The sequence below is a fragment of the Donghicola tyrosinivorans genome, from assembly GCF_003003355.1.
Lineage (GTDB): Bacteria > Pseudomonadota > Alphaproteobacteria > Rhodobacterales > Rhodobacteraceae > Donghicola > Donghicola tyrosinivorans.
Window position 1 is genome coordinate 1 of sequence record NZ_PVTQ01000015.1, and the last position, 56,504, is coordinate 56,504.

The 56,504-nt window shown below is 60.6% G+C and carries 57 protein-coding genes and 1 riboswitch (1 of these 58 running past the window's edge); of the genes, 36 read left to right on the plus strand and 21 right to left on the minus strand.

Features of this window, described 5'->3' with window-relative positions; translation table 11 throughout:
• The first annotated feature begins 112 nt into the window (after window positions 1-112).
• The 6 genes from fghA to CLV74_RS17420 all read left to right on the plus strand — a co-directional run bounded on the left by fghA (window position 113) and on the right by CLV74_RS17420 (window position 5,257).
• Window positions 113-937, plus strand: a complete 825-nt coding sequence (fghA, locus tag CLV74_RS17395) for an S-formylglutathione hydrolase (protein ID WP_106267499.1) — start codon at window positions 113-115, stop codon at window positions 935-937.
• A gap of 19 nt (window positions 938-956) precedes the next feature.
• On the plus strand, window positions 957-1,340 hold the full coding sequence (locus CLV74_RS17400) for a c-type cytochrome (RefSeq protein ID WP_106267311.1): 384 nt from the start codon (window positions 957-959) through the stop codon (window positions 1,338-1,340).
• Window positions 1,341-1,471: 131 nt separating this feature from the next.
• Complete coding sequence (xoxF5, locus tag CLV74_RS17405; protein ID WP_106267313.1) at window positions 1,472-3,274, plus strand: lanthanide-dependent methanol dehydrogenase XoxF5; 1,803 nt, start codon at window positions 1,472-1,474, stop codon at window positions 3,272-3,274.
• 75 nt (window positions 3,275-3,349) lie between these two features.
• Window positions 3,350-3,886, plus strand: a complete 537-nt coding sequence (locus CLV74_RS17410; RefSeq protein ID WP_170108092.1) for a c-type cytochrome, methanol metabolism-related — start codon at window positions 3,350-3,352, stop codon at window positions 3,884-3,886.
• Entirely contained in the window at window positions 3,867-4,715 is an 849-nt protein-coding gene (locus tag CLV74_RS17415) for a substrate-binding domain-containing protein (RefSeq protein ID WP_106267501.1), read from the plus strand. The genes CLV74_RS17410 and CLV74_RS17415 overlap by 20 nt, the downstream gene beginning before the upstream one ends.
• Window positions 4,712-5,257: a PQQ-dependent catabolism-associated CXXCW motif protein gene (locus CLV74_RS17420; RefSeq protein ID WP_106267315.1), complete on the plus strand. Its 546-nt coding sequence runs from the start codon at window positions 4,712-4,714 to the stop codon at window positions 5,255-5,257. The genes CLV74_RS17415 and CLV74_RS17420 overlap by 4 nt, the downstream gene beginning before the upstream one ends.
• Here CLV74_RS17420 and CLV74_RS17425 read toward each other — a convergent pair.
• The 3 genes from CLV74_RS17425 to CLV74_RS17435 are packed head-to-tail and all read right to left on the minus strand — an operon-like array spanning window position 5,241 to window position 7,226.
• The gene (locus tag CLV74_RS17425) at window positions 5,241-6,182 is read right to left on the minus strand and encodes a YncE family protein (protein ID WP_106267318.1); all 942 of its coding nucleotides are present in this window, start codon (window positions 6,180-6,182) and stop codon (window positions 5,241-5,243) included. The genes CLV74_RS17420 and CLV74_RS17425 overlap by 17 nt on opposite strands.
• Window positions 6,151-6,687, minus strand: coding sequence for an SRPBCC family protein (locus CLV74_RS17430; protein ID WP_106267320.1), 537 nt, complete (start codon window positions 6,685-6,687; stop codon window positions 6,151-6,153). Before CLV74_RS17430 ends, CLV74_RS17425 begins: the two co-directional genes overlap by 32 nt.
• The gene (locus tag CLV74_RS17435; RefSeq protein WP_245888588.1) at window positions 6,684-7,226 is read right to left on the minus strand and encodes a DUF3280 domain-containing protein; all 543 of its coding nucleotides are present in this window, start codon (window positions 7,224-7,226) and stop codon (window positions 6,684-6,686) included. The genes CLV74_RS17430 and CLV74_RS17435 overlap by 4 nt, the downstream gene beginning before the upstream one ends.
• Before the next feature lie 98 nt (window positions 7,227-7,324).
• Between CLV74_RS17435 and CLV74_RS17440 the strand changes: the two genes are divergently transcribed.
• From CLV74_RS17440 to CLV74_RS17450, 3 genes are read left to right on the plus strand one after another with little or no spacing between them, the layout of a single operon-like run.
• Entirely contained in the window at window positions 7,325-8,515 is a 1,191-nt protein-coding gene (locus CLV74_RS17440; protein WP_425430985.1) for an ABC transporter substrate-binding protein, read from the plus strand.
• Window positions 8,516-8,532: 17 nt separating this feature from the next.
• Window positions 8,533-9,507, plus strand: coding sequence for a YVTN family beta-propeller repeat protein (locus CLV74_RS17445; protein WP_106267323.1), 975 nt, complete (start codon window positions 8,533-8,535; stop codon window positions 9,505-9,507).
• Between the two features lie 18 nt (window positions 9,508-9,525).
• Window positions 9,526-9,954, plus strand: a complete 429-nt coding sequence (locus CLV74_RS17450; RefSeq protein WP_106267325.1) for a hypothetical protein — start codon at window positions 9,526-9,528, stop codon at window positions 9,952-9,954.
• Between the two features lie 51 nt (window positions 9,955-10,005).
• Here CLV74_RS17450 and CLV74_RS17455 read toward each other — a convergent pair whose 3' ends face one another.
• Window positions 10,006-10,209, minus strand: coding sequence for a hypothetical protein (locus tag CLV74_RS17455; RefSeq protein ID WP_106267327.1), 204 nt, complete (start codon window positions 10,207-10,209; stop codon window positions 10,006-10,008).
• Window positions 10,210-10,597: 388 nt separating this feature from the next.
• Here CLV74_RS17455 and katG point away from each other — a divergent pair, with 388 nt between their 5' ends.
• On the plus strand, window positions 10,598-12,793 hold the full coding sequence (katG, locus tag CLV74_RS17460; protein WP_106267329.1) for a catalase/peroxidase HPI: 2,196 nt from the start codon (window positions 10,598-10,600) through the stop codon (window positions 12,791-12,793).
• A gap of 37 nt (window positions 12,794-12,830) precedes the next feature.
• Here the strand turns inward: katG and CLV74_RS17465 are convergent, their stop codons facing one another.
• Complete coding sequence (locus CLV74_RS17465) at window positions 12,831-14,069, minus strand: Hsp70 family protein (protein ID WP_106267331.1); 1,239 nt, start codon at window positions 14,067-14,069, stop codon at window positions 12,831-12,833.
• A 170-nt stretch (window positions 14,070-14,239) separates the two neighbouring features.
• Here CLV74_RS17465 and CLV74_RS17470 point away from each other — a divergent pair, with 170 nt between their 5' ends.
• Window positions 14,240-14,923, plus strand: coding sequence for an HAD family hydrolase (locus CLV74_RS17470; protein WP_106267510.1), 684 nt, complete (start codon window positions 14,240-14,242; stop codon window positions 14,921-14,923).
• 141 nt (window positions 14,924-15,064) lie between these two features.
• A complete protein-coding gene (locus tag CLV74_RS17475; RefSeq protein WP_245888589.1) occupies window positions 15,065-15,580 on the plus strand; it encodes an acyloxyacyl hydrolase in 516 nt (171 codons plus the stop codon).
• Window positions 15,581-15,703: 123 nt separating this feature from the next.
• On the opposite strand, the gene CLV74_RS17480 is transcribed toward CLV74_RS17475, so the two are convergent.
• From CLV74_RS17480 to CLV74_RS17495, 4 genes are all read right to left on the minus strand, one after another.
• On the minus strand, window positions 15,704-16,651 hold the full coding sequence (locus CLV74_RS17480; protein WP_106267335.1) for a D-ribose ABC transporter substrate-binding protein: 948 nt from the start codon (window positions 16,649-16,651) through the stop codon (window positions 15,704-15,706).
• A 111-nt stretch (window positions 16,652-16,762) separates the two neighbouring features.
• Window positions 16,763-17,809: an ABC transporter permease gene (locus CLV74_RS17485; RefSeq protein WP_106267337.1), complete on the minus strand. Its 1,047-nt coding sequence runs from the start codon at window positions 17,807-17,809 to the stop codon at window positions 16,763-16,765.
• Between the two features lie 24 nt (window positions 17,810-17,833).
• The gene (locus CLV74_RS17490; protein WP_106267340.1) at window positions 17,834-19,375 is read right to left on the minus strand and encodes a sugar ABC transporter ATP-binding protein; all 1,542 of its coding nucleotides are present in this window, start codon (window positions 19,373-19,375) and stop codon (window positions 17,834-17,836) included.
• Window positions 19,372-20,022, minus strand: coding sequence for a DUF2291 family protein (locus tag CLV74_RS17495; protein WP_106267342.1), 651 nt, complete (start codon window positions 20,020-20,022; stop codon window positions 19,372-19,374). Before CLV74_RS17495 ends, CLV74_RS17490 begins: the two co-directional genes overlap by 4 nt.
• A gap of 666 nt (window positions 20,023-20,688) precedes the next feature.
• Between CLV74_RS17495 and CLV74_RS17500 the strand changes: the two genes are divergently transcribed.
• The 5 genes from CLV74_RS17500 (at window position 20,689) to CLV74_RS17520 (ending at window position 26,582) form a co-directional block, all read left to right on the plus strand.
• A complete protein-coding gene (locus CLV74_RS17500) occupies window positions 20,689-22,326 on the plus strand; it encodes an FGGY-family carbohydrate kinase (protein WP_106267344.1) in 1,638 nt (545 codons plus the stop codon).
• 3 nt (window positions 22,327-22,329) lie between these two features.
• On the plus strand, window positions 22,330-23,838 hold the full coding sequence (locus CLV74_RS17505) for a glycerol-3-phosphate dehydrogenase (protein WP_106267346.1): 1,509 nt from the start codon (window positions 22,330-22,332) through the stop codon (window positions 23,836-23,838).
• 3 nt (window positions 23,839-23,841) lie between these two features.
• The gene (locus CLV74_RS17510; RefSeq protein ID WP_106267348.1) at window positions 23,842-24,774 is read left to right on the plus strand and encodes a sugar phosphate isomerase/epimerase family protein; all 933 of its coding nucleotides are present in this window, start codon (window positions 23,842-23,844) and stop codon (window positions 24,772-24,774) included.
• A gap of 83 nt (window positions 24,775-24,857) precedes the next feature.
• A riboswitch (FMN riboswitch) is annotated at window positions 24,858-24,990 on the plus strand.
• Window positions 24,991-25,064: 74 nt separating this feature from the next.
• Window positions 25,065-25,502, plus strand: coding sequence for a 6,7-dimethyl-8-ribityllumazine synthase (locus CLV74_RS17515; RefSeq protein ID WP_106267350.1), 438 nt, complete (start codon window positions 25,065-25,067; stop codon window positions 25,500-25,502).
• 129 nt (window positions 25,503-25,631) lie between these two features.
• Window positions 25,632-26,582, plus strand: a complete 951-nt coding sequence (locus CLV74_RS17520; protein WP_245888590.1) for a sugar-binding transcriptional regulator — start codon at window positions 25,632-25,634, stop codon at window positions 26,580-26,582.
• 81 nt (window positions 26,583-26,663) lie between these two features.
• On the opposite strand, the gene fsa is transcribed toward CLV74_RS17520, so the two are convergent.
• Both fsa and tkt read right to left on the minus strand, forming a co-directional pair.
• Window positions 26,664-27,317: a fructose-6-phosphate aldolase gene (gene fsa / locus CLV74_RS17525; RefSeq protein ID WP_106267353.1), complete on the minus strand. Its 654-nt coding sequence runs from the start codon at window positions 27,315-27,317 to the stop codon at window positions 26,664-26,666.
• A gap of 14 nt (window positions 27,318-27,331) precedes the next feature.
• Complete coding sequence (tkt, locus tag CLV74_RS17530) at window positions 27,332-29,347, minus strand: transketolase (protein WP_106267356.1); 2,016 nt, start codon at window positions 29,345-29,347, stop codon at window positions 27,332-27,334.
• A 171-nt stretch (window positions 29,348-29,518) separates the two neighbouring features.
• On the opposite strand from tkt, the gene CLV74_RS17535 reads away from it, so the two are divergent.
• The 3 genes from CLV74_RS17535 to derI are packed head-to-tail and all read left to right on the plus strand — an operon-like array spanning window position 29,519 to window position 31,545.
• Window positions 29,519-30,304: a DeoR/GlpR family DNA-binding transcription regulator gene (locus CLV74_RS17535; RefSeq protein WP_106267514.1), complete on the plus strand. Its 786-nt coding sequence runs from the start codon at window positions 29,519-29,521 to the stop codon at window positions 30,302-30,304.
• Between the two features lies 1 nt (window position 30,305).
• The gene (locus tag CLV74_RS17540) at window positions 30,306-31,070 is read left to right on the plus strand and encodes a triose-phosphate isomerase (protein WP_106267358.1); all 765 of its coding nucleotides are present in this window, start codon (window positions 30,306-30,308) and stop codon (window positions 31,068-31,070) included.
• A 22-nt stretch (window positions 31,071-31,092) separates the two neighbouring features.
• Window positions 31,093-31,545, plus strand: coding sequence for a D-erythrulose-4-phosphate isomerase (gene derI / locus CLV74_RS17545; RefSeq protein WP_106267360.1), 453 nt, complete (start codon window positions 31,093-31,095; stop codon window positions 31,543-31,545).
• Between the two features lie 151 nt (window positions 31,546-31,696).
• On the opposite strand, the gene CLV74_RS17550 is transcribed toward derI, so the two are convergent.
• The 6 genes from CLV74_RS17550 to yghU all read right to left on the minus strand — a co-directional run bounded on the left by CLV74_RS17550 (window position 31,697) and on the right by yghU (window position 36,055).
• Entirely contained in the window at window positions 31,697-32,674 is a 978-nt protein-coding gene (locus CLV74_RS17550) for a class 1 fructose-bisphosphatase (RefSeq protein ID WP_106267362.1), read from the minus strand.
• A gap of 169 nt (window positions 32,675-32,843) precedes the next feature.
• Window positions 32,844-33,308: a preQ(1) synthase gene (queF, locus tag CLV74_RS17555; RefSeq protein ID WP_106267364.1), complete on the minus strand. Its 465-nt coding sequence runs from the start codon at window positions 33,306-33,308 to the stop codon at window positions 32,844-32,846.
• A gap of 16 nt (window positions 33,309-33,324) precedes the next feature.
• Window positions 33,325-34,032 (minus strand): 7-carboxy-7-deazaguanine synthase QueE, encoded by a 708-nt coding sequence (gene queE / locus CLV74_RS17560; protein WP_106267367.1) that lies wholly within the window; start codon window positions 34,030-34,032, stop codon window positions 33,325-33,327.
• On the minus strand, window positions 34,029-34,382 hold the full coding sequence (gene queD, locus CLV74_RS17565) for a 6-carboxytetrahydropterin synthase QueD (protein WP_106267370.1): 354 nt from the start codon (window positions 34,380-34,382) through the stop codon (window positions 34,029-34,031). The genes queE and queD overlap by 4 nt, the downstream gene beginning before the upstream one ends.
• Window positions 34,382-35,092 (minus strand): 7-cyano-7-deazaguanine synthase QueC, encoded by a 711-nt coding sequence (queC, locus tag CLV74_RS17570; protein ID WP_106267372.1) that lies wholly within the window; start codon window positions 35,090-35,092, stop codon window positions 34,382-34,384. Before queC ends, queD begins: the two co-directional genes overlap by 1 nt.
• A 120-nt stretch (window positions 35,093-35,212) precedes the next feature.
• A complete protein-coding gene (gene yghU / locus CLV74_RS17575) occupies window positions 35,213-36,055 on the minus strand; it encodes a glutathione-dependent disulfide-bond oxidoreductase (RefSeq protein WP_425430986.1) in 843 nt (280 codons plus the stop codon).
• 283 nt (window positions 36,056-36,338) lie between these two features.
• On the opposite strand from yghU, the gene CLV74_RS17580 reads away from it, so the two are divergent.
• From CLV74_RS17580 to CLV74_RS17625, 10 genes are all read left to right on the plus strand, one after another.
• Window positions 36,339-37,319, plus strand: coding sequence for a TRAP transporter substrate-binding protein (locus CLV74_RS17580; protein WP_106267377.1), 981 nt, complete (start codon window positions 36,339-36,341; stop codon window positions 37,317-37,319).
• A 69-nt stretch (window positions 37,320-37,388) separates the two neighbouring features.
• Window positions 37,389-37,907: a TRAP transporter small permease gene (locus tag CLV74_RS17585; RefSeq protein ID WP_106267379.1), complete on the plus strand. Its 519-nt coding sequence runs from the start codon at window positions 37,389-37,391 to the stop codon at window positions 37,905-37,907.
• A complete protein-coding gene (locus CLV74_RS17590) occupies window positions 37,908-39,185 on the plus strand; it encodes a TRAP transporter large permease (RefSeq protein ID WP_106267381.1) in 1,278 nt (425 codons plus the stop codon).
• A 4-nt stretch (window positions 39,186-39,189) separates the two neighbouring features.
• On the plus strand, window positions 39,190-39,984 hold the full coding sequence (locus CLV74_RS17595) for an NAD-dependent epimerase/dehydratase family protein (protein ID WP_106267383.1): 795 nt from the start codon (window positions 39,190-39,192) through the stop codon (window positions 39,982-39,984).
• Window positions 39,985-40,123: 139 nt separating this feature from the next.
• Window positions 40,124-41,635: an aldehyde dehydrogenase (NADP(+)) gene (locus CLV74_RS17600; protein WP_106267385.1), complete on the plus strand. Its 1,512-nt coding sequence runs from the start codon at window positions 40,124-40,126 to the stop codon at window positions 41,633-41,635.
• A gap of 25 nt (window positions 41,636-41,660) precedes the next feature.
• Entirely contained in the window at window positions 41,661-42,566 is a 906-nt protein-coding gene (gene kdgD / locus CLV74_RS17605; RefSeq protein WP_106267386.1) for a 5-dehydro-4-deoxyglucarate dehydratase, read from the plus strand.
• Window positions 42,567-42,576: 10 nt separating this feature from the next.
• A complete protein-coding gene (locus tag CLV74_RS17610; RefSeq protein WP_106267388.1) occupies window positions 42,577-43,713 on the plus strand; it encodes a mandelate racemase/muconate lactonizing enzyme family protein in 1,137 nt (378 codons plus the stop codon).
• Window positions 43,713-44,576 carry an amidohydrolase family protein gene (locus tag CLV74_RS17615; RefSeq protein WP_106267390.1) on the plus strand — a complete coding sequence of 288 codons (864 nt, stop codon included), beginning with the start codon at window positions 43,713-43,715 and terminating at the stop codon, window positions 44,574-44,576. Before CLV74_RS17610 ends, CLV74_RS17615 begins: the two co-directional genes overlap by 1 nt.
• Window positions 44,577-44,579: 3 nt before the next feature.
• Complete coding sequence (locus CLV74_RS17620) at window positions 44,580-45,479, plus strand: sugar kinase (protein WP_106267392.1); 900 nt, start codon at window positions 44,580-44,582, stop codon at window positions 45,477-45,479.
• Window positions 45,476-46,102 (plus strand): SGNH/GDSL hydrolase family protein, encoded by a 627-nt coding sequence (locus tag CLV74_RS17625; RefSeq protein ID WP_106267394.1) that lies wholly within the window; start codon window positions 45,476-45,478, stop codon window positions 46,100-46,102. The genes CLV74_RS17620 and CLV74_RS17625 overlap by 4 nt, the downstream gene beginning before the upstream one ends.
• A gap of 31 nt (window positions 46,103-46,133) precedes the next feature.
• Here the strand turns inward: CLV74_RS17625 and CLV74_RS17630 are convergent, their stop codons facing one another.
• Entirely contained in the window at window positions 46,134-46,823 is a 690-nt protein-coding gene (locus CLV74_RS17630; protein ID WP_245888591.1) for a FadR/GntR family transcriptional regulator, read from the minus strand.
• Between the two features lie 219 nt (window positions 46,824-47,042).
• Between CLV74_RS17630 and CLV74_RS17635 the strand changes: the two genes are divergently transcribed.
• The 4 genes from CLV74_RS17635 (at window position 47,043) to CLV74_RS17650 (ending at window position 52,265) form a co-directional block, all read left to right on the plus strand.
• Window positions 47,043-48,314 carry a DUF2254 domain-containing protein gene (locus tag CLV74_RS17635; protein ID WP_106267398.1) on the plus strand — a complete coding sequence of 424 codons (1,272 nt, stop codon included), beginning with the start codon at window positions 47,043-47,045 and terminating at the stop codon, window positions 48,312-48,314.
• A gap of 19 nt (window positions 48,315-48,333) precedes the next feature.
• Window positions 48,334-48,927, plus strand: a complete 594-nt coding sequence (locus tag CLV74_RS17640) for a heme oxygenase-like domain-containing protein (RefSeq protein WP_106267400.1) — start codon at window positions 48,334-48,336, stop codon at window positions 48,925-48,927.
• Window positions 48,924-51,503: an HWE histidine kinase domain-containing protein gene (locus CLV74_RS17645; RefSeq protein WP_106267402.1), complete on the plus strand. Its 2,580-nt coding sequence runs from the start codon at window positions 48,924-48,926 to the stop codon at window positions 51,501-51,503. The genes CLV74_RS17640 and CLV74_RS17645 overlap by 4 nt, the downstream gene beginning before the upstream one ends.
• A gap of 63 nt (window positions 51,504-51,566) precedes the next feature.
• Window positions 51,567-52,265 carry a PAS domain-containing protein gene (locus tag CLV74_RS17650; protein WP_106267404.1) on the plus strand — a complete coding sequence of 233 codons (699 nt, stop codon included), beginning with the start codon at window positions 51,567-51,569 and terminating at the stop codon, window positions 52,263-52,265.
• A 3-nt stretch (window positions 52,266-52,268) separates the two neighbouring features.
• Here CLV74_RS17650 and gph read toward each other — a convergent pair whose 3' ends face one another.
• Window positions 52,269-52,916 (minus strand): phosphoglycolate phosphatase, encoded by a 648-nt coding sequence (gph, locus tag CLV74_RS17655; RefSeq protein WP_106267406.1) that lies wholly within the window; start codon window positions 52,914-52,916, stop codon window positions 52,269-52,271.
• Complete coding sequence (rpe, locus tag CLV74_RS17660) at window positions 52,916-53,602, minus strand: ribulose-phosphate 3-epimerase (protein WP_106267408.1); 687 nt, start codon at window positions 53,600-53,602, stop codon at window positions 52,916-52,918. The genes gph and rpe overlap by 1 nt, the downstream gene beginning before the upstream one ends.
• Before the next feature lie 226 nt (window positions 53,603-53,828).
• Between rpe and CLV74_RS17665 the strand changes: the two genes are divergently transcribed.
• Window positions 53,829-54,605 (plus strand): HAD-IIB family hydrolase, encoded by a 777-nt coding sequence (locus tag CLV74_RS17665; protein WP_106267410.1) that lies wholly within the window; start codon window positions 53,829-53,831, stop codon window positions 54,603-54,605.
• 18 nt (window positions 54,606-54,623) lie between these two features.
• A complete protein-coding gene (locus CLV74_RS17670) occupies window positions 54,624-55,844 on the plus strand; it encodes a glycosyltransferase family protein (protein ID WP_106267412.1) in 1,221 nt (406 codons plus the stop codon).
• 106 nt (window positions 55,845-55,950) lie between these two features.
• Here the strand turns inward: CLV74_RS17670 and CLV74_RS17675 are convergent, their stop codons facing one another.
• A protein-coding gene (locus CLV74_RS17675) for a sugar phosphorylase (protein WP_106267414.1) crosses the window boundary here: on the minus strand, window positions 55,951-56,504 show its end. It continues 1,183 nt past the right edge of the window; the window shows 554 of its 1,737 coding nt (coding positions 1,184-1,737); its start codon lies beyond the right edge, outside the window; the stop codon is at window positions 55,951-55,953.

The window sequence follows — 56,504 nt, forward strand, 5'->3', positions numbered from 1 at the left end:
ATCGACTCGATGATCACCCACAAGCTGAAGCTGGAAGACATCAACGAAGGCTTCGAACTGATGCACGCGGGTAAATCCATCCGCGCGGTGGTCGAGTTCTGAGGTGGGTATGATGGAGGTCGTTTCTGAAAATCGCAGTTTCGGCGGCCGTCAGATCGTCGCCAAGCACAACTCGACGGCGTGCAATACAGAGATGACCTTCGCGGTCTATCTGCCTCCGCAGGCCGAAGACGGGGAGGTGCCGGTTCTGTGGTACCTTTCCGGTCTGACCTGCACCCATGAGAACGCCATGACCAAAGGCGGGTTTCAGGAACACTGCGCGCGCCACGGCATCGCGATTGTGTTCCCCGATACCTCTCCCCGTGGTGAGGGTGTAGCCAATGATGAGGCCTATGATCTGGGGCAGGGCGCAGGCTTTTATGTGAACGCGACCTGCGATCCTTGGCGGCCCCACTTCCAGATGTACCAGTACATCACCGAAGAACTGTACGATCTGGTCGAGAAGGAATTCCCGATCAACGACCGGCACGGCATCACCGGCCATTCTATGGGCGGGCACGGGGCGCTGACCATCGCGATGCGCAATCCCGATCGGTATCAGTCGCTGTCGGCCTTTGCGCCGATCGCCAACCCCACCAACTCGGATTGGGGGCGCAAGCAGCTCTCGGCCTATCTGGGGGATGACGAGACAAACTGGAGCGCCCATGATGCCACGCTCTTGCTGGAACAGCACGGTTGGCAGGGGGATATCCTGATCGATCAGGGCGCCTCGGACCAGTTTCTGGACCTGCTGAAGCCCGAAGCCCTTAGCGCTGCAATGGCGCGTCGCCGTCAGGCGGGCAGCTTCCGGATGCAGGCCGGTTACGACCATTCCTATTACTTCGTCAGCACCTTCGCTGGCGACCACGTCGCTTGGCACGCCGAGCGTCTGAGCTGATACGCAAGAAAGGTTCACTATGTTGAAAAAGATCCTTGGCCTCGCCCTTGTACTGGCGGTTCCGGCGCAGATGGCGCTGGCCGAAGGCGATGCGGGTAAAGGCGAGAAAGTCTTTAAGAAATGCAAAGCCTGCCACGCTGTCGGCGATGGCGCTGAGAACAAGACCGGCCCTGTTCTGAACGGCGTTGTCGGGCGGACAGTCGGCACGGGTGCAGACTTCGAATACTCTAGCACGCTGGTCGACATGGGGGCCGAGGGTAAGAGCTGGACGCCTGAAGAACTGGACGCATTTCTGGCCGCCCCGCGTGACTACGCCAAGGGGACCAAAATGTCTTTTGCTGGATTGCGCAAGGATACCGAGCGCGCCGACGTGATCGCCTATCTGTCTACGTTTACCGAGTAATTTTCTGGTCTGGCGATCAGTGAAGAAAGGTCGGCGCCCGGTGGGAGGAGAACAATCCGGACGCAGACACCAAGGGCGGCAAACCGCCCTGCACCCAAGGTGATTAACACCGCAAAATCAGGGAGAGAGAAATGAGAACTTTAAGACTACTTACGTCAGGTCTAGCGCTCAGCGCAGCCTCAGTGGCTTACGCGAACGACGACCTGACCACTCAGATTGCCAACCCCGCTCAGTGGGCGATCCAGACCGGTGACTACGCCAACCAGCGCTTTAGCCAGCTGGACCAGATCAACGCGGAGAACGTAGGCGATCTGCAGGTTGCTTGGACCTTCTCGACCGGCGTTCTGCGCGGCCACGAAGGCTCGCCGCTGGTGGTGGGTGACACCATGTATGTCCACACCCCGTTCCCGAACATCGTCTACGCGCTGGATCTGGCCAATGAGGGCAAGATCAAGTGGAAGTACGAACCCAAGCAGGATCCCGACGTTATCCCCGTGATGTGCTGTGACACCGTGAACCGCGGTGTGGCCTACGCGGATGGCAAGATCTTCCTGCATCAGGCGGACACCACTGTTGTGGCGCTGGATGCCAACACCGGCGAAGTCGCTTGGTCGGTCAAGAACGGCGATCCTGCGATTGGCGAGACAAACACTGCGACCGTGATGCCTGTGAAGGACAAGGTCATTGTCGGTATCTCGGGTGGTGAATTCGGCGTTCGTGGTTCGGTAACCGCCTATAACATCGCGGACGGCAGCCTTGCATGGCGCGCCTATTCGATGGGTCCGGACAGCGACATCCTGTTTGATCCCGAGAACACCACCCATCTGGGTCAGCCTGTGGGCGCGGACTCGGGCACCAATACCTGGGAAGGCGATCAGTGGATGATCGGTGGCGGCACCACTTGGGGCTGGTATTCGTATGATCCCGAAGCGGATCTGATCTACTACGGCTCGGGCAACCCCTCGACATGGAACCCCTCGCAGCGTCCCGGTGATAACCGCTGGTCGATGACCATCTTTGCCCGTGACCCCGATGACGGCATGGCCAAGTGGGTCTACCAGATGACGCCCCATGACGAATGGGATTATGACGGCATCAACGAAATGATCCTGACCGATCAGGATGTTGATGGGGCACCGCGCAAGCTGCTGACCCACTTTGACCGGAATGGTCTGGGCTACACCCTTGACCGTCTGACCGGCGAGCTGATCACCGCAGAAAAGTATGACCCTGCTGTGAACTGGACCTCTGGTGTGGATATGGACCCTGCGTCCCCGACCTATGGTCGTCCCGCAGTTCTGGCCCAGTACTCGACCGAGCAGAACGGCGAAGACGTGAACTCGACCGGTATCTGCCCCGCGGCGCTTGGCTCGAAAGACCAGCAGCCGGCGTCCTACTCGCCGGAAACCCAGCTGTTCTACGTGCCGACCAACCACGTCTGCATGGACTATGAACCCTTCCGCGTCAGCTACACCGCAGGCCAGCCCTATGTGGGCGCGACCCTTGCGATGTATCCGGCACCGGACAGCCATGGCGGCATGGGTAACTTCATCGCATGGGACAACATTGCAGGTGAAATCCGCTGGTCGATCCCCGAGCAGTTCTCGGTCTGGTCGGGCGCACTGGCAACCGCTGGTGACGTGGTCTTCTACGGCACGCTGGAAGGCTACCTGAAGGCTGTTTCGGCTGAAACTGGCGAAGAGCTGTACCGCTTCAAGACCCCCTCGGGCATCATCGGCAACGTGATGACCTATGAGCATGGTGGCAAGCAGTACATCGGCATCCTGTCGGGTGTTGGCGGATGGGCCGGCATCGGTCTGGCTGCTGGTCTGACCAACCCGAACGACGGTCTGGGTGCTGTGGGCGGCTATTCGGCGCTCAGCGACTACACCGCTCTGGGTGGCCAGCTGACTGTCTTCGCGCTGCCGAACTGATCGCAAGCGTATCCTTGAACATGCGGAGGGGCCGGTACTGGCCCCTCCCGACACCAATCTTCCAAGGAATTTGATATGAGCCGACAGGGTTTCACAGTGCTCGCCATAGCCGCCGCAGGTTTGATGACCGCGCAGGGCGCGCTGGCCGAGGACAAAATCTCGCTCGATGATCCGAACATCGCCGTCTCTTACGAAGAGGGTGGCCGCTATTACACCGAAGACGATGTCCCGACGTTCAACATCAGTGACGCGGGTGAAGTGGATTGGCTGACCTTTTCCGGTTTCCGCCGCTACCATTCTGAATGCCACGTCTGCCACGGCCCGGATGGCGAGGGCTCGACCTATGCCCCGGCGCTGAAAAAGTCGGCACTGACGCTGGACTACTACGACTTCGTCGATGTGGCGACCAATGGCCGCCAGCGGGTGGACGCGGCAGATAACTCGGTGATGCCCGCCTTCGGCACCAATGCCAACGTGATGTGCTATCTGGATGACATTTACGTCTACCTGAAAGCGCGCGGCATGGAGGCTGTGCCCCGTGGCCGTCCCGCCAAGAAAGAGGCCAAATCCGACGAGATCCGCGATGCAGAAAATGCCTGCATGGGTTCGTAACTGCGCGGCTGCCCTTGTGGCTGGTCTGACACTGATCCTGTGTCAGACCACCGGGGCAGGGGCGCAGACCTCGGATCTGGTATCGCACAACGCCTTGCGCGTCTGCGCCGATCCGGCGAACTATCCGCTCTCGGATAAGGACGGCAACGGCTATGAGAACAAGCTGGCCGAGCTGATCGCGGGCGAGCTTGGGTTGCCCGTGCAGTACACGTGGTACCCTATGGCCACCGGCTTTATTCGCAACACGCTGAAGGCGGCGAAATGTGATGTGGTAATGGGCTACGCCCAAGGCCATGAGATGGTGCTGAACACCAATCACTATCTGACCTCTGGCTTCGTGTTGATCACGCCTTCGGATGGCGATTTGGCTGCGGTGACCGAACTGGCCGATCCCGCCCTCAAGGGTAAGGTGATCGGTGTGGTCGCCGGAACGCCGCCTGCCAACCATATGGCCCGCAACGGACTGATCAGTAAAGCGCGGCCCTATCAGCTGACCGTGGACACGCGCCATGAAAGCCCCTCCAAGCAGATGCTGGTTGATCTGGCGGCGGGCAAGATCGATGCGGCGATCCTTTGGGGGCCGATCGGTGGGCCGCTGGCCAAGGACGACTATCCGCAGATGAAGGTCACGCCACTGATCCATGAAACTCTGCCGCCCAAGATGTTCTACCGCATCACCATGGGCGTCCGTCAGGGTGAGAAAGTCTGGCAGCGCAAACTCAATTCGCTGATCCGGCGCAATCAGGACCGGATCGATGCAATTCTGGCAGAGGCGGGTGTTCCTATGCTGGATGCTCAGGGCCAAAAGGTTCTGGAGGTCTCCCAGTGAGTTGGCTGCGGGCTGCGTTCTTGGTTGCGCTGCCCGCAGCCGCCATGGGGGCCGAGCCCGAGCCGGAAGGATACCGCTTGGATGCCTATCGCGGTGCGGTGCCTAAGACGCTGGCAGGCGGTACGGTGGTGGATACGGCAACCGCCTATCAGCTTTGGGAAAGCGGTGGGGCGGCCTTTGTGGACGTGCTGCCGCAAGCACCCAAGCCCGACAATCTGCCCGCAGGCACCCTTTGGCGGGACAAGCCGCGCCATTCGATCCCCGGAGCGATCTGGTTGCCCAACACCGGCTACGGTGATCTGGCGGATGTGACGCTGGATTATTTCCTGAATGCACTGGCGCAAGTGACGGATGATGATCCGGCCCACCCGCTGCTGTTCTTCTGTCTGGAAGAGTGCTGGATGTCGTGGAACGCAGCCAAGCGCGCTTTGGCGGAAGGCTACACCACGGTTTACTGGTATCCCGACGGCACGGACGGTTGGGCCTTTGAAAACTACCCGCTAGAGCAATTGCACCCTTTCCCGATCAGTGATCCGCAATAAAGCGACCAAAGGCGCGGGGGCCGTCGGCGGTGTCATAGCTGTCCGTGATCTCTAGGGTGTCGGGGTCCAGAACCTGCACCGTGTTGTCGAACCAGTTGGTGAAAATCACACGCCCGTCTGCGGTGGTATCGATGCCCTCGGGGTATTCGTTGGTTTCGATCGTCGCGACGGGGGTCAGGGTGGCCAGATCAATGACGCTGAGGGTGTTGGCGTATTGGTTGGTCACAAAGGCGCGGCCCTTGGCGAAGGTCACACCATAGGGGCGCTCGCCCACGGGGACTGTGGCGATGACGTGGGCGGTTTCGGGGTCAATGACGCTTAGATCGTTGGTGCCCACATTGCCCACAAACAGCCGCCCGTCGGGGGCAAATCGTAGACCATAGGGGCGGATGCCAACGGAGATGCGGGCGATCAGCGCCAGCGTTTCGGCGTCGAACAAAGATACCTGATTCACATCCCGATCCGCCGAGGCAATCAGCCTGCCGTCATCTGACACGGCCAGCCCCGCCGGCGCGGCGCCGGTTTCAAGGATGCGCAGGACCGAGAGGTCGGCGGCATCCAAAACCCAGACCAGCGCGTTATACCAGTCCGACACAAAGACCCGCCCGCGCCGTTCGTCCAGCGCGATGCCCGTTGGGCCGCCGTCCAGATGGGCCTCGGCTGTGATCTCTCCGGTGATGGGGGTGTGACGGCGGACAACCTTGCCTTCGGGGGCCACGGTAAAGACTGCATCCGTTCCGACTGCGATGCCCGCAGGTTGGCCGGGCAGGGACCAACGAGCCGTTTCCTGTCCGGTATCCAGATCGAAAAGACTTAGGGCATTGCCATTCTGGCAGGTGATATAGGCCCGCTCTGCCTGTGCGGGCAGAGCGGCCAGTATCAACGCCAGAACACTATGGCGCGCCGAAGCGTTCAACCAGCGCATCAAGCCCTGCCTGATAGACCCCTGTGACAGCGGCAACGGCCGCTTCGTCGTTCAGTTCGGGCGGCGGATCGTTGTTCGGATAGCCGCGATAGAAGGCACCGCGCCATTCCACGGTTGATCCGCCCTCGGCGCGGGGCTTCACGGTTAGGTGGGACGAATAGTTGGTGACGGGCAGAACCTCGACCAATACGTCAGTGATCCGGTAGGAATAGGTCATCTTCGCCGCGTCGTACTTATACAGCACCTCGTCGATGGTCGGGCCGCCTTCCTGGCCAAGCACCAGATGGCGGGTGGCGTCGATGTCATTGCCGCCTGTGCCTTCGGTGCTGAAAACCGCCGGATGCCAGCTCATGTCCTGAAAGTTGCCAATGGCCTCCCAGACGGCGGCAGGGTCTGCGGCCACATCGGCGGTCAGGGTGACCTTTTGCCTTGAGGGCCCGTGGGCCAGAGCAATCCCCGGCAAAGCGGCCAGAACCGCAGCCGCCAGGAAATGACGTCGTTTCATGGTTTTCCTCCCATCTCGTCTTTGAATATCGCGTTCTTCAGGATGTAGCGCATGCCCCGCAGCCAGCTTTCGTCCGTGTTGCTGCGGATATCGACTACGCGGCCCTTCACGGTCTGCCCGCTGGCCGCATCGCGCAGTTGCAGGTTCATGCTGAGAATCAGGTTCGAGACCTTTTGCACTTCGCCCACCAGCGCGTAGTCCGCGCCCAGTTTGGTGGCCATGCGGGCGTCGCATCCATAGCATTTGGCTGGGTTCACCACCGTGTCCAGCTGCTCTTGAATTGGCGAAAGGTCCAGCAAGTTGTAGCCCTGTTCTGTAAAGGTCTGGCGCACCAGATCTTCCAGAAGCTTGATCCGCGCCACTTCGGCGGGGTCTTGGCCAAAGGCTTCGGACTGCAATGAGGTGTCCAGATAGGTGATCCCGAAAAACGCCACTTTGCCCGCGTCAGCGGCATGGGCCGTGGCGGGGCAAAGGGCAAGTAGAAGAGGGATCACATAACACTTCATAAGGATGATGGTGGGCTTCGTATGCCATCGCATTCAATTGCTCCGAAAGTATCGGGTCACGGGGGGCAATGCCTCTGTCAAGGTCGGGAAGAGGCTTGATTTCTCGGGGAAATGCGTAGCAGGGAGGCATCGTGTTACAGACGATTAAAGCAGTCGCAGTGGCAGGTGTTTTTGGGCTTTTCGGTGCAGCAACTGCCCAAGCGGTCGAGGTGCGTGCAGGCGTCTTGCGTGTGGACTATCCGGCGATGCTGCCAATCTCGCGCTTTGATCTGCGGCCTGATGATTTGGGGCTGGCAGGGGCGCTGTTGGCCGATGAAGACAATTCCACCACAGGCCGTTTTCTGGGGCACACCTATGAAACGGTCACGCAGGTTGCCGCGCCCGAGGGGGCGTCCGATGCGCTGGCGGCGATGCTGGCGGATGGGGTGCGCTTGGTGGTCTTGGCCGCAGACGGACCTGACACGGTGGCGCTGGCCGATCAGGCTGCGGCTGCCGGTGCGCTGGTGCTGAACGCGGGTGCGCGGGACAACGCCCTGCGTGATGAGGCGTGCCGCGCCAACATGCTGCATATTTCGCCCTCCAATAACATGAGCGCCGATGCAGTGGCCCAGTTCGCCATGTGGAAAAAGTGGCCCCGCTGGGTGCTGATCGAAGGGTCAAACCCTGCCGATCAAGAACTGGCCGCCAGCTATCGCCGCGCCGCCGCCAAGTTCGGGGCCAAGATCGTGGAAGAGCGGGTGTTCGAGGATACTGGCGGCTCTCGCCGGACAGATTCGGGACATGTTCTGGTGCAGCGCCAGTTGCCGACCTTCATGCAGGGGCTGGACAAGCATGACGTGGTGATGGCCGCCGATGGTACCGATTATTTCGCCGCCTACCTGCCGTACCACCTGTGGGACCCTCGCCCTGTGATGGGCAGCGCCGGATTACGGCCGGTCAGCTTTCACGCAGGAAACGAGACATGGGGCGCGACCCAGTTCCAGAACCGTTTTGAGGCGCTGACAGGGCGTTATTCCCAAGAGGTGGATTATCAGGTCTGGTTGGCCCTGCGCGTGATCGGCGAGGCCGTGACCCGCACCGCATCAAACGATCCTGCGACCTTGCGCGACTATATGCTGGGGGACGAGTTCGAACTGGCGGCTTTCAAGGGCCAGAAGGTGACGTTCCGCAATTGGAACGGCCAGATGCGCCAGCCGATCCTGCTGTATGACAGCCGCATCACGGTCAGCGTTAGCCCACAAGACGGCTTTCTGCATCAGGTCTCGCCGCTTGATACGCTGGGTCTGGACCGTCCTGAATCCCGTTGCACCGCTTTTGATTGATCCCCTTGGGAGGCCGTATGAAATCCTTACTGACCAGCACCGCCCTGATCCTGCTGACCGCCTCGGGGGCGATGGCGGGCAAAGCCTTTGTCTCGAACGAACGTGGCAACACGGTCACGGTGATCGACACCGACAGCTGGACCGTCGAGACCGAGTTCGCCGCAGGTAACCGTCCGCGCGGCATTACCCTTAGCCCTGACGGCAGCTTGCTTTATGTCTGCGCGTCCGACGATGACACAGTGCGGGTGTTCAACAGCGAAACCTACGAAGAGCTGTACACGCTGCCCTCAGGGCCGGACCCCGAGCTGTTCACCATGCACCCCAGCGGCAACCCGCTGTATATCGCCAATGAGGACGACAATCTGGTCACGGTGACCGACACTGAAAGCCACACCATTCTGGCCGAGATCCCCGTGGGGGTGGAACCTGAAGGCATGGCGATCTCGCCCGACAGTGCTTTTGTGGTGAATACCTCGGAAACCACCAACATGGCGCATTTTATCTCGACCGCCGATTACGAGATCAAGCACAACATCCTTGTGGACCAGCGCCCGCGCTATGTTGAATACACGCGGGATGGAAAGCGGCTCTTTGTCAGTTCTGAGATTGGCGGCACGGTGTCGGTGATTGATATCGCCGAGGATGGCACACCGACCCTTTCCAAGAAGATCGGGTTTGAGGTGGCAGGGGTTTTGCCTGAATGGCTGCAGCCTGTCGGGGTCCGCGTCACAGATGATGGTAGCCGTATCTTTGTGGCCTTGGGGCCTGCGAACCGTGTGGCTGTGATCGACGGGGAAAGCCTTGAGGTGGTGGATTACATCCTTGTGGGGCAGCGCGTGTGGCAAATGGCGTTCACGCCGGACCAGAAATACCTGCTGACCACCAACGGCAATTCGAACGACATCACCGTGATCGACGTGGCCAAGGAAAAGGCGATCCAGTCCATTCAGGTGGGTCAGCAGCCTTGGGGCGTTGTGGTGACGCCGAACTGATTTCTAAGGGAGAGAGAAATGAAGTCGATGATTTTGGCGGCGTTTGTGGCCGCACTGGCATTGCCCGTAGCAGCGCATGATTATGGGTTTGCAGGGGTGCTGTCGTCCAATAACTCGGGCGAGATGCCGGGCATCACTTTGTCCGTCGGAAAGCCCTTGGCCGAGGGGCCGATCACACTGAAATCCGGCACCATGTATGAGCTGGAGATCGAAGCAGACGGCACGGGTGAGCTTGGCCTTGAAGGGCCGGGGTTCTTTCGGGCGATCTGGGTGAACGAAGTGGTAATCAACGGACTGGAAGTGCGCCCGTTCGGGCTGGAAAGCGTCGAGTTCGATGAAGAAGGTGAGATGGAGATCGAGTTTCTGGCGATCAAGCCGGGGCAGTATTTCCTGCGCATCCCAGGTAGCTCGGGCGAGAGCCAGCGGGTCGATATTACAATTCAGTAAGCAGAAGCGGCACGCGACCGGTCCCTCCCTTGAAGGGCCGCGTGTCCGCAGTCAGGCGTCTTGCTCGTTCAGGTTAAGGGTGCGGCACTGCCATTTTTGAACTTGAAACGTGGGGTGGGTCATCTGCCATTTGGCCAGCTCGGGCTGTGCGCCCATCATGCAGGTCATCGGTGTAATATCGGTGAACAGCAGGCTGCGCTGTTCGCATTGGGACGGCTCTGACGCAAGGCAGGCCGTGAAGAGAAGCTCGATCATCTTGATCCTTTCATAGGCTTGAGGGCGGTGCTTCCATTATGCTGCATTGCAGCGAAAACTGCATTCGGTGGTGTCGGTGCAGGCGGTATTCTTTTGGCTGGTGAACAAAAGAATAGCATAGAGCGTGCCACATCTTTGGCCACTGCGGCGTTTTCGACTGACGAAGCGCAACTTTCATAAGTTAAAATTATCACGCCGATTAAAAATCAGAAATTTTCATTATCGATCCGACTCACTACCTTGGTCGCAGGGAGACATGAGGAGGCTTCAAAGCCAGCTTTTTAAGGCGTTCGGCGCGGCGATCGAGAGATGGCCGCGGCCTCTCCTTGTCTCGGATGGATACCTTGCTGCCCGCTTCGGGCGGCCTCAGCTACGATTGGAGCGAACAATGGACGGTAACGATATCTCTGGCGGCAAATGCCCGGTGATCCACGGCGGCTCGTTGAACACACGGATGGATATGCGGTCGAACCGCGACTGGTGGCCCAACCAGCTGAACCTGAAAATCCTGCACCAGAACCAGCCTGCGTCGAACCCGCTTGGGGATGCGTTCAGCTACAAGGATGCGTTCTCGAAGCTGGACTATGATGCGCTGAAGGCCGACCTGACCGCGCTGATGACTGATAGCCAAGAGTGGTGGCCTGCGGACTATGGCCATTATGGTCCGTTCTTCATCCGTATGGCGTGGCACAGCGCCGGCACCTACCGGACCGGCGATGGCCGTGGTGGTTCGCGCTCGGGGACCCAGCGTTTCGCGCCGCTGAACAGCTGGCCGGACAACGTGAACCTTGATAAAGCGCGCCGCCTGTTGTGGCCGATCAAGCAGAAATACGGCAACGCCATTTCGTGGGCCGACCTGATGATCCTGACCGGCAACGTGGCGCTGGAAAGCATGGGCTTCAAGACCTTCGGTTTCGGCGCAGGCCGTACCGATGTCTGGGAGCCGGAAGAGGACATTTACTGGGGCGCAGAAGACACCTGGCTGGCCGACAGCAGCCACAAGGACAGCCGCTATAGCGGTGAGCGTGATCTGGAAAACCCGCTGGCCGCCGTGCAGATGGGCCTGATCTACGTGAACCCCGAAGGCCCCGACGGCAAACCCGATCCGGCTGCGGCTGCCTTCGATATCCGTGACACCTTTGGCCGGATGGCGATGGACGATGAGGAAACCGTTGCTCTGGTCGCAGGTGGTCACACCTTTGGCAAATGCCACGGGGCAGGGGATGCCGCGCTGGTCGGTGCAGAGCCCGAAGGTGCGGATATCGCCTCGCAAGGTTTTGGCTGGGCCTCGACCCATGAAAGCGGCAAGGGCGTGCATACCATCAGCTCGGGCCTTGAGGGCGCGTGGACGCCGAACCCGATCAAGTGGGACAACGGCTATTTCGACATGCTGTTCGGCTATGAGTGGGAGCTGACCAAAAGCCCCGCCGGTGCCTACCAGTGGACGCCTGTCGACGTGAAAGACGAAGATCTGGCCCCCGAAGTAGACGGCAGCGGCAAGGTCAAGACCATGATGGCGACCACCGATATCGCCCTGCGCACCGATCCGGCATATGAGAAAATCTCGCGCCGGTTCCATGAGAACCCCGATCAGTTCGCCGATGCCTTTGCCCGCGCTTGGTTCAAGCTTACCCACCGCGACATGGGCCCCAAGGCCAACTACTGGGGTCCGGAAGTGCCCGCAGAAGATCTGATCTGGCAGGATCCGATCCCCGCTGGCGACGCGCTGGGTGATGCGGATGTGGCAGAGCTGAAGGCGCAGATCGCGGCCTCGGGTCTGAGCGTATCGCAACTGGTCACCACCGCTTGGGCATCGGCCTCGACCTTCCGCGGCTCGGACATGCGTGGCGGTGCGAATGGTGCCCGCGTGCGTCTGGCACCCCAAAAGGATTGGGACGTGAACCAGCCCGCAGAACTGGCCAATGTTCTGGCGGTCTATGAGGACATCAAGGCAGGCTTCGGCAAGCCCGTGTCGATCGCGGACCTGATCGTTCTGGGTGGCTCGGTCGGGGTCGAGCAAGGTGCCAAGGCCGCTGGCCGCGACCTGACCGTGCCCTTCACCGCTGGCCGTGCGGACTCGAGCCAAGAGCAGACCGATGCGGAAAGCTTTGACGTGATGGAACCCAAGGCGGACGGTTTCCGCAACTACCTGCAGCGCGACTTCTCGGTCACCGCAGAAGAGCTGCTGGTGGACAAGTCGCAACTGCTGGGCCTGACTGCGCCGGAAATGACCGCGCTGGTTGGCGGTATGCGGATGCTGGGGGCAAACCACGGTGGCGCGGCGCATGGCGTTTTCACCGCGACGCCCGGCGCGCTGACCAACGACTTCTTCCGCAACCTGCTGGACATGGGCACCGAATGGAAAGCCGTGTCGGATAAGGAAGACGTGTTCGAAGGCCGTGACCGCGCGACTGGCGATGTGAAATGGACCGGCACCCGTGTGGATCTGGTCTTTGGCTCGAACTCGCAGCTGCGGGCGATTGCCGAGGTCTACGCGCAGGACGATATGGCCGACCGTTTCGTCAGCGATTTCGTCAACGCATGGGTCAAAGTGATGAATGCCGACCGGTTTGACCTGAACTAATCAGGTTTGACCACCACTCACGGCAGCGGGGCGTTCGTCAGAGCGCCCCGCTTGCTATTGCCAGACCGTCAACGACGGCGGTGAAGGCCTCAGACCGGTGGACTTTTGCCATGGGGCAAACCGCGCGGGCCTCATTCTCGACCAGCTTCATCAGGCTGGAGCCCCCCACCAGAATGACCGAGCCGATGCGATCCGGCGTCACGCCTGCATGCATCAGGGTCTGGTACATCGCCTCTTTCAGTTTGAAGCTGTAATCGTTCAGTGCCCTGTTCATGCTGCCGGTGGTGATGGTCGCCTCTAGGCCGCGTTCGATATAGCCCATCTTGATGGCCGAGCGTTCGCCGTTGTTAGCCGCGATCTTTCCGGCCTCGACCGCGAAGGCCAACTCATGGCCAAGCTGGTCCTCAATCACTGTTTCCAGCCGCTTCAGCTTTTCAGGGCTTTCCGACAGGCGCAGCATGTCACGCACAAGACGCAAGGTTTCGGGCGTGTAGACAAATGGGATCGTGGACCACGTAGACAGTTCGGTGAACAGCGCGTTCGGCACGGGCAGCAGGCCGTCGCCCATCTCGCGGCGCAGTTCCGATCCGTGGCCAAGAAGGGGCATGGCGTGAGACATAGAGACCGCGTGGTCAAAGTCCGTGCCCCCAAGGCGGATGCCGTGGCTGGCCAGAATGCGCATGCCGTTCGCGCCGGTTTCATAGACGGAAAAGTCGCTGGTACCGCCGCCGATGTCCACGATCAGACCGATGCTGGCGCTGCCCATCTGGTGGCAAGCAGTGGCGGCGGCTTCGGGTTCGGCCATGAAATGCACGTCCTTGAAACCGGCAGCCATATAGCAGCCGCGCAGGTCTGCCTCGGCCTGCGCGTCGGCGGCGTCATTGTTCGAATGGAATCGCACGGGGCGACCCGACAGGGCGGTGTCAAACGTCATGCCCGCCTGCGCCTCGGCCCGTTCTTTGACGCGGATGAGGAAGGCGGTGATGATCTCGGCCAACGTGCGACGCTTGCCGCCAAGCAGGCGGCTTTCGTGCAGCAGGGGCGTTCCCAGCACGCTTTTCAGTGCCCGCATATAGCGGCCCTCTTCGCCGTCAATCAGCGCCTGTCCCGCTGCATGCCCCACCATCATCGGCGCTTTGCCGACGGGAAAGAAGACTGCCGTGGGCAGGGTCTCATCACCGTCTTCGATGCTGAGGCGGCGCACCGCACCATCTTGCCAAATCGCCGCCGCCGAGTTCGAGGTTCCAAAGTCGATGGCAAGGGGTAGGGCGGTCATGGGCGTGTCCTCTGGAGCAATGAGAGGCGCTGCTGCTATCCCGTGCCGACCATTCGCGCAAGGGTTTTAGCGGAAAGGGAACGCTGTGTTGCGGGGATGCGGGCAGATGTCCTCTGGCGCTCGGGCATGTTTCCGCTAACGTATGCCGAAGTTGAGGGAAGGAAATGCGCGTGACACGTATCAAGGCGATCATATTTGATCTGGATGGCTGTCTGGTGGACAGCGAACGGCTGGTGCTTGAGGCCATCGTGGACGAGATGAAAGCCGAAGGCGTGGCCGATGCCAGCTTTGAGGAAATCCGCGACAACTTTCTGGGCTGTTCACTGGCGCGTATCAAAGCGCATGTTGAACAGCGCTCGGGCCGTCCTTGTGCCGACGGGTTCGCGGGGCGGATCGAGGGGCGGCTCCGTGCGGCCTATCCTGACCACCTGCGCCGGATCGACGGGGTGCTGCCCTTGCTGCAAGACCTGAAGGATCGCGGCATCGCTGTGGGGATTGCCACGGGTGGTTCTGTGTCGCGGATGGGCTTTACCTTGCAGCACAGCGGCCTTGCGGATTGGTTCATTGACACTGGTTTCAGCGCCGAAATGGTCCAGCGCGGCAAGCCCGCGCCCGATATCTTCCTTTTGGCGGCAGAGGGTCTTGGGGTCTTGCCGGAGGACTGTGCGGTGATGGAGGACTCGCCCCTTGGGGTTACCGGCGCGGTCACCGCCGGAATGCGGGCCGTGGGCTTTGTCGGGGGCGGTCATCTGGATGGTATGCGCGCGGCCCATGCGCAAAATTTGCAGGACACGGGCGCCTCGGCGGTGCTGTATTCGCTGGATGGCATGCTAGAGGCTCTGCTGGATCTGTAATCTGGCTTGGGCAGAAATGCCGCGGTTGCAGGTCAAATGCGCAAAGCTGGCCTAACTTTGTTGAACCGCGCGGATTTTTCCTGTTTCTAGGTGAGAACAGGTTGGGTCCGACGAAGGCCGGACCAATTGAGGAGATACATCGTGGCAGACGGAACCTTTGCAGTCCTGACACTGGCCTTGGGCCTTTTCGACATGACCCAGAACCATTGCCCGAACGAAGGCTGTCTGGCCAAGAACACTGTGGACAGCCATCTGTCCTTCTCGGCGGCAGAGACCTATTTCCAAGAAGACCCTTATGGGCAGGAATTCTACATCCGCCACGACACCAGCCTAGCGCACGGGCCTTTCCAGACCATCTACGGCCTGTCGGTGACCGATGATCAGGATGTGTGGTTCGGTGTGGGCCATGCCTACACAATGCCGCTGTTTGAAGGGGCGTATATGCAGTTGCACGCCATGCCCGGCGTCTATTTTCAGGGCGATGGGGTGGACCTTGGCGGTTTGATCGAATTCCGCTCGGGGATCGAACTGGGCTATGAGGCCCGCAATGGTCTGCGTGTGGGCCTTGGCTACGACCACCGCTCGAACGCGGGGATTTATGAAAGCAACATGGGGCTGGAAACGGTCATGCTGCGGGTTTCGATCCCGACCAACTGATCCGGCTGTGATCCGATTGAAAGGCCGCCGCGCAGCATTGCGCAGGCGGCTTTTTTGTGCCGCCAAACAAAATGGGCGCCCCCGTGGGGACGCCCGATCCATCGTGACCGATGGGAGGAGGTCTTAGTTCGACAGAACGAAGGGCGCGGTGTAGTTGGCCACGTTGCTCTGGTCGATGATCATGCAGTCAAACAGCTGCTTTTCGGTATCCACGGCCAGTTCGCCGGTCTTGATGAAGTGGTCTGCCTGGCGGACAGCTTCGGCCGAGAAGACAGCCACGGGCTGCAGCACGGTGTAGGCCATCTCGCCCGATTTCACGGCTTCGACCGCATCGGGCGAGCCGTCAAAGCCGCCGACGATCACGCCGTCCAGCTTGCCTGCTTCTTTCAGCGCCGCGATGGCACCCAGTGCCATTTCGTCGTTGCCCGAGATCACAGCGTTCACATCGGGGTTGGCTTGCAGCATCGACTGCATCTTGTTGTAACCTTTGGTACGGTCCCAGTCGGCCACTTCCATCGCCGCTTTTTCCAGGTCGGGGTACTGGGTCAGAACGGTCTCATAACCGTTCGAGCGGGTCTGCGCGTTGTTGTCCGACGGAGCGCCGAACAGCTCGACGTATTTGCCCGCGTCGCCCACGGATTCGACCCAGTGCATCGCACCCAGCGCCGCGCCTTGGGCGTTGTTCGACACCAGCTGAGCCTTGGCCAGACCGCTTTCGTTGATCTCTGCGTTCACAAGGAACACGGGGATGCCTGCGTCGATGGCCTTTTTGACCGCGCCGATCGAGCCGTCCGCGTTTGCGGGGTCAAGGATGATCGCCGCCGATTTGTTGGTGATTGCGGTGTCGATCAGGGTGCTTTCGGTGTTGGTGTCGCCTTTGTGGGCGCTGACCTTGGCTTCATAGCCCAGTTCTTCGGCGGTGGCTTTGGCAACCTCGCCTTCGGTGAACCAGTAGGGGTTCGACGGATCGTTAACGATGATGGTCATCAGACCCTCGGCCCATGCGCCGCCGGCCATCAGAGGTGCGGTTGCCACTGCTGCGAGCAGGATCTGCTTACCTTTGGTGAACATAATAAAGTCTCTCCCTGAGATGTGGTTTGCTGTGGTGGTGCCGGACGTCCGGCGGATCTGGGTGGGGTGGGCTCCTCCTGTGCCCATCTGGTCCACCACCCGGAATTTCGGTTATTTGCGCGGTTTGGCTTTGTACTGGATGCTGTTCAGCAGCACCGCGAGGACGATCACTGCGCCGGTGAAGACGGTTTGCCAGTAGGCGCTGACCCCGATGATCACGAGGCCATCGCTAAGAAAGCCGATCACGAAGGCCCCCAGCATTGTGCCGCGGATGGTGCCGCGTCCGCCGGTCAGGGCCGCGCCTCCGATAACGACAGCCGCGATGGCGGTCAGCTCATAGGTGGTGCCAGCGGTGGGACCGGCAGAGGTCAACTGCGAGGACAGGACCAGACCCGCGATGGCCGCACATGCGCCAGAGATCATGTAGACTGCGATCTGCACCCGCTTGACCGGAACACCGGACAGTTCAGCGGCGCGTTCGTTGCCGCCCGAGGCATATAGCCAGCGACCAAAGGCGGTACGGGCCAGCATCAGGCCAACGGCCACGGCCAGCACGGCCAGAATGATCACGCCGATGGGCACGCCGCCGATGCGGTTGAACCCGATCCAGTCAAAGCCCGTGTTGCCAAAGTCCGCCTTGCCCGCAAGGTTGTTGAAGGTCAGGCCATTGGTCATCAGCAACGCAATGCCACGGGCCACATACATGACGCCAAGGGTCGCCACGAAGGCAGGCACCTTGAAGAAGGCGATCAGCACGCCATTCACTGCCCCCACAGCCGCGCCAAGGATCAGCGTCAGCACCACCACGGCCCAGACGGGCGGGTAAAGGATGACGCCTGCGGCCTCGATCGTGACGCCTTGCATCAGCCAGCCCGCGACCACGCCGCAGAGGCCAAGGGTCGAGCCGACGGATAGGTCAATCCCGCCGTTCAGGATCACCAGCAGCATGCCAATGGCCAGAAAGCCGAAGATCGCCACGTGGCTGGACATGGTCAGGAAATTGCTGACCGAGAAGTAGTAGGGCGACAGGATTGAAAAGATCACGATGATCGCGATCAGGGCGAAAAAGGCGCGGCCCTCTAGCAGAAGGCGGGCGATGTCAAAGCCGCCTCGGCCTGCGCTGGAACGGGTTTTCGCGGTTGAGCTGATATCGGACATATCGGGGGCTCCGTTTGAAACTGGTTAGGCGGCCACGGACTCGCCGGAGGCGGCCATGATCTGTTCTTTGGTGGCGTCGGGGCCGAAAACAGCGCTGATCCGGCCCTTGTGCATCACGATGATGCGGTGGGCGATAGACAGGCATTCGCTGACTTCCGACGTGGAGTAGAGGACGGCCAGACCGCTGCGGGCGCGCTCGGCCAGTAGGCGGAAGACCTCGGCCTTGGCGCCGATGTCGATGCCGCGACTGGGCTCATCCAGCATGATCACCGTAGGGTGGGTGGCCAGCATCTTGCCGATGACCACCTTTTGCTGGTTCCCGCCCGAGAGCGATCCGATGGCCGCGTCGCCGCCGTCGGTTTTCACGGTCACATCGCGGATCGTGTCGGTGATCAGCAGCCCTTCGTCCTTGCGCGAGGTAAACAGTCCCCGCGTGAACTGCCGGATGCTGGCCAGCGACAGGTTCTGTCCGACGCTCATGGTCTGGACAAGGCCGTCGCGCTGGCGGTCTTCGGGGACAAGGCAAAGCCCTGCCTCTATCCGCTGGGCCAGCGACAGGTGGCTGACCTCTTGCCCGTGTAGATGGATGGTGCCGCCTGCTTGGCGTAGCCTGCCAGCGACGGTCTCCATCATCTCGGTCCGGCCAGCGCCCATGAGGCCGTAGATGCAGACGATCTCGCCTTGCTGGATATCCAGTGACATGCCGTCCACCACCGCGTAGCCCGCGCCGCCTTCGTCCATAACCGTCAGGTCTTTGATCGACAGGGCAGGGGCGCCGAAATCGTAGCCGGTCGGGGGCGATCCCAGATCAAAGTTCTCGCCCACCATATTGCGGACGATCCATTCCAGATCGATCTGGTCGCGGGGCGCATAGGCGGTCATCGTGCCGTCCCGCAGCACCACCGCATGGTGGGTGATGGTCAGTGCCTCTTCCAGATGGTGCGAGATATAGACGATGGACACGCCCCGCGCTGTCAGGTCGCGGATGACCTTGAACAGCACCTCAACCTCACTGGCTGACAGGGCCGAGGTCGGCTCGTCCATGATCAGGATGCGGCTGTTCACCGACAACGCGCGTGCGATTTCAACGATCTGCTGTTGGCCAAGGCGCAGTTCCTCGACGGGGGTCAGGGGATCGATGTCCTCTTCCAGTTCCTCCATCAGCAGGCGGGTCTGGCGCTCTTCCTCGGCATAGTCGATGCCGGTGGGTGTGCGGATTTCGCGGCCCATAAAGATGTTGTCCCGCACATTCATATTCGGCGCGAGGCTAAGTTCCTGGTGGATGATCGACACACCAAGCGCCTGCGCGTGGCTGCTGGAGGCAAAGCTGATCGGCGCGCCGTCCAGAATGATCTGGCCACGGGTGGGTTGGATCACACCCGAGAGGATCTTCATCAGGGTGGATTTGCCAGCGCCGTTCTCGCCGAATAGCGTGGTGACCTGACCCCGATGGATGTCAAAGTTCACGCCTTTCAGGGCATGGACGTTGCCGTAGGACTTGGCCACATCGCGGGCGGCCATGACCACTTCTCTTAGGTCCGGATTTGCTTGGGGCGTGTCGTTCATTTGACTGTGAACTCCACAGGCGTGACCAGCCACATCTTGGGGCTCATCATCTTGAAGACGCCGGTCACCTCAACGGTTTTGCCGGTCAGCGAGTCACGGTCCAGCCCTTCCAGAACCTCGGCCTTCATGACGTTGTTAATGCCCGCACCGGCGTTCTGGTATTCGATCTGGTTGGTGAAGGCGCCGAACTCGATTTTGCCGGTGGCATCGCGCAGGTCGGTGCCGTTTACCGCAGGGCCGGTCTGCACGCGGACCTTGGCGTCCTGCATCCCGTCGATGTTGACGTAGAAGGTGCCCGATTTCCCTTCGCCGACAACGCCGGTGAAGGTCACAGGGATCACAGGGGCGATGCCTGCGGGCGTGCCGTATTTGGTGCCAGCAGCGGTCTTGTCGGCAATTGCGGCATCAAAGAAGGTTTTGGCGTCCACCGCCTTAGCCTTCACGAAATCGCGGATTTCAGGGAATTTCTCGGCCCCGAACGCGTCGGGGGAAAAGCCCTGCTGGCGGGCGTCCTGTTCTGATCCGATGCGAACAACAGTTGTATCCAGCGCCATCGCCGCCAGTAGCGCGATGCCGACAGCACCTGCGATCATCCGGCCTTTACTGGCGCGAGCAGGGGCGCGGGTTTGGGAAAGATTGGCACTCATGCGGTGGCCCTTTTTCATGGGTGAGATCAGGGCAGCACGCGGTCCCCATACGGGTGGCGCCGCCCTGTTTCAGCTCAATGGCAGGTGTCAGATGTCGCGCAGCGGCGCGGGCTGAGGCGTGTGATGCAGTCTCATGGTGTCTCCTCCGGTTTGCGCTCCGGCGCGCCCTCCACTGCGCGTTGGTCCGGATCGCCAGCCCATGGGGCTGTGATATAATTATGTTATAAGAGGGGGCTCCGGGCGATAGGATCGACCGGCTTTCCCCGTCAAATGCGATGACTTTCCCGCCTGATCCGCCGGTTCCAAGGGCGCAGCCCGTTTGCCCGCAAGGGCAAAAAAGGGCCGTCAGTGCCGGGCGCAAAACCATAAAGACCCAGATATAGGGTCAAAACTGCGCTGAAACTCGTCAGATTCGGCGGGAACGCCCCGCTGATAGGAATGAACCTTAACTGAAAAATTTTTCGACGGAAGAAAAAAATTACATGTACAGAAATATTTTTCTACGTTATGTCTGTGATAGATCGGCGCCCCTGTGGCGCTGCGCCTTGCACTTATTGCGATTTTTGGATGCCCTAGGGTGTCCGCTGCGCATGTGTCGGGCCGGAGGAGAATGATTTGATTGCTTGCGGAGGGGCATTGCGCCTGCCGCTGGCAGCAGGAGGAGCGATGTCACAGCAACAGGACATCATCATCGGAATCGATGCGGGCACGTCCGTGATCAAGGCTGTCGCTTTTGATCTGGCGGGGTGTCAGTTGGAAAGCGCGTCGGTGCTGAACCACTATCTGACCGGCGCAGACGGGTCCGCCTGCCAGTCCTTGGGGCGCACGTGGGATGACTGCGCGGCGGCTCTGCGCGGTTTGGGCGAAAAGGTCGACGGTCTGGCGCGGCGCACGGCGGCTGTAGCGGTGACGGCGCAAGGGGATGGTACTTGGCTGGTGGGGCAGGGCAACACGCCGGTCTCGAATGCATGGCTGTGGCTGGATGCGCGTGCGGCCCCTACGGTGCAGGATCTGGCGGCGGGTGAGTTGAACCGTGCGCGGTTCGAGGCGACTGGCACTGGTCTGAACACCTGCCAACAGGGCACGCAGATGGCCCATATGGACCGCTACGCGCCCCATCTTCTGGATCAAGCCGAGGTCGCGCTGCACTGCAAGGACTGGCTCTATCTGTGTCTGACTGGTCAGCGGGCGACGGACCCGTCGGAATGCAGCTTTACCTTCGGCAACTTCCGCACCCGCGACTACGATGATCTGGTGATCGAGGCTTTGGGCCTTACCCACCGCCGGCACCTGCTGCCCCCTGTGGTGGATGGGTCGCAGGTGACGCACTCCTTAACGGCTGATGCTGCGGCGCAGACGGGCCTTCTGGCCGGAACGCCTGTGTCACTGGGCTATGTGGATATGGTGATGACCGCGCTGGGGGCTGGCGTGCATACGGGTGACGCGGGGGCGGCTTGTTCGACCGTGGGCTCGACCGGCGTGCATATGTTGGCCAAACCCTCAGATCAGGTGCATCTGAATGCGGAAGGCACCGGCTATGTGATCGCGCTGCCTGTGCCGGGCATTGTGACTCAGGTCCAGACCAATATGGCGGCGACGTTGAACATTGACTGGGCCTTGCGCCTTGCCGCTGATCTGATGAGCGCCACGGGCCGAGAGGTTCAATATTCCGAGCTGGTCCAGCACATCGAAGGCTGGTTGTCCCAGAGCAAACCGGGCCAGATTTTGTACCACCCCTATATCTCAGAGGCGGGCGAGCGTGGGCCGTTCGTGAATGCCAATGCCCGAGCGGGCTTTGTCGGCCTGACCGCACACCATCGCTTTGCTGATCTGTTGCGCGGCGTGGTCGAAGGTTTGGGGATGGCAGCACGCGATTGCTACGCGGCGATGGGCGATGCGCCGACCGAATTGCGCCTAACTGGCGGGGCGGCACGCTCTGCCGCGTTGCGGGGCGTGCTGGCGGCCAGCGTGAAAGCGCCCGTTCGCGTGTCCCAGCGGGATGAGGCAGGCGCGGCGGGCTGCGCCATGATGGCCGCTGTCGCGATCGGGGCCTACGACACGATGGATGATTGCATCGCGGAATGGGTGACGCCGCTGCTTGGCGCACCCGAGGCCCCCGATGCGGACCTCTCGGCAATCTATGACCGGAACTATCCGGCCTATGTGGCCACCCGTCAGGCGATGGTGCCTGTCTGGGACACTTTGGCGGGGGATCCCCGCGCCCCTTGGGTGCAGGCGACCGATCCCCATGACGAACACACTGACATGACGTTGGACGCAACCCTCGCGTCCCAGAGGAGCTAAGCCATGACCGAAACGATGGTCGATCTGTTTGTAATCGGCGGCGGGATCAACGGCGCTGGCGTGGCTCGGGATGCAGCGGGGCGGGGCCTGTCGGTGGTGCTGTGCGAAAAGGATGACTTGGCGCAGGGGACTTCTTCACGCTCGGGCAAGCTGGTTCACGGGGGCCTGCGGTATCTGGAGTACTACGAATTCCGTCTGGTGCGCGAAGCCCTGATCGAGCGTGAAGTGCTGATGAACGCCGCGCCCCATATCATCTGGCCCATGCGCTTTGTCCTGCCCCATTCGCCCGATGACCGGCCAGCGTGGTTGGTGCGGTTGGGGCTGTTTCTGTACGATCACCTTGGTGGGCGCAAAAAGCTGCCCGGCACCCGCACCCTGAACCTGCGCCGCGATCCCGAAGGGGCGCCGATCATGGATCAGTATACGCGGGGCTTTGAATATTCCGATTGCTGGGTCGATGACGCCCGCCTTGTGGTTTTGAACGCCGTGGACGCTGCCGAGCGTGGCGCAACGGTTCTGACCCGCACTGCCTGCACCAGTGCCCGCCGCGAAGGTGGTGCATGGACCGTGACCACCAAGAACAGTGTCACGGGCGAAGAGCGTACCTATCGCGCCAAATGCATCGTGAATGCGGCGGGGCCGTGGGTGTCGCAGGTGATCAACAACGTCGCGGGATCAAACTCGACCCGCAACGTGCGTTTGGTCAAAGGCAGCCACATTATCGTGCCGAAATTCTGGGAAGGGCAGCAGGCCTATCTGGTACAGAACCACGATAAGCGCGTGATCTTTATCAACCCCTATGAGGGCGACAAGGCGCTGATTGGCACCACCGACATCAGCTATGAGGGCCGCGCCGAAGAGGTGACGGCGGATGAGTCCGAGATCGACTATCTGATCAAGGCCGTGAACCGCTATTTCAAGGAAAAGCTGCGGCGCGAGGATGTGGTGCAAAGCTTCTCTGGCGTGCGGCCCTTGTTTGACGACGGGCAGGGCAACCCTAGCGCCGTGACGCGGGACTATGTGTTCGATATTGACGATCAAGGCGGCGCGGTGATGCTGAACATCTTCGGCGGCAAGATCACCACCTTCCGCGAACTGGCCGAGCGTGGCCTGCACAAGATCGCCGACTACTTCCCGCAGATGACGGGGGATTGGACCGAAACCGCACCGCTGCCCGGTGGTGATATGCCGAACGCCGACTATGAAGCGTTTCGCGAACAGATGAAGGCCAATTATCCGTGGATGCCCCGCGTCCTGCGCAAGCACTACGGGCGGCTTTACGGCACCCGCATCGCGCAGATCGCGGCTGGGGCCACGTCGCTGGACGGGCTGGGGCGGCACTTTGGCGGCAACCTTTATGAGGCCGAGGTGACCTATCTGGTCCAAAACGAATGGGCGCAGACCGCCGAGGATATCCTCTGGCGGCGCACCAAGCACCGTTTGCATCTGACGCAGGCCGAACAGGCCGCCTTTACCGAGTGGTTTGACACACAGTTCCAGAAAGCGGCGTAACCCATGGCTTTGACACTTTCTTTGAACACCAATCCGTTGGTGAACCGTTTCGCTGACCCTGATGATTTTATTGACACCGTCGCGCGCGATCTGAAAATTCGCGATTTGCAGCTTACCCATGAGTTTATCAATCCCAGCTGGCAGGCCAGCACCATCCGCCGTCTGACCCGCCAGATGAAGGCGGCGATGGACCGGACCGGTGTGCGCGTGACCAGCGGCATGACGGGGCCTTACGGGCGGCTGAACCACTTTGGCCATCCGGACCGTGACGTGCGGCGTTATTACGTGGATTGGTTCAAGGCGTTCTCGGACATCATTGCCGACCTTGGCGGTACGTCCGTGGGCACTCAGTTCGCGATCTTTACCTATCAGGACTATGACGATGCGCAGCGCCGCGAAGACCTGATCCAGATCGCCATCGACTGCTGGGCCGAGGTGGCCGAGCACGCCAAGGGCGCAGGGCTGGACTATGTGTTCTGGGAGCCGATGAGCATCGGTCGTGAATTCGGTGAAACCATCGATGCCTGTATGCAGCTGCAAGAACGCCTGACTGCCGCGGATATGCCGATCCCCATGTGGATGATGGCCGATATCGATCATGGCGATGTGACCAGTGCGAACCCTGATGACTTTGATCCCTACGCGTGGGCGCGGGCGGTGCCGAAGGTCAGTCCGATCATCCACATCAAGCAATCACTGATGGATAAGGGCGGGCACCGTCCCTTTACCGCCGCCTTCAACGCTAAGGGTCGTATCCAGCCCGAACCGCTGCTGGCGGCTTTTCAAGAGGGCGGGGCGCAGGACAATGAAATTTGCCTCGAGCTATCGTTCAAAGAGCGCGAACCCAACGACAGAGAGGTGATTCCGCAGATCGCTGAAAGCATCGCGTTCTGGGCGCCGCACATCGATAGCGGCGTGCAGGACCTGAATATTTAGGTCGACGTAGGGGCGAAAGGCGCGTTTGGCCCGAAAAAGTCGCCTGTGGTGCTTGAACTTGGGCGCAGGGGCAGGCACATCTAAGACGTTCTCAGGGCGGGGTGAAATTCCCCACCGGCGGTTATAGCCCGCGAGCGCCTGCCACAGCGGCAGGGTCTAGCAGATCCGGTGAAATTCCGGGGCCGACGGTTAAAGTCCGGATGGAAGAGGATGGTCAGTGGCAGCGCCTTCGTGCGGGGCCAGTGGCTTCTATCGCCTTGGGACCATTTGATAATACCAAGGATGGTTCCATGACTGAAAAACTGAATATCGCCTTCATCAAAGCTCGTTGGCACGCGGACATCGTCGATCAGGCGCTGGCTGGGTTCAAAGCCGATATGGATGGCTCTGATGTGGCTTATGATCTGACCACCATCGACGTGCCGGGAGCGTTTGAAATGCCCCTGCTGGCGAAAAAGCTGGGTGAGACCGGCAAGTACGACGCCATCGTCTGCGCCGCGCTGGTGGTGGATGGCGGCATCTACCGTCACGACTTTGTGGCCCAAGCGGTTGTGACCGGCCTGATGGACGCGCAGCTGGCGACCGGCGTTCCGACCTACTCGGTCTCACTGACGCCGCACCACTTCCAGCCGAGCCAGGAGCACACCGGCTTTTACTATGACCACTTCGTGAAAAAAGGCGCAGAGGCCGCGCATGCGGTCCGCATGGTCGCAGCGATCAACATCTGATAGCGCAACGCGAAGAGCATCTGATAAGAAAAGGGCGGTCCTGCACGGATCGCCCTTTTTTCTAGAAAGCGCTTTACCTTTCTGGAATTTTTTTACAACATCGGTAAAATTTTTCAGGAGATCAAGGGTTTGGCCAAGAACGGCGCAAATATCGATGCGGATATGTCTTTGTGCCTACGGGCAGCGTGGCTGCATTACGCGGGCGGTTTGACACAGGCCGCCGTGGCCAAGCGGCTGGGGGTCCCTTCGGTGAAGGCCCATCGCCTGATCGCCCGTGCCGTGGCCGAAGGCGCGGTGAAGATCACCGTTGAAGGCGATATCGTGGAATGCGTCGGCCTTGAGGTGGCGCTGTGTGACCGCTTTGGGCTGGAGTTCTGCGAGGTTGCGCCCGACATCGGAGAAGAGGGGCTGCCGCTGCGGACCTTGGGTCTTGCCGGTTCCAGCTATCTTAAGCGCGAATTGGAGAACGGCGACTACGCGGTCATCGGTTTGGCCCACGGGCGGACGTTGGCTGCGATGGTCCAGCAGTTGCCTCGGATGGAGTTGCTGCAACAGCGCTTTGTGTCCTTGCTTGGCGGGCTGGCACGGAACTTTTCAGCGAACCCCCATGAGGTGATGCACCGGCTGGCGGAAAAGACCGGCGCGCAGGCCTTTATGATGCCGGTGCCGTTCTTTGCGAACTCGGTCGAGGATCGCGAGGTCATGCTGCACCAGAAAGGCGTGGGCGCGGTCTTCGAGATGGCCAACAGCGCCGATCTGAAGGTGGTGGGCATCGGCACGGTCGAGCCTGACGCGCAACTGGTCAGCTCTGGCATGATCGAGCCGAGCGAAATTCAGGAAATCGCCGCTGCCGGCGGGCGGGGCGAGATGTTGGGGCATTTCTTTGATGCCAGCGGCGGCGTGATGGAGACCACCCTGACCGCGCGCACCTTGGGCGCCAGCATGAATGAGGGCGACCGGATCGTGGCGATTGCGGGCGGGCCGGGTAAGGTTGAGGCGATCCACGCGGTGCTGTCCAGCGGCAAGCTGACAGGGCTGATCACCGATGAGCTGACCGCGCAGGCCCTACTGGCGCGATAAGCGGCGATCAGCCGTTATCAAAAGGAAAAGCGGCCCCCAAAGAGGGCCGCTTTGCTGTATTCTTTGATTGTCGCCCCGTGATTACAGGACGGACTGACCGGTTGCGGCCCAATCCTTGGCGAACTGCTCAAGGCCTTTGTCGGTCAGAACGTGCTTTGCCAGACCTTTGATGACTGCGGGCGGGATGGTCGCAACGTCTGCGCCAACCAGAGCCGCGTCTTTTACGTGGTTCGCGGTGCGGATCGAGGCAGCAAGGATTTCGGTCTCGAAGCCGTAGTTGTCGTAGATGTCACGGATTTCCGAGATCAGTTCCATGCCGTCGATGTTGATGTCATCCAGACGACCGATGAAGGGGCTGATGTAGGTCGCGCCTGCTTTTGCCGCCAGCAGAGCCTGATTGGCGCTGAAGCACAGGGTCACGTTGGTTTTGATGCCCTTCTGCGAGAAGTAGCGGCATGCTTTCAGACCGTCGAGGGTCAGGGGCAGCTTGATCACGACGTTGTCGGCGATCTTTGCCAGATGCTCGCCTTCAGCGACCATGCCGTCATAGTCCATCGCGGCGACTTCTGCCGAGACGGGGCCTTCGACCAGCTCGCAAATTTCGGCGATGACTTCTTTGAAGTCACGGCCCGATTTTGCGATCAGGCTGGGGTTGGTGGTCACACCATCCAGCAGGCCGTAATCGTTCAGTTCCTTGATGTCCTCGACAACTGCGGTATCGACGAAGAATTTCATGGCTTCTCTCCTGGTTAGCCCATCCGTGCGTTTGCACGTGCGATGATGGCCTCTTTGGTAATTCCGAATTGTTCATACAGCGCCTCGGCGGGGGCCGAAGCACCAAAGCTGGTCATGCCGATCACATCGTCCTCGCTGGCCACATAGCGGGTCCAACCGAACTTTGCTGCGGCCTCGATGGCGATGCGCGGGGCGTTGCCCAGAGTCGCGGCCTTATAATCATCATCTTGGGTCTCGAACAACTCCCAGCTTGGCATTGAAACCACAGCTACGGATTTTCCGGCCTCATGCAGAGCCTCAGCTGCTTCAACGGCAAGGGAAACTTCGGTGCCGGTGGCCAGAAGGGTGACGTCGCGTCCCGCGCCGTACTGACGGATGACATAGGCGCCCTTGGCGCTGAGGTTTTCGCCGCTTTCTTCGCCGCGCAGTTGCGGCACGCCCTGACGGCTGAGCGCCAGAAGCGACGGGGTTTTCGCGCTGCGCATGGCAATGTCCCAGCATTCCAGCGTTTCCACCACATCGGCGGGGCGGAAGGTGTAGAGATTGGGCATAGCACGAAGCGAGGCCAGATGCTCCACCGGCTGGTGGGTGGGGCCGTCTTCGCCAAGACCGATAGAATCGTGGGTCATGACGTAGACAGTGGGGATTTCCATCAGGGCCGAGAGGCGGATGGCGTTGCGCACGTAGTCCGAGAACACCATGAAGGTGCCACCGTAAGGGCGCAGGCCGCCGTGGACCAGCATGCCGTTCATGGCCGCACCCATCGCAAATTCGCGCACGCCATAGCCCACATAGCGGCCAGATTTGGCGGCGGTGAACTGGCTGTCCACGGCCTTGACGCGGGTCAGGTTCGAGCCGGTCAGGTCCGCCGAGCCGCCGATCATCTCAGGCAGGGCGGGGGTGATGGCCTCAAGGGCGATCTGGCTGGCCTTGCGCGTGGCGACCTTTTGGGGATTGGCGAAAAGGGCGGCGCGGGCGTCCGCGATGGCCTTATCGTAGGCTGCAGGCAGAGCACCCGTCAGGCGGCGGTTGAATTCGGTGCGGGTGGCGGTGTCTTTGGTGGCAAGGCGGCCTTCCCACATCTTGCGGGCCTCTGCGCCACGGACGCCGATATCGCGCCATTGACCCAGCAGGTCATCCGGAATGTGGAAAGGTTCGGCCGTCCAGCCAAGGGCAGCCTTGGCGGCAGCGGCCTCATCCTTGCCAAGGGGCGAGCCGTGGCTGCTGGCGGTGCCTGCTTTGTTGGGCGCGCCAAAGCCGATGACGGTCTTCATGGCGATGAGGCTGGGTTTGCCGGTTTCCACCTTCGCTGCGGCCATCGCCGCGTCCAGTTCCACAGGGTTGTGGCCGTCGCAGGACTGTACGTGCCAGCCACAGGCCGCCAGACGGGCAGGGATATCTTCGCTGAACGAGACCGAGGTCGGGCCGTCAATGGTGATCTCATTGTCATCGTAAAGCACGACCAGTTTGCCAAGGCCAAGGTGTCCCGCAAGGCTGATCGCCTCTTGGCCGATGCCTTCCTGAAGGCAACCGTCGCCAAGGAACACATAGGTGTGGTGATCGACCAGATCGCTGCCGAACTCATCGGCCAGACGGCGCTCGGCCATGGCCATGCCGACGGCATTTGCGATGCCTTGGCCGAGGGGGCCGGTGGTGGTTTCGATTCCCTTGGCGTGGCCATATTCTGGGTGGCCTGCGGTGATCGCGCCTTGCTGGCGGAAGTTCTTGATCTGCTGGAGAGTCATGTCCTCATAACCGGTCAGGTGCAGCAGGCTATAGAGAAGCATGGACGCGTGGCCGTTCGACAGGACTACGCGGTCGCGGTCGGGCCAGTCAGGATTTTTCGCGTCGAATTTCAGGTGGTTGCGGAACAGAACGGTGGCTGCGTCCGCCATGCCCATAGGCGCGCCGGGGTGACCGGAATTCGCGGCCTCGACCGCGTCGATCGACAGGGCGCGGATGCAATTGGCCAGAGCAAAGGTTTCAGGATCAAGAGCGGCTTTTTCGGAAACGGAAAAATCTTTGGGCATGTGAGTCCTCCTCATATGGCGCTGGTGTTAGCGCCCAAACTGACTCGTCACAAGAAAAAATCACAAAATCACAAAATTCATGTTGATCATGTTATGTTTGATGTTACGACTGCATCCAGCGTTTCGCTGAGGTATTTGGACCAAAGTGAAACAGAAGAAGGCTCTGGGGTGATGAAACGGGACGACAGGCAGGCGGCGATTATGGACCTCTTGGTCGAGCAGGGCTCGGTCGAGTTGGAAGATCTTGCGCAGCGTTTTGCCGTGTCCAAGATGACGATCCACCGCGATCTGGATGAGTTGGAGCAGGCGGGCGTTCTGCGGAAAATCCGTGGCGGCGCGACCACCGAGGCGGGCACGCAGTTCGAATCCGATTTCCGCTTTCGCGAGCGGCGCAGTGGCGCGGCGAAAGAGCGGATGTGCGATGCGGCCTTGGCGCTGGTTGAGCCCGGGATGACGGTGATGATCAACGACGGCTCGACCGCGGCCGTTCTGGGGCGGCGGCTGGTGGAAAAGCGGCCCCTGACGGTGATCACCAATAATGCCGCTGTGATCGATGCCCTGCGCGATGAAAGCGGGATCACTCTGATCACTTTGGGCGGCACCTATTCCGCCAAATTCAACGCCTATTTCGGTGTGGTGACCGAAGGGTCGCTGGCGCAGTTGCGGGCCGATATCGCCTTTATCTCGGTGCCTGCGGTGGCGGGGATGGAGGCGTTTCATATGGATGACGAGGTGGTGCGCGCCAAGCGTGCCATGCAGCATGCGGCGCGGCAGAATGTGCTGTTGGTGAACCATGCCCGTTTTGATCGGACAGCCCTGCACAAGCTGTGCGATCTGACAGACTACGCCGCGATTATTACCGATGACACTCCTTCTGACGCCGCGCAGCAGGCGCTGGCGCAGGGCGGGGTGTCTTTGACCATTGCGACTGGGACTATTGCTACGGGGAGGACCTGAGATGACCGCTGACTTTTGGATCGGCACCAGCTGGAAGATGAACAAAACGTTGGCCGAGGCGGTAGATTTCGCCGAGGCTTTGGCCGCGGCGGATGGCGGGCGCGATGACCGCATCCAGCGTTTTGTCATCCCGTCGTTTACCAATGTGCGTCAGGTGAAAGAGATCCTGAAGGATACCTCGGTCAAGGTCGGGGCGCAGAACATGCATTGGGCCGATGAGGGGGCTTGGACCGGCGAAGTCTCGCCCCTGATGCTGAAGGACTGCGATCTGGATATCGTGGAACTGGGTCATTCAGAACGCCGCGAGCATTTCGGGGAAACCGATGAGACCGTGGGCCTGAAGACCGAAGCAGCGGTGCGTCATGGTCTGATCCCGCTGATCTGCATTGGCGAGACCTTACCCGAACGTGAAGCTGGCCGCGCCGCCGAAGTACTGGAAGCGCAGGTGCGCGGTGCTTTGTCGAAGCTGTCCGAAGACCAGAAAGCCGCGCCAATCCTGCTGGCCTATGAGCCGGTCTGGGCGATTGGCGTGAACGGCATTCCCGCGACCTCTGACTACGCTGACTCCCGTCAGGCCGAGATCATCGCCGTGGCGCAGGATGTTTTGGGGCGCAAGGTACCTTGCCTTTATGGCGGCTCGGTCAATCCGGAGAACTGTGAAGAACTGATTTCCTGCCCGCATATTGACGGGTTGTTTATCGGCCGCAGCGCGTGGAACGTCGCAGGCTATCTGGACATTCTGGCGAAATGCGCGGCCAAGATTTGATCTCTGACGGAGGATAATACCAATGAAAATTGCAGTAGCAGGCGATAGCGCGGGCGAAGGTCTGGCCAAGGTTCTGGCAGATTATCTGGGCGCAAAATATGAGGTGTCCGAGGTATCGCGCACCGATGAAGGCCCTGACGCCTTTTATGCGAACCTGTCGGATCGCGTCGCGAACGGCGTGCTGGATGGCACCTATGACCGCGCCATTTTGTGCTGTGGCACCGGCATCGGCGTGTGCCTGTCGGCCAACAAAGTGCCCGGCATCCGCGCGGCGCAGACCCATGATACCTACTCGGCCGAGCGGGCGGCGCTGTCGAACAACGCGCAGATCATCACCATGGGCGCGCGTGTGATCGGCACGGAACTGGCCAAGGCGATTGCTGACGCCTTCCTGTCGAACAGCTTTGACGAAGGCGGGCGGTCCGCTGGCAACGTGGACGCCATCAACGCGCTGGATACGAAATACCGCAAGTGACCTCCCAGGGCTTGCGGGAAGGGGCGCTGTGCTTGCGAAGGCACGGCGCTCTTTTGTTTTTGCCGCTTCGTTTACGTGGGTGTCGATACGTACGTCGCTAAAGGCGACGGGGATGACGTGGTCGCGGCCCCTTGCAGGGCCGCGCTAGGCGTTACTTTTCGGCTTCCATGCAGCGCAGGTAAGCCTCGACCTCTTCTTTGGCGCCAAAGATCAGGGCCGAATGTTCGTGGCCGTCGGTGGCAACCTTATCAAGGATCGGCTGGTGGCCATCGGTGGCCAGACCGCCAGCGGCCTGCATCAGATAGGCCATCGGCATTGCCTCATAGACCAGACGCAGGCGGCCGTTCTCATAGCCTTCGCGGCGGTCGCCGGGGTAGAGGAACATGCCCCCTTGCAGCAGGATGCGGTGCAGGTCGCCCACGGCAGCGGCAGGCCAGCGCATGTTGTAGTTCTTGCCGCGCGGGCCATCCTTGCCGGCCAGAATCTCGTCGATATAGGCGGTCATGCCAGCACCCCAGTGGCGGGCGTTCGATCCGTTGTAAGCGATGACCTTGGTGTCGGGCGCGATGGTCACATTTTCGGCGCTGACGCGCAGCTGGTCGCTGGCGCGGTCATAAACGGCGATGGTGACGCCTTCGTCGATGGCAAAGCCGAAGTCCAGTGAGTGCCCGAACGAGGCATAGCCCGCAGCGGCGATGGTGTGACCGTCCTGAAGAAAGCCCTTGTCCGATGCGGGAACCACCGTGAACAGCATGCCAAGGATCGCGCCGACGCCGATGCTGCCAGAGCCGTCAATCGGGTCGATGGCAACGTCATAGGCGCCGTCTTCGTTCAGGGTCAGAACCTCTTCGGATTCCTCGGATAGCATCAGGCGGACGCCTGCGGCTTTCAGGACATCGACCATGTAGACATGGGTGCCAAGGTCCAGCGCCTTTTGCTTGTCGCCGCTTTCATTGACGCCAACGATGGCTGCTGGATCTCCGTACAACGCCCCTGCTGCCAGGCGGTCCGCGATGGGCATCAGCGAATCCGCGATGGCCTGAATGATCTGCGCCGGACCGCTGCGGCGGGCCAGATAATCGTTCAGAGGTTCTGCTGTGCAGGGGGTGTGGTTTGTCAATTCCAGCATGGTCTGCCTTTCGTCTCAATGCCCTTTTCGCGGCCCTCTTGGGGCGCGTAATCGCGGTGACACTAGCCATAGCGCCCCAAAGCAACAAGCGTGCAACGGGTCGCAAGGGCCGCTTTCATCCATGTTTGCTTAAAATAAAAGGCGCCCGAATGGGGCGCCTTGGAGTGTCTTAGCCGCGGCCACGGTAGGGCGGTACGCCTTGGTCAGGGATCCAGACCCCTTCGGGTATGGGGCCGGTTTGGTAATGCACATCAATCGGGATGCCGCCGCGCGGATACCAATAGCCGCCGATCCGAAGCCACTTGGGCTCCAGAAAATCGGCCAGACGCCGCGCGATAGAGATGGTGCAATCCTCATGGAAGGCGCCGTGGTTACGGAATGAGCCAAGAAAGAGTTTCAGCGACTTGGATTCAACCAGCCATTCGCCCGGCACGTAGTCGATCATCAGATGGGCAAAGTCCGGTTGGCCGGTCATCGGGCACAGCGAGGTAAACTCGGGCGCGGTGAAACGCACGTTGTAAAGGACGTCCGCCTGCGGATTCTGCACGCGCTCCAGTTCGGCCTCATCGAGGCTTTGGGGCATGACGGTTGCGCCGCCAAGCTGCTTGAGATTGCTGTAGATGCTGTCGGTCATGGGTCAGTATCCTGTGTCAGACGCCGCGCTTGTTGCCCCAGATCAGGACATGCAGTTGCGGCAGGATGCGGGGGGCGAACCAGCGGTCCGCCATGGTCTTTTCGGTCAGCCAAAGCAAACGGTCGGCCAAGGCTTGGGGATCGACGGGCGTGTCGGGGTCTACCTCGGGGTTGCCCGGTTGCAGAAAGAACGGCAGGTCGGGGTAGGTGGCCTGCGCGGCCTTGGCCCAAAGGTAGTCCTGATCATCAAAGATCACGACCTTCATGACGATTTTGCCCGCGCCCTTTGCCATCTCTAGGCAGGTGTCCAGCGCGTCCCAGTCCACGACCTCGCCGCTAGAGGGGGGCTTGGGCGACAGAACCAGCGTGTCCAGTTCCGCAAACCACGGCTTGGCGATGCTGCCTTGGGTTTCGCAGGCAAAGCGATAGCCCATAGCCTTGCCGATGGTGATCAGCGGGCCAAAGTCCTGAATGGCGGGGTTGCCGCCACTAAGGCTGACGGTCAGGGGCTGGCCGCCGGACAGCTCGTCCACGCGCTCCCAGACTTCCGCGGGTTGCATGGGGAACCATGTGTCGCGGTAGGCGCTGTCCACTGCGTGCAGGCTGTCGCACCAGCTGCAGCGGTAATCACAGCCGCCGGCGCGGACAAAGACAGTAGGCTCGCCGATCAAGGCACCTTCGCCCTGAATGGTGGGGCCGAAGATTTCGGCAATGCGTAGGGTCATGGACGGTACTCTGCCCAGGTTTTTGGAGTTTCACTGACCTTCACCGCACTGGTTTCAGGCCAGCGGGATTTGCACCAGTCAAAGAAATGCTTGGCCATGTTCTCGGCGGTCGAATGGCCTTCCATCACGTCGTTCAGATGACGGTGATCAAAGGAGTCGTCGATATAGGTCTTCAGCGGCTTGAGCTCATGGTAATCACGGACAAAGCCGTCGCTGTTCAGCGTGGCTGATGCCAGTTCCACCACCACGATGTAGTTGTGGCCGTGCAAGCGGGCGCACTGGTGGTCCGCAGGCAAGTGGGTCAACTGGTGCGAGGCGGAAAAGTGGAATTCCTTACTGATCCGGAACATCACTTCACTCCTTTCGCGGCAGCGTCTGCTACGGCCTTTTCCCAGAAATCCGGGTCTTCGTAGATGGTGGGGTCTTGGACGCCTGCCAGATGGAATGCCTCGCGCCGCTCAACGCAGGTGCCGCAGCGGCCGCAGTGATGTGCGCCGCCCTTGTAGCAGGACCATGTGTCCGCAAAGGGGGTGTTGTGTTTCGCCCCTTCGGTCACGATGTCCGCTTTGCTGCGGTGGACGAAGGGCGTGTAAAGCGAGACATCGGCATAGCCGTCCAGCGCGGCCTTTTGCATGACCTCGAAGGCTTGCGTAAAGGCAGGGCGGCAGTCGGGGTAGATAAAGTGGTCCCCCCCATGCACGGCTGTCGCCACAGCATCATCTTTGTTCGCCGCTGCCACGCCAAAGGCGATGGCCAGCATGATGGCGTTGCGGTTGGGGACCACGGTGATCTTCATGGTCTCTTCCGCGTAATGGCCGTCCGGCACGTCGATGTTGTCCGTCAGGGCTGAGCCGGTCAGCGCGGCGCCGATCGGGCGCATGTCGATGATGTCATGGGGCACGCCAAGGCGCGTGGCGGCGCGGGCCGCATAGTCCAGTTCTTTGCGGTGGCGCTGTCCGTAGTCAAAGGACACCAGACGGGTCAGCGTGTGCTGGTCCGCCACCATGTGGGCGAGGGATACGGAATCCAGTCCGCCCGAGCAGATTACGATCGTTTTCATCATTGTCCCTTGTTTTGATGTACCGGGTAGGCTGCGACCGGTGTGCGGGGGCCATATAACGAAACTGCGCCGCCCTGCAAGCAGGACGGCGCGAAAGTCGCTGTCATGTGACTGTCGGGATCAGAGGCCGAGGGCTTTGAAATCCGCCGCGCTGTGACGTTCGGCCAAGGTGCCTTCATTGGTTCGGTTTACGATGCTGCCACGCTTGACCGCAGGGCGGGCGGCCAGATCGGCGGCCCAACGGGTGACGTTTTCATATTCGGCAACGTTCAGGAACTTGTCCGAGCCGCTGTAAAGACGGCCTTCGACCAGACCGCCGTACCACGGGTAAATCGCCATATCCGCGATTGAATAGTCGTCGCCGGCCACGAATTTGCGATCCGCCAGATTGGTGTCCAGAACGTGCAGCTGACGCTTGGTCTCCATTGTGAAACGGTCGATGGCGTATTGGATTTTCTCCGGTGCGTAGGCGAAGAAATGGCCAAAGCCGCCGCCCACATAGGGGCCAGAGCCCATCTGCCAGAACAGCCAGTTAAACGCCTCGGCGCGGGCGGGGCCGCTGGCGGGCAGGAAGGCACCGAATTTTTCCGCCAGATAGGTCAGGATCGAGCCGCTCTCGAACAGGCGCGTGCCGGTGTCGTGGTCAAAGAGGGCAGGGATCTTGGAGTTCGGGTTGATGCCAACAAAGCCGCTTCCGAACTGGTCGCCGTCCCCGATCTTGATCAGCCATGCGTCATAGTCTGCGCCGGTGTGACCTGCCTCTAGCAGCTCTTCCAGCATGATAGTGACCTTCTGGCCGTTAGGCGTGCCCATGGAATAAAGCTGAAGGGCATGATCGCCCTTGGGCAGTTCCTTGTCGTGGGTTGCACCCGAGACAGGACGGTTGATGTTGGCGAACTCGCCGCCGTTGCCCTTTTCCCAGGTCCAGACTTCGGGGGGCGTGTAAGTGTCGGCCATCGAAATACCTCTTTGAACAAGCGTTGGACGCATACTTAAGGAGTTTGCCCGCAAAAGACACGGGGGCGGCGCGTCTTTTCTGTGAGCTGGTGCGAAGGCCCCTGTGCGCCAAAATCCGAATCAACTTGTATGATGACTAATCAAGATGCTGCAAGTGCATTGGGGCTAAATACAATTGAAATAAGGTTAATCAGGAAAGTTAGATGATGTATTGACACATGATGCCTAAATTCATCATACAAGTTGTCACGTTAGATGGCGCTGCTCTGGCGCCGAGGGAGGACTAGTTATGATGAAGATTTCCAAGTTTGCCGCTGTATCTGTGCTGGCACTGACCACCGTTGCTGGCGCTGCCGGTGCAGAAGAATGGCGCGGTTGGGCGATCCACCCCGAGGATTACCCGAACACTGTGGCCATGCAGGCATTCGCCGACAAAGTGGCCGAAGTTACCGAAGGTCGCGTGACCCCCACCGTTTACGCGAACGGCATTCTGGGCAGCCAGCCCGACGCGATCGAGCAGGTGCGCAGCGGCGCGCTGGCTTGGGCGAACTTCAACATGGGCCCGATGGGCGAAATCGTTCCTGCGACCAACGTTCTGTCGCTGCCCTTCATCTTCCGTGATGTGGACCAGATGCACCACGCTATGGACGGCGCGGTTGGCCAGCAGTTCAGCGACGCGCTGACCGAGGCGGGCATCGTAGCTTTGTCGTGGTACGACAGCGGCTCGCGCAGCTTCTACAACACCAAAAAGCCGATCCACTCGCCTGCCGATATGGAAGGCATGAAGTTCCGGGTGATGAACAACGATCTCTACGTTCAGATGGTTGACCAACTGGGCGGCAACGCGACCCCGATGGCATATGGCGAAGTTTACCAGTCGCTGCAGACCGGCGTGATCGACGGCGCAGAGAACAACTACCCCTCGTATGAGAGCTCGAACCACTACGAGGTTGCCAAGTATTACTCGATCACCAACCACCTGATCATCCCCGAGTGTCTCTGTGTGGCCGCTTCGGTTTGGGAAGGCGTTTCGGACGAGGACAAAGTTGCGATCAAAGCCGCAGCAATGGAATCCGCCCAGTTGCAGCGTCAGCTGTGGGCCGAGCGTGAAGGCGTCAGCCTTGAGAAGGTCAAAGCCTCGGGTGTGGAAGTGAACAACGTGGATGATCCGGCGGCGTTCCAGTCGGCCATGGGTCCGGTCTACGACGGTTTCATCGCCGCGAACCCCGATCTGGCACAGCTGATCGCTGACATTCAGGCCACCGAATAAGATCTGAGTGAAACATGGCGCGTGGCGGTCAAGGGTTGCCGCGCGCTGATTTATCGGCGGGGGAATTGAATGACGACTGAAACACTAACGCCGCACGGGCCGGTTTACCGCGTGCTTGCCGCTATTGCGCAGACCTGTCTGGTTTGTGCAGGCGTGATGCTGGTGACCTTGATCCTGATCTTTGGCTGGCTGGTCTGGGGCCGCTACGTGATGAACGACACCCCCACATGGGTCGAGCAACTGTCCCTTCTGCTGGTAGTCTGGATCACCTTTCTGGGCGCGGCTGCAGGTGTGTGGAACAAAAGCCACCTGTCCATCGATTTCATCCGCGAAATGCTGCCCGATCCCTTGCGCGTGCCGATGCGTTGGCTGGCGGTGATCGGCGTGCTGATCTTTGGCGGCTTTCTTGCGTGGCAAGGCTATGTGCTGGCCGAAAAGACGTGGCCCCGTGTGATCCCGATGCTTGGCATCAACGAAGGCTGGCGCGCGGTGCCTATGGCCATCTGTGGTGCCCTGTCGGTGGTCTTTTCCCTCTATCATCTGGGCGAGTTGGCCCGTGGTGAATACCAGCTAGTAGGAGAGCCGTAAGTGGGCCTGTCTGTACTATTCGGAGTTTTCGCGCTGGGGCTGTTCTGCGGGATGCCTGTGGCATTTGCGCTAGGTTTGGCCTCGGTCGCCGGTTTCCTTTACGAAGGCCTGCCCTTGTTCATCGGCTTCCAGCGGGTGTTGTCGGGCGTGTCGGTGTTCTCGCTGCTGGCGATCCCGTTCTTTATCTTCGCCGGCGAGTTGATGATGCAGGGCGGTATCGCCAACCGTCTGGTCAAGCTGGCCGCCAGTGCCGTGGGATCGCTTCGTGGTGGTCTGGGCGTGGTGAACGTTCTGTCCTCGATGCTGTTTGGCGGGATTTCGGGGTCGGCCGTGGCCGATACCTCGGCGCTGGGATCGATCCTGATCCCCGTGATGAAGGAAAAGGGCTATGATCCAGACTATGCGGTGAACGTGACGGTGACGTCCTCGGTCGCAGGTGTGGTCATCCCGCCCTCGCACAACATGATCCTTTACGCAGTGGCGGCAGGGGGCATGTCGGTGTCCAAGCTGTTCATTGCGGGCATCATTCCCGGTGTTCTGATGTGCCTGTGTCTGGCGCTGGTGGCCTATTGGGTTGCAGTACGCCGTGGCTATCCCGCCGAGACTTTCCCCGGTTTCAAAGCTCTGGGTGTGGCGACTATCGTGGCGCTGCCCGGACTGATGACGGCGGTGATCATCGTAGGCGGCGTGTTGTCGGGCGTGATGACCGTGACGGAATCCGGTGCCTTCGGCGCGATCTGGGCGATCCTTGTGACGACCTTTGTGTACCGTGAACTGACGTGGCCTGCGTTCAAGGCGGCGGTGATCACTTCGGTCCGTACAACGGCGCTGGTGATGCTGCTTGTGGCGACGGCTTCGGCCTTTAGCTACCTCTTGGCCCTCTACCGTGTGCCGGACCTGCTTGCAAATTTTGTTACCGGTATCAGTGACAATCCGATTATCATCCTGTTACTGATCAACCTGATCCTGCTTGTCTTGGGAATGATCATGGATATGGCCGCGCTGATCCTGATTTGTACGCCGATCTTTTTGCCTGTGGCCGTGGGCCTTGGCATGGACCCTGTGCAATTTGGTGTGATCCTGATGATGAACCTTGGCCTTGGTCTGTGTACCCCGCCTGTTGGCGCCTGCCTCTTTGTGGGCTGCGTGGTCGGCAAGGTCAGGATCGAGCAGGCTGTGCGCACGATTGGTCCTTTTTACCTCGCAATTCTGGTGGCCCTGATGTTGGTCACCTACGTCCCGGCATTCTCTATGTTCCTGCCGGGCCTGATGGAGTAACCCGATGAAACGACTATTGATCACTGGTGCCGCTGGCGGCGTGGGCCGCGTGGCCCGCACCCGGCTGGCCCATCTGGCCGATGTTATCCGCCTGTCCGACATTGCCGATCTGGGCGAGGCCGGTCCGAACGAAGAACTGGTCCAGTGCGATCTGTCCGATGAGGCGGCGGTGTTTGAACTGGTCAAGGATTGCGACGCTATCCTTCACTTGGGCGGCGTGTCGATTGAGCGGACCTATGACGAGATTGACGCTGGCAACCTGCGCGGGGTTTATAACCTCTATGAGGCCGCGCGGGCGAACGGGATGCCGCGGATCGTCTTTGCAAGCTCGAACCACACGATCGGGTACTATGAGCAGGACCAGCGTCTGACCGTTGACATGCCGACAAAGCCTGATGGCTGGTACGGGGTGTCCAAGGTCTTTGGCGAGGCGGTGGCCCATATGTACCACCAGAAGTTCGGGCAAGAGACTGCGATCCTGCGTATCGGGTCGCTGTTCGACAAGCCGGTGGACCGCCGGATGATGGCCACATGGTTTAGCTTTGACGATTTCGTTTCCTTGATGGAGCGGGTCTTTGCTGTGCCGCGTCTGGGGTGCCCGACGATCTGGGGGGCCTCGGCCAACACCTGCGGGTGGTGGGACAACAGCCATATCGGCTGGCTTGGCTGGACGCCGAAAGACGACAGCGAGGTATTCCGCGCCGAGATCGAGCAGCAGCCCAAGCGGCCTGCGGATGCGCCGGATGTGATCTACCAAGGCGGCATGTTTACGGCCAATCCGGTGTTCCGGAACGAGTGAAATCTGGATCTCGCTGGATCGGCGTCGGCGCCTTTGGTGCGCTGTGGATCGCCTCCGGCGGGAGTATTTTTATCATGAAGAAGCATTGGCTGCTTTTTGCTGCGTTGTCGCGGCGGGGCGGTTTTGAGGGAGAGTTGTGATGGGGTTTGAACCGCACGGGAAACATCTGGTGGCTGGCGATTGGGTTGCAGGGGATGCAACATTCCAGTCCGAGCCGGCCCATGGGCGCGCGTTTGCCTTTTCAGTGGGAACGCCGGCTTTGGTGGATCAGGCTTGCGCGGCCGCGGAAGAGGCGTTCTGGTCTTATGGCTATTCCAGCCGCGAAGAGCGGGCGGCTTTTTTGAATGCGATTGCCGATGAGATCGACGCGCGCGGTGATGCGATCACCGAGATCGGCTCGTCCGAGACCGGTCTGCCTGAGGCCCGCCTGCAGGGCGAGCGCGGGCGGACTGTGGGCCAGTTGCGCCTGTTTGCCGCGCATATTCTGGCAGGGGATTATCTGGACCGGCGCCATGATGCGGCTTTGCCGGATCGGGCGCCCTTGCCGCGTCCCGATCTGCGGATGATGCAGCGGCCTATCGGGCCGGTTGCGGTCTTCGGGGCCTCGAACTTTCCGCTGGCTTTCAGCGTCGCGGGTGGCGATACGGCCAGCGCTTTGGCGGCGGGCTGTCCGGTGGTGGTGAAGGGCCATAGCGCCCATCCCGGCACCGGCGAAATCGTGGCCGAGGCGATTGCCGCAGCGATTGCCAAATGCGGTGTCCATCCCGGTGTGTTCAGCCTGATCCAGGGTGGCAAGCGCGATGTGGGGACGGCTTTGGTGACCCATCCGCTGATCAAGGCAGTGGGTTTTACCGGCAGTCTTGGCGGTGGCCGCGCCTTGTTTGATCTGTGCGCACAGCGCGACGAGCCGATCCCGTTCTTTGGCGAGCTTGGCTCGGTCAACCCGATGTTCATGCTGCCCGAAGCTGTGGCCGCCCGCGGCGCGGCGCTGGGGCAGGGATGGGCGGCGTCCCTGACCATGGGGGCGGGCCAGTTCTGCACAAACCCCGGTATTGCGGTGGTTCTGGAAGGCCCCGAAGGCGAGGCCTTTGCCGTGGCAGCCCGTGAGGCGCTGTCCGAGGTGAGCGCTCAGGTCATGCTGACGGACGGGATTGCGGCGGCCTATCGGGACGGGCGCGATCGGGTTCAGGGTGCGGGCGTTCAGGAGCTGTTGACCAGCATGTGCGATCAGCGCAACGCAACGCCGTATCTCTTCCGCACCACCGGCGCCGAGTGGCTGGAGAACCATGTGCTGGCCGAAGAGGTCTTTGGCCCCTTGGGGCTGATCGTGACGGTCAAGGATATGGACGAGATGGCGCGGATTGCCTGCAGCCTTCAGGGCCAGCTGACTTGCACCCTGCATATGGACGACGGCGATGCAGATGCCGCCCGCCGCCTGCTGCCGATATTGGAGCGCAAGGCGGGCCGCGTGCTGGCCAACGGCTTCCCCACCGGCGTCGAGGTTTGCGACAGCATGGTTCACGGCGGACCCTATCCCGCGTCTACCAACTTTGGTGCGACCTCCGTCGGCACCCTGGCCATCCGCCGCTTCCTGCGGCCCGTGTGCTACCAGAACATCCCCGCCAGCGTTCTGCCGAACGATCTGGTGTGACGATCCCATTCCAAGGAGACAAGAAATGACCCCCAACGAGATCAAAGCCGCCCTTGGTTCGGGCCTGCTGTCGTTCCCCGTAACCCACTTTGACGGTGAAGGCCGCTTCAAGGCGGACAGCTACCAAAAGCACATCGAATGGCTGGCGGGCTATGATGCTCCCGTGCTGTTCGCCGCTGGCGGCACTGGCGAATTCTTTTCGCTGACCCCTTCGGAAATCCCTGCCATCGTGCAGGCCGCAAAGGAAAGCGCGGGTAAGACCGCGATTGTGTCGGGCTGCGGCTATGGCACCGATATGGCGGTCGAGATCGCTCAGTCCGTGCAGAAAGTGGGCGCTGATGGCATCCTGCTGCTGCCCCACTATCTGATCGATGCGCCGCAAGAGGGTCTTTACGAGCACGTCAAGAAAATCTGCCAATCGGTAGATTTCGGCGTGATGGTTTACAACCGTGACAACGCGGTTCTGCAGGCCGACACGCTGGCGCGTCTGTGTGACGAATGCCCGAACTTGATCGGCTTCAAGGATGGTACCGGCGATATCGGTCTGGTCCGTCAGATCACCGCCAAGATGGGCGACCGTCTGACCTATCTGGGCGGCATGCCCACCGCCGAGCTGTTCGCCGAAGCCTATCTGGGCGCGGGTTTCACCACCTATTCGTCGGCTGTGTTCAACTTTGTTCCCGGTCTGGCGAACAAGTTCTATCACGCGCTGCGGGCCGGTGATCGCACCACCTGTGAGGACATTTTGAAGGGCTTTTTCTATCCCTTCATGGACCTGCGTTCGCGTCGCAAGGGCTATGCTGTTTCGGCCATCAAAGCGGGCGTACGTCTGGTAGGCTTTGACGCGGGTGCTGTGCGGTCGCCTCTGTCGGATCTGACCCCTGAAGAAGAGCAGATCCTGCAGCAGATCATCGACGCAAACCCCGCCTAAGGAGCCGCCCATGAAAATCACCGAGGTTCGTACCCACCTGCTGGAACATCGCCTTGAGACGCCGTTTGAAAGCGCCTCGATGCGGTTTGATCGCCGCGCCCATGTTCTGGTCGAGGTGATCTGTGACGATGGCACCATCGGCTGGGGCGAATGTTTGGGGCCAGCGCGTCCCAACGCCTCGGTGGTGCAGGCGTATAAGGGCTGGCTGATCGGCCAGAACCCCCTAGAGACCGAGAAGATCTGGGCCACCTGCTATAATGCGCTGCGCGATCAGGGGCAGCGCGGTTTGGCGGTGACGGCGCTTTCGGGCATCGACATTGCGCTGTGGGACATCAAGGGCAAGGTGCTGGGGCAGTCCGTGTCCATGCTGCTTGGCGGGCGGTTCCGCGACAGCGTCAAGGCCTATGCCACTGGCAGCTTCAAGCGTGATGGTGTGGACCGTGTGCAGGACAACGCGGATGAAATGGCAGCGCACAAGGCGGCTGGTTTCCATGCGGCGAAGATCAAGATCGGCTTTGATGTCGAAGAGGACCTGCGCGTCATCAAAGCTGTGCGTGAGGTTATGGGCGACGACATGCGCCTGATGATCGATGCGAACCACGGCTATGACGTGGTGGACGCGGTCCGTCTTGGCAACAAGGCAGCGGACTATGGCATTGATTGGTTCGAAGAGCCCGTCGTTCCCGAACAACTGGGTGCCTACGCTGATGTACGCGCCCGCCAGCCGATCCCTATTGCGGGCGGTGAGACATGGCACACCCGTTGGGGCTTTGTTGAACCCTTTGCCAAGCGTCTGGTGGATATTGCGCAGCCTGACCTTTGCGGGGTGGGCGGCTTTACCGAGATGCGCCGCGTGGCCGATATGGCGGCGACCAGCGGTATCCGTCTGGTGCCTCATGTCTGGGGCACTGGCGTTCAGATCGCGGCGGCCCTGCAGTGGATGGCGGCGCAAATCCCCAGCCCTGTGCGCCCCTCTCCGGTGGCTCCGATCATGGAGTTCGACCGCACCCATAACCCCTTCCGTCAGGCGGTTCTGACCACGCCGATCGAACATGAAAACGGTGTGGTGCAAATTCCGAACGCGCCCGGTTTGGGGATCGAAATCAACCGCGACGCCCTGCGCGAATTCGCGATGAAAGACGACTGATGATTGACCGTAAACTGACCGGCGAGCCGCCAAAGACCATCCTGCCCAAGGGCACCATCGACACGCAGATGCATATGTATGTGCCCGGCTTCCCCTCGGTCGAGGGTGGTCCGGGCCTGCCGCCTGCGCCTTTGCCGACGCCGGATATGTACCGCACTGCGATGGAGTGGCTGGGGGTCGACCGTGTGGTGATTACTCAAGGCAACGCGCACCAGAAAGACAACGCCTGCCTTCTGGCTTGTCTGGCCGAGATGGGCGAACTGGCGCGGGGCGTGGCCGCGATTGACGGGCAAACTTCCGAGGCCGAGGTCGAACGTCTGGATGCCGCCGGTATCGTCGGCGCGCGCATCATGGACCTGCCCGGTGGGGCCGTGGGCTTGTCCGAACTTGAGGCCGTTGATGGCATCTGCGCGAACGCGGGATGGATGACTGCTGTGCAGTTTGACGGCACCGCCTTGCCCGAGCTTGAAAGCCGCTTGGCCGCCTTGCAATCGCGCTGGGTTCTGGACCATCACGGCAAGATTTTCGGCGGCGTCACGGACGAACATATCGCGGTGATCAAACGTCTGATCGACAAGGGGAACGTCTGGTTCAAATTCGCCGGTTGCTATGAGGCAACCCTGACCAGCGGCCCTGATTACCCCGATATCGCCAAGGTCGCCCGCGAGATTGCCGCCTACGCCCCAGAGCGCATCGTTTGGGGCACCAATTGGCCGCACAATCTGGCGAAAAAGACCGAAGATTACCCCGATGACGCGGCCCTGCTGGATACCGTAATGGGTTGGCTTCCCGATGAAAAAGCCATGCAGTTGGCTCTGGTATACAATCCGCAATCGCTCTACGGTTTCCCCGACTGGGGGTGAGGAATGCGTATAGTTTGCATCGGCGAATGTATGATTGAACTTTCGGGCTCCGGAGAGGATCTCTGGCGTTCGGGCTTTGCGGGGGACACGTTCAATACGGCGTGGTACGCGCGGGCTTTGATGACGGGCGGAACGGTGGATTATGTGACCACTGTCGGCTCTGATCCGCTGTCAGAGCGGATGCTGGCCTTTATGGCCTCGGGCGGAATCGGGACGGACCATATCACCCGCCATCCCAGCCGCGTGCCGGGTATGTATCTGATCACCCTGAAAGACGGCGAACGCAGCTTTACCTACTGGCGTGACAGTTCCGCGGCGCGGTGTCTGGCCGATGATCCTGACGCTGTTGCGGCGGCCGTGGGTGGGGCCGATCTGGTCTATCTGTCGGGGATTACTCTGGGCGTTCTGACCTCTGACCGCCGTGCGGCGCTGCTCGAAGTTCTGAAGGGTCGCAACGTGGCCTTTGACCCGAACCTGCGCCCGCGCCTGTGGCCGGATACGGAAACCATGTGCGCGGCGATCATGGACGCGGCCCACGTCAGCCGCATCGCGCTGCCCTCGTATGAGGATGAAGCGGATTTCTTCGGGGATGCCGATGAGATGGCCACCTTGCAACGCTACGCCGATGCAGGCGCGACCGAGATCGTGGTCAAGAACGGCGGCGGCACCATGCTGGTGCTGGCGGACGGAGACATCACCACAGTTGATCCGGGCCCGAAGGTCCAGCCCGTGGACACCACGGGGGCAGGGGACAGCTTTAACGGGGCCTATTTCAGCGCCCGCATGGCAGGTCTTGGACCGGTTGAGGCTGCAAAGGCCGCCCACCAGATGGCTGCCCGAGTGATCACTCATCGCGGGGCTCTAATGCCTATGGACCTGATCCGGCAGGAGACTGCCGCATGACCCGCATTCTGGCCTTCGGCGACAGTCTGACATGGGGGCATCGCCCCGAAGACGGCCAGCGCCATGCGCCTGAATTCCTGTGGCCCAATGTGCTGGCCGGCAAGTTGGGGGTTGAGGTGATCAGCGAAGGACTAGGTGGCCGGACCACCGCCTTTGATGATCATACCGGACCGTGCTGCCGGAACGGGGTCAAGGTGCTGCCGATCCTCTTGCACAGTCATATCCCGCTGGATCTGGTGATCATTATGCTTGGGACCAATGACCTGAAGCCTGCTGTCGTTGGTACGGCCGAAGGGGCCACAGCGGGGATGAAGCGGCTGGTTCAGATCGTGCAGTGCCACGCTTATCAGGGTCTCTCGGCAGTTCCCAAAGTGCTGGTCGTCGCGCCGCCGCCTTGCGTGATCGGACCAGACGGGAAAACTGCCGCGACCCGCGACGTGGCCGAGACACATCGCCTTGCACCGCTCTATGAGGAACTGACGCAAGCAATGGGTGTGTCATTCTGGGATGCGGGGTGTGTGGCAGAGGCATCGCCCATCGACGGCGTTCATCTGGATGCGGCCAGCACAGCCGCTATCGGCGCAGGGTTGGAAGCGCCTGTTCGGGCGCTACTTTCTATCTGAACGAAAAAGGGGGCCGTTTTGGCCCCCGTTCTTATCCGCCAGTGCCCCGCAGTAGATTGCGGTAGCGTTGCTGACTGCCGCGCAGGTGCGTGCGCATGGCCGCGCGGGCGGCGTCCTCATCCCCGTTCAGAATAGCGGTGACGATCTTGTCGTGTTCGTCATTGATCATCTCGCCATAACGCTCGGCCATGGGAACTTGGGTCTGGGAATCCAGCGCGCGGCGGGGAATGCTGTTGGCCCCGACCATGATCAGAAACTCGGGGAAGCGCGGATTGTTCGTCGCCTCGGCAATCGCCAGATGCAGGGCAAAGTCCTCTTCGGAAGAGTTTCGCCCCGCGCTGTTGCACAGGGTCACGGCGCGCAAGCATTCCAGAATATATTCTTCCTGCGACGGGCTGCGGCGCTGTGCTGCCAGTCCTGCGGCCTCAACCTCGACAGCGGTGCGCAGTTCCAGCAGTTCTATCACCGAGGACAGGCGGTCCATATCCACATCCGAGAACGGCGCAGGCACTGGTGCCTCAGGCTCTAGCACATAGACGCCCGAACCCTGTCGCGGTTCAACCAATCCATCGGCGCGCAGGGCTGCCACGGCTTCGCGGACAACAGTTCGGCTGACGCCATGTTCACGGGTAAGTTGCGCTTCGCTGGGAAGGCGCTCTCCGATGCGGAAATGTCCGGATTCGATCTGTTGGCGCAGGGCATCGCGTAGGCTGGCAACCAAGGTCTTTCGGGCTGGCTGGGAAATGGGTCTGCTCCACATGTTCTGTAGGGTTGGGCGAGTTTACCTGACGCAAAGGGCGCGTCAATCGAACATCGGGATAGTGTGCGCAGATGTCCCCTACAAACGATAGGAAACAAGGGGCGAAAATTGTGATTTTCTGCGGAACCTTTCCCGAGCCAGAAGGTTTGTCCCCTGTAGCACTTTGTCTGGGCCAAATCCGTGATCGCGAAATACCTGTGGACCTTGCGCCAAATTTTAAAGGGGATCTGGTTTCGGGTCTCGACCTTCGCGGTTGTGGCGATCCTGCTTCCTGTGCTTGCGCCGATGTTCACCCCTTGGGTGCCGGATGATCTGTCGTTCAAACTGGGCGACAACACTGTTGCGGCGGTGTTGCAGATTATCGCCTCGTCCATGCTGACGGTGACGACGTTCTCTTTGTCTATCGCTGTTCAGGCTTATTCCACAGCCGCCAGCACGGCCACACCGCGGGCGACGGCACTACTTCAGCAGGACACGACAACGCAGAATGTGCTGGCCACCTTTCTGGGAACCTTTCTGTTCAGCCTGATCGGGATCATCGGGCTGGAGTTGGGGATTTTTGACACCAAAGGCCGCACAATCCTGTTCTTTGCGACACTTGGTGTGGTGCTGATTATTGTTGTCGCCTTACTGCGGTGGATCAGCCATTTGATCACCTTCGGGATGATGTCCGATACGCTGGATCGGGCCGAGGCAGCAGCCCGTAGGTCGTTGCAAAGCCGCTCTGGCAGTCCCTGTCTGGACGCCGCCCCTTTAGAGGGCGCGATCCCGCCGAATAGTCATGGGATCAAGGCAGGGGCCTCGGGCTATGTGCGGCATATGGATGTCCACGGCCTACAAGATCTGGCCGCAAAGCATGATGTGACGCTCTGGTGCGATGTCGAGCCCGGAGACTTTGTCTATTCCGGCCAGACCATCATCTATGTGGAAGGGGCGCGGCCAGACGACGGTCTGGAACAGTCTTTGCGGGCAGGGGTCACCATCGGGCCGGAACGGAACTATGATCAGGACCCCCGCTTCGGTCTGGTGGTTTTGTCGGAAATCGGCTCTCGCGCGTTGTCGCCAGCAGTGAATGATCCAGGCACGGCGATTGATGTGCTGGTACGGCTGGTGCGGGTGCTGGAACACTGGTCGCCTGTGCGGCCGGATGCGCCAATCTGCCCCCGCGTCCGGATGCGCCCTTTGCGGGCAGAGCAGATGCTGGACGATGCCTTCCACGCCATTGCCCGCGATGGAGCAGGCAATGTTGAGGTCCAGCACCGGTTGCACAATGCTTTGAGAGCGTTAGTAATTCATCAGAAGAGTCTTTTCGGCGAGGCGGCATTTCATGCCTCTGCCGAGGCGTTTGAACGGTGCAAGGCGCTGCCGATGCAGCAGTTCGATTGCGCGCGTGTGGAAAAGGTCCGTTTGACCCGTGCCGAGTGCAGCCTTTCCGAGGCTATGGTTTCATGAATTTTGAAAGAAGATCGCTTTGGGTGCCTTAGAACAACATGATTTTGACCGGATGCAGACCGTTGCAGTCTGGCCCGACCTGCTGACACGGCTGCGCGAGCAGACCGGCGCGACGCACGAGGCGCTAGACCAGTTGTTCGCGCCATTCCAAAGGGACCCTGCAACCTATTTGAATCATTTTCTAGCGGTGCAACTGGCGGGGTTTTCGGCCCTTTTGGCGGCTTGTCCCGACTGTGACGCCCAGGTGGCGGCAATGCTGCGAAATGCCAAAAGCGCACTTGCGCAGGATGTGGCGGATCGCGCTTGCTTTGTGCCACAGTTGCCAGCACCCTCTAGCTTACATCCTTTGGCCGTTGCCTATCTTGTTATCGGCTCTCGCCTCGGGACAGAGGTGCTGCGCCGCCGGTTGACCGACGCCGGTGTCGCGCCGATGCCACGCTATTTTACCCCGGAACCTTATCAGGCCGATTGGCGCCAATTGTGCGCGACGCTGCGGGCGACACCAGCGGATGGCGCGCTTGCGGATAGTGTTGTCCAAGACGTTCTGACCGGGTTTAACCTGTTTACGCTGGCCGCCACTTTGGCGCGTCGGGATGAAGGAGACGTGCATTGACACAGTCCGAAGCCACCGAATTTCCAAGCGGCCAAGCCGCTGTCGATCTGACTAACTGCGACCGCGAGCCGATCCATATCCTTGGCCGCGTGCAGGAATTCGGGGCGTTGGTGGCGGTATCCTCGGACGGGATTATCCAGCATGCTTCTAGCAACTTGCAAGATGCGCTGGGGTTCCCCGCCGATGAGGTGGTGGGCCAGCCGCTTGGCACCATTTGTCCGCCTCCGGTCATGCAAAAGATTTTCGAACGCTCGCGCAGCCTTTCGGGGCAGGATGCGGTGGTGCGGGTGTTTGGTGTGCTGATGCCGTCGGTGGCGGGGCTGTTTGACCTCTCGATCCACCAAAGCGGCCGCCATCTGGTGGTGGAATTTGAACGCAAGCGTACCTCGGTCGGGCAGGACTTCCTGTCCGAGGTTTATCCCTACATCAACCGTATCCGGCTGGCCGAGAGCTTTGAGGCCAAAACTCATGAAGCCGCGCGGGCGCTGCGGGCGCTGTCCGGTTTTGACAGTGTAATGGTCTATCAGTTCCAGCCTGACGCCTCTGGCAAGGTGGTGGCGCAGGATCGCGCAGCCCATATGGATGACTTCAAGGGCCTGTTTTTTCCTGCGTCCGATATCCCGAAACAGGCGCGGGCGCTTTATGCCCGCTCGCTTTTGCGGTTGATCGCGGATGTAGATCACGAAGGGGTGGATATCGTGCCCCAGATCTCGGCCGAGGGGCAGCCGCTGGATCTGTCCTTGTCGGTGACGCGGGCGGTCTCTCCGATCCATCTGGAGTATCTGAGGAACATGGGTGTGCGGGCTTCGATGTCCGTGTCGATCATGCGCAACAACGAATTGTGGGGTCTTTTCGCCTGCCACCATGCCACGCCGAAATACATCGATTTCGAAGCGCGCACCGCGATCGAGCTTTTCGGCCATCTGTTTTCTTATGAATTGTCCCATCTGGAGCAGCAGACCCGCGCCACAGCGGAAAAAGATGCGGCCAAGCTACAGACCCGTCTGATGTCGATGATGGCGCAGGGCGAGCCCTTAGCGAAAAGCCTGATGTATGTCTCTGAGGACATTCAGGATGTGATCCCCCATGACGGCATGGTGCTGTATTCCGAGGGGGCCTACCAAGGCATCGGCGCAGTGCCGACCGAAGATGAATTCTACGCGCTGACCCGTTTTCTGAACACGGCAGCGGCCTCGGGCGTGTATGAGACCCACTGCCTGTCCCAGCATTTTATTCCCGCCGAAGCCTATGCTGACCGTGCGGCGGGCTGTCTGGCGATCCCGATTTCACGGCGTCCGCGCGACTATCTGGTGCTGTTCCGCAAAGAGCAGAGGACCAAGGTCACATGGGCGGGCAATCCGGACAAGCCCGTTACCCCGGGCCCGAATGGTCTGCGTCTGACCCCGCGCAAAAGCTTTGAGGCATGGAGCCAAGTGATCCGCGGTCAAAGTGCGCCTTGGGGGCCAGCGGTGTCCCACGCGGCGGAACTGCTGCGGGCGCTGCTGTTGGAGATTTTCCTGAAGATAACCGATCAGGCGAACGAAGAGCGCAAGCGGGCGCAGGAAAAGCAGGAACTGCTGATCTCCGAATTGAACCACCGCGTGCGCAACATCCTGAACTTGATGCGCGGGCTGATCAAGCAGAGCAAGTCCGCAACCGCCAGCGTTGAAGATTTCTCGGGTCGTTTGGACGGGCGCATTCATGCGCTGGCGCGGGCGCATGACCAGTTGACCCGCGATGATTGGGCACCGGCCTCTTTGCAGGAATTGGTCCGGCTGGAGATCGCCGCCTACACCGAGGAAAAGGTGGATCGCCTGATCATCAACGGCGGCGATGTGCTGATCTCGCCCAAGGCCTACACCAGTCTGGCGTTGGTGGTGCATGAGTTGATGACCAACTCGGTCAAATACGGGGCGCTGCGCGAGGCATCGGGCCGGATCGTTTTGACGCTGGGACGCGATCATACCAACGCTTTGACACTGTCGTGGTCGGAACGGGGCGGTCCTGCTGTGGTGCCGCCATCTCGTCGCGGGTTCGGGTCAACCATCATCGAACGCTTTGTCCCGTTTGAATTGAACGGAGAGGCGCGGCTGGATTACAAGGTGACTGGCCTTGAGGCCCATTTTGTGATCCCCGAAGCCCATGTCTTTGTAGCGCCAACGCGTGATGAAGCTGCGGATATAGATAACGCTCAGGCAGGCCGCCCTGCGGATGGGGTGACGGGCACTGCCTTGGTGCTTGAGGATACAATGATCATCGCCATGGACGCGGCCGATATCCTGACCGAGCTTGGCGCGAGTGACGTGAAAATCGCATCCAACGTCCAAGAGGCTTTGAACCAGATTGAGAAGAATACCTTCTCGGTTGCGGTTCTGGATGTGAATCTGGGCAACGAACAATCCTTGCCCGTGGCGATCCGTCTGGCCGAACTTGGCGTGCCGTTTATCCTGTCCACCGGCTACGGCGAGCGGGATGATATTCGCGCAAGCTATCCCCCGTGCCCGATTTTGCGGAAACCGTTCTCAAGCGAGACGCTGGCGGAGGCCGTTTTCGAGGCAATACACTCAAACCGCTAGAGAAATTGATCTATCGGGTAGTTGGTGTATATTGGGCGTGTCTTTTCAGTCAGGGTGCGCGCAATGAAAATTCTGGTCGGCGATGTAGAGGTTGCAGCATCATCTGTCGGGTCCATTCTTGGCCACGTGGCCGAGCGTGCGGATCTTTGCATCAAGGTTCTGGATCGTGACGGCTATGTTCGCGCGGTCAATGAACGCGGCCTTGCCTTGCTACAGGTGCCTCAGGATCAGTTTTGCGGGCAAATCTGGGCGGACCTCTGGACTGAGGAATATCATGCCAAAGCCGCCAACGCGGTTGAGCTTGGCCTGCAAGGGGTCACCACCAGCTTTACAGGCCGGTTCCGTACTGGCGACGGGGTGATGCGGACTTGGGTCGTCGAGGTGATGCCTCTGGATCGCAATGGCGGAGAGGTGACCAAACTGCTTGTGATCTCGTCCGATGTGACGGCAGTCCCCATCTCTGAGAGTCAGAGCGACATTGAAGCTGAGGCCATCGCGACATTGATGGATAACTGCATGCGCACCCTGCACAAGCTGCGCAATGTGGTCAGCACCACCAATGGGGCCGCGCGGATTATGCAGCGCGGTGCCTCGGCCGAGCGTCTGGAAGAACTGGCCAAACTGATGCAGGACAGCGCGCTGCAGTGTAACGAGGTGATTGCCTCGATGGAAAGCGCGCTGGATCTTTGTGAACAGTTGGGGCTGGATCAGGCGGGTCAGGAGACGGCGCCTGATCAGAAGGACAGCTTTGGAATTCAGTAAAAGCTAGAGCAGGCCTTCGATCGCGCGGACCATGTCCGTGTGGTGGTCAAAGCTGGCTTGCTTGGGGATGCTGTCCAGCGGCGTCTTGTGATAGCCGCCGGTGTAAAAGACGAAGGGCACCGCAGCGTTCACCGCTGTTTGCGCGTCCACTTCGCTATCCCCCACATAGATCGGCGCAGCATCGCTATTCAGCGCTTCTAGGGCTGCCTGCAAAGGGGCGGCATCCGGCTTGTGAACGGGCAGGCTATCGCCACCGATCACCGCATCGAACAAACCATCCATCTTCAGATGAGCCAGCACGGAATGAGTGGGGGCGATGGGCTTGTTGGTGCAAATCCCAAGGCTGTGACCCGCGCGACGCAGAGCATCCAGTGCCTCACGCACGCCATCGAAAACCACAGTCAGTTCGACCGCATCCACATAGCGGGTTTTGAACTCTGCCAGAAGCCCGTCGAAAAGCGCCTCATCCACGTCCCGCGCGGCAATCATCCGGCGGACAAAGGTCGGGGCACCGTTGCCAATAAAACTGCGGGTCTCGGCCAGCGACAGGGGGGCTTTGTCGATCCCCGCAAGGGTTGCATTGGCGACGGCCTGAATGTCCGGGGCGCTGTCGATCAGCGTCCCGTCCAGATCAAAGACAATTCGCGCCATTAAAGAACGCTATTGGCGGCTGCGCGGATGTTGCGGATGTTCTCGCCGTAGACATCGGCGTTACCGACCGAGCCGCCACGGAACACAGCACTGCCGGCGACCAGAACATCGGCGCCAGCGGCAGCGACCAGAGGCGCGGTGGTGGGATCAACACCGCCGTCAATCTCGATATGGACGGGGCGATCACCGATCATGCTGCGCAGCTTGCGGATCTTGGAGGTCATGTCGATGAACTTCTGTCCACCAAAACCGGGGTTCACGGTCATGACGCAGATCACGTCGGTCAGGTCCAGCAGATGCTCGACCGCTTCGGCAGGGGTGCCGGGGTTCAGGGCAACACCGGCCTTCATGCCTGCGCCGCGAATGGCTTGTAGGGTGCGGTGGGTGTGGGGGCCTGCCTCGACATGGGCGGTCAGCACGTCCGCGCCCGCATCCGCGTAGGCGTCGATATAGGCATCCACGGGGCTGATCATCAGGTGCACGTCCATCACGGTTTTCACGTGGGGACGGAACGCTTTCACAGCGGGCGGGCCGAAGGTCAGGTTCGGCACAAAGTGACCGTCCATCACATCCACATGCACCCAGTCGGCGCCTTGGGCCTCGATTGCGCGGATCTCTTGTCCAAAGTTTGCGAAGTCGGCGGAAAGGATCGACGGAGCGATCTTGATGGAACGGTCAAAGCTCAAGGCAGTTCTCCTGAATAGGGTCAGCGGACGCCTTTGCGCCCTCGGGGCCAGATGCCTGTGCCTTACCGCATTATTGCGAGGATTGGCATGGCGAAAATGACTTGAAAGCACCGCTTATGGTTGTGCTCAATTTTTAATCACCGCGCCCTGAAATGGGGCGCATGATGCAGGTGCAGCATTGTGGGCACGGTGGCGGACTGGGATACTGGAGGCAAGGAGGGCTGGAATGCCGAACGTACCTTTGATCGTTTTTACCGATCTTGATGCGACCCTGCTGGATCATGAGACCTATGACTGGCAGCCCGCAAAACCTGTTCTGGACCGTCTGATTGATGCAAACGTTCCGGTTATTCTGACCAGCTCGAAAACAGCTGCCGAAATCTCCCAGTTGCGCGATGCCATGGGGCTAAGCGACTGTCCCGCGATTTGCGAAAACGGCGCAGGTCTTGTGCCGCCGGGGCAGGGTGCGTTGCCTTCGCCTGATGCTTATCGCCGCCTGCGCCGCATTCTGGACAGCCTGCCGGTGGGTTTGCGCGACGATTACACCGGCTTTGGCGATATGGATGTGGATGGCGTTGCCGAAGCCACTGGCTTGCCCCGGGCAGAGGCGGCGCTGGCCGCCCAACGCGCCTTTACCGAGCCGGGCCTTTGGCGTGGCGATACGGCTGAACTGACCGCGTTCTTGTCAGCCTTGGCCGCGCATGGGGTCTCGGCGCGGGAAGGGGGGCGGTTTCTGACCCTCGGGTTCGGGCGCCGCAAGGTGGACGCTATGACAGAGGTACTGACCCGCTACGGCAATCCCCCCTCAATCGCGCTTGGCGATGCCCCCAACGACCAAGAGATGATCGAGGCCGCCACCCACGGCGTCATCATCCCCAATCCCCACCGCGATCCGCTGCCCCCTTTGAACGGAGAGGCAGAGGGCCGCGTGATGCGGGAACAAACCGCCGGTCCCGCAGGTTGGGCACATGCCGTGTCTGCCCTGGCGGACCGATATCTTTGATCTCAAAAGGATTTTACTTTGGCAGACTTTCACCAGAACGGCCACATCGCCACGCTACATAACCTCCGCGCCAAGTCGCCCGAGGCCATGAGCCACGAGCTGGCCACCTTTGCCGAAGACCGCAAGATTACTCTGATCCTGCCCTGCCTCTTTTCCGAGTTGGAGCTGCCTGCGATCAACAACATCGTGGATGAGCTTAGTCAGGTGCCCTATTTGCACCGGATCATCATCGGTCTGGATCGGGCGGATGCAGAGCAATACGCTCATGCGGTCAAGTTCTTCTCGCGGTTGCCGCAGCAGCATGTGGTGATCTGGAACGACAGCCCGCGCAATCGGGCCATTGGCGAGCGGTTGAAAGAGCAGGGGCTTTATCCGTCAGAGCCGGGCAAGGGTAAGAACGTCTGGGGCTGTCTGGGGTATATGATGGCTTGCCGCGACACCTCGGTCATGGCGATCCACGACTGCGATATCGTGACCTATGAAAAGGACATGTTGACCCGTCTGCTCTATCCGGTGGCCAACCCGCGGTTCCCCTACCAGCTGTCCAAGGGCTATTACCCACGGATCGGGGACGGCAAGATCAATGGCCGCGTCACGCGCTTGCTGGTCAGCCCGCTGCTGATCGCCTTGAAGAAAGTGGTGGGTGACAAGGACTACATCGATTTCCTGCGCAGCTTCCGCTACCCGCTGTCGGGCGAGTTTGCCATGCGCACCGCCATGCTGCCTGATCTGCGCATTCCCAGCGACTGGGGTCTTGAGATTGGCGTGCTGTCCGAGGCATGGCGCAATCTGGCGCCCAAGTCGGTGTGTCAGGCGGAAATCAGCGATGCTTATGACCACAAACACCAAGATCTGAGCCCCGAGGATTCTGCCGCCGGCCTGAACCGGATGGGTACGGATATCTGCAAGGCGATCTTCCGCAAGCTGGCCGCTGATGGCACGGTCTTTACGCCGAATGTCTTCCGCACCCTGAAGGCGGTCTACTACCGTACCGCGCTGGATGTGCTGGAAAGCTATTACAACGACGCGGCCATGAACGGCCTGTCGATTGATCGTCACAAGGAAGAGCGCAGCATCGAGCTGTTTGCCGAGAACATCATGAATGCGGGCAATGCTTTCCTTGATAACCCGTTCGAGACCCCCTTCATCCCCACATGGAGCCGTGTTCACGCCGCTGATCCGACCTTGATGTCGGATATGTTGACGGCGGTAAAACAGGATTACGCCGACTTGGGCTAGAGCGCCCGCCGCGCGCGCCCCTTGGGGCGCGCGCGGCCTTCTTTCCGAAAAGAAAAAGCCCCGCTGGTCGCGGGGCTTTGCTTTATGCGTTCAGGGTGCTTGTGGCTCACATCCGGTTGCTGATCCATCGGCACTGATACGGCGCAAGGCGGATTTTCTGGGTGTGGGGCGGGATCACCTCGCCCGTCAGAAGGTCGTACCAGTCATGTCCGTCGATCAGGTTGATGGCGACGGGATCAATCTCGACCAATTCATCGCTGACGTTGTGCAGGGCAAAGATGGATTGATCCCGCTCAAGGCTTTGGCGCCAGATGCCGAAGATGCGGTCGTCCAGTTGCAGGGTGAACTGGGTGGCGTTCGGGTGAAAGGCGGGCTGGCGGCCTCTGATAGAGATACGCCGCTTCATCTCGGTCAGCACGCGGCTGTTAGTGGATGACGGGTCGGCCAGCCGCTCGCGCAGGGTCGGGTAGTCCCAGCGATGACGGTTGATGGCGCGGTTGATGCCGGTCTTTTCGACGCCTGCGTAGTCGTTCTCAGTTCCCAGTAGCACATGGATGTAGAAGGCAGGGATGCCTTCCAGCGCCATGACGATGCTTTGGGCGGCAAGGAAGCGGTCAATGTGCAGATCGTCCTTGCCCTTGGTGGTGCCCGCCAGCGCGT

Bases quoted from the DNA above. Each gene is read 5' to 3' on its own strand.
- fghA (WP_106267499.1), top strand. From the start codon at position 113: ATGGAGGTCGTTTCTGAAAATCGCAGTTTCGGCGGCCGTCAGATCGTC.
- CLV74_RS17400 (WP_106267311.1), top strand. From the start codon at position 957: ATGTTGAAAAAGATCCTTGGCCTCGCCCTTGTACTGGCGGTTCCGGCG.
- xoxF5 (WP_106267313.1), top strand. From the start codon at position 1,472: ATGAGAACTTTAAGACTACTTACGTCAGGTCTAGCGCTCAGCGCAGCC.
- CLV74_RS17410 (WP_170108092.1), top strand. From the start codon at position 3,350: ATGAGCCGACAGGGTTTCACAGTGCTCGCCATAGCCGCCGCAGGTTTG.
- CLV74_RS17415 (WP_106267501.1), top strand. From the start codon at position 3,867: ATGCCTGCATGGGTTCGTAACTGCGCGGCTGCCCTTGTGGCTGGTCTG.
- CLV74_RS17425 (WP_106267318.1), bottom strand. From the start codon at position 6,182: ATGCGCTGGTTGAACGCTTCGGCGCGCCATAGTGTTCTGGCGTTGATA.
- CLV74_RS17430 (WP_106267320.1), bottom strand. From the start codon at position 6,687: ATGAAACGACGTCATTTCCTGGCGGCTGCGGTTCTGGCCGCTTTGCCG.
- CLV74_RS17435 (WP_245888588.1), bottom strand. From the start codon at position 7,226: ATGCGATGGCATACGAAGCCCACCATCATCCTTATGAAGTGTTATGTG.
- CLV74_RS17445 (WP_106267323.1), top strand. From the start codon at position 8,533: ATGAAATCCTTACTGACCAGCACCGCCCTGATCCTGCTGACCGCCTCG.
- CLV74_RS17450 (WP_106267325.1), top strand. From the start codon at position 9,526: ATGAAGTCGATGATTTTGGCGGCGTTTGTGGCCGCACTGGCATTGCCC.
- CLV74_RS17455 (WP_106267327.1), bottom strand. From the start codon at position 10,209: ATGATCGAGCTTCTCTTCACGGCCTGCCTTGCGTCAGAGCCGTCCCAA.
- katG (WP_106267329.1), top strand. From the start codon at position 10,598: ATGGACGGTAACGATATCTCTGGCGGCAAATGCCCGGTGATCCACGGC.
- CLV74_RS17465 (WP_106267331.1), bottom strand. From the start codon at position 14,069: ATGACCGCCCTACCCCTTGCCATCGACTTTGGAACCTCGAACTCGGCG.
- CLV74_RS17480 (WP_106267335.1), bottom strand. From the start codon at position 16,651: ATGTTCACCAAAGGTAAGCAGATCCTGCTCGCAGCAGTGGCAACCGCA.
- CLV74_RS17485 (WP_106267337.1), bottom strand. From the start codon at position 17,809: ATGTCCGATATCAGCTCAACCGCGAAAACCCGTTCCAGCGCAGGCCGA.
- CLV74_RS17490 (WP_106267340.1), bottom strand. From the start codon at position 19,375: ATGAACGACACGCCCCAAGCAAATCCGGACCTAAGAGAAGTGGTCATG.
- CLV74_RS17495 (WP_106267342.1), bottom strand. From the start codon at position 20,022: ATGAGTGCCAATCTTTCCCAAACCCGCGCCCCTGCTCGCGCCAGTAAA.
- CLV74_RS17500 (WP_106267344.1), top strand. From the start codon at position 20,689: ATGTCACAGCAACAGGACATCATCATCGGAATCGATGCGGGCACGTCC.
- CLV74_RS17505 (WP_106267346.1), top strand. From the start codon at position 22,330: ATGACCGAAACGATGGTCGATCTGTTTGTAATCGGCGGCGGGATCAAC.
- CLV74_RS17510 (WP_106267348.1), top strand. From the start codon at position 23,842: ATGGCTTTGACACTTTCTTTGAACACCAATCCGTTGGTGAACCGTTTC.
- CLV74_RS17515 (WP_106267350.1), top strand. From the start codon at position 25,065: ATGACTGAAAAACTGAATATCGCCTTCATCAAAGCTCGTTGGCACGCG.
- fsa (WP_106267353.1), bottom strand. From the start codon at position 27,317: ATGAAATTCTTCGTCGATACCGCAGTTGTCGAGGACATCAAGGAACTG.
- tkt (WP_106267356.1), bottom strand. From the start codon at position 29,347: ATGCCCAAAGATTTTTCCGTTTCCGAAAAAGCCGCTCTTGATCCTGAA.
- CLV74_RS17535 (WP_106267514.1), top strand. From the start codon at position 29,519: ATGAAACGGGACGACAGGCAGGCGGCGATTATGGACCTCTTGGTCGAG.
- CLV74_RS17540 (WP_106267358.1), top strand. From the start codon at position 30,306: ATGACCGCTGACTTTTGGATCGGCACCAGCTGGAAGATGAACAAAACG.
- derI (WP_106267360.1), top strand. From the start codon at position 31,093: ATGAAAATTGCAGTAGCAGGCGATAGCGCGGGCGAAGGTCTGGCCAAG.
- CLV74_RS17550 (WP_106267362.1), bottom strand. From the start codon at position 32,674: ATGCTGGAATTGACAAACCACACCCCCTGCACAGCAGAACCTCTGAAC.
- queF (WP_106267364.1), bottom strand. From the start codon at position 33,308: ATGACCGACAGCATCTACAGCAATCTCAAGCAGCTTGGCGGCGCAACC.
- queE (WP_106267367.1), bottom strand. From the start codon at position 34,032: ATGACCCTACGCATTGCCGAAATCTTCGGCCCCACCATTCAGGGCGAA.
- queD (WP_106267370.1), bottom strand. From the start codon at position 34,382: ATGTTCCGGATCAGTAAGGAATTCCACTTTTCCGCCTCGCACCAGTTG.
- queC (WP_106267372.1), bottom strand. From the start codon at position 35,092: ATGAAAACGATCGTAATCTGCTCGGGCGGACTGGATTCCGTATCCCTC.
- CLV74_RS17580 (WP_106267377.1), top strand. From the start codon at position 36,339: ATGATGAAGATTTCCAAGTTTGCCGCTGTATCTGTGCTGGCACTGACC.
- CLV74_RS17585 (WP_106267379.1), top strand. From the start codon at position 37,389: ATGACGACTGAAACACTAACGCCGCACGGGCCGGTTTACCGCGTGCTT.
- CLV74_RS17595 (WP_106267383.1), top strand. From the start codon at position 39,190: ATGAAACGACTATTGATCACTGGTGCCGCTGGCGGCGTGGGCCGCGTG.
- CLV74_RS17600 (WP_106267385.1), top strand. From the start codon at position 40,124: ATGGGGTTTGAACCGCACGGGAAACATCTGGTGGCTGGCGATTGGGTT.
- kdgD (WP_106267386.1), top strand. From the start codon at position 41,661: ATGACCCCCAACGAGATCAAAGCCGCCCTTGGTTCGGGCCTGCTGTCG.
- CLV74_RS17610 (WP_106267388.1), top strand. From the start codon at position 42,577: ATGAAAATCACCGAGGTTCGTACCCACCTGCTGGAACATCGCCTTGAG.
- CLV74_RS17615 (WP_106267390.1), top strand. From the start codon at position 43,713: ATGATTGACCGTAAACTGACCGGCGAGCCGCCAAAGACCATCCTGCCC.
- CLV74_RS17620 (WP_106267392.1), top strand. From the start codon at position 44,580: ATGCGTATAGTTTGCATCGGCGAATGTATGATTGAACTTTCGGGCTCC.
- CLV74_RS17625 (WP_106267394.1), top strand. From the start codon at position 45,476: ATGACCCGCATTCTGGCCTTCGGCGACAGTCTGACATGGGGGCATCGC.
- CLV74_RS17650 (WP_106267404.1), top strand. From the start codon at position 51,567: ATGAAAATTCTGGTCGGCGATGTAGAGGTTGCAGCATCATCTGTCGGG.
- gph (WP_106267406.1), bottom strand. From the start codon at position 52,916: ATGGCGCGAATTGTCTTTGATCTGGACGGGACGCTGATCGACAGCGCC.
- CLV74_RS17665 (WP_106267410.1), top strand. From the start codon at position 53,829: ATGCCGAACGTACCTTTGATCGTTTTTACCGATCTTGATGCGACCCTG.